The sequence below is a fragment of the Microbacterium sp. RU1D genome, from assembly GCF_900156435.1.
GTDB lineage: Bacteria > Actinomycetota > Actinomycetes > Actinomycetales > Microbacteriaceae > Microbacterium.
The window spans coordinates 228,962-285,436 of sequence record NZ_FTPQ01000002.1 but is presented as its reverse complement, the minus strand read 5'-3'; the positions used below and the strand labels follow the sequence as shown (position 1 = coordinate 285,436).

At 70.6% G+C, this 56,475-nt stretch carries 51 protein-coding genes, 2 tRNA genes and 1 other RNA gene (2 of these 54 only partly in view); 30 read left to right on the top strand and 24 right to left on the bottom strand.

Translation table 11 applies throughout. The annotated features are described in order from the left end of the window. Both B0B15_RS10060 and B0B15_RS10055 read left to right on the top strand, forming a co-directional pair. Positions 1 to 366, top strand: partial view of a tRNA-dihydrouridine synthase gene (locus B0B15_RS10060; RefSeq protein WP_076675683.1) — the 3' portion only. 9 nt of this gene lie to the left of the window's left edge; only the last 366 of its 375 coding nucleotides appear in the window; its start codon lies off the left edge, out of view; it ends in the stop codon at positions 364 to 366. Next, complete coding sequence (locus B0B15_RS10055) at positions 366 to 1,670, top strand: glutathionylspermidine synthase family protein (RefSeq protein WP_076675681.1); 1,305 nt, start codon at positions 366 to 368, stop codon at positions 1,668 to 1,670. The genes B0B15_RS10060 and B0B15_RS10055 overlap by 1 nt, the downstream gene beginning before the upstream one ends. 36 nt (positions 1,671 to 1,706) lie before the next feature. On the opposite strand, the gene def is transcribed toward B0B15_RS10055, so the two are convergent. Further along, entirely contained in the window at positions 1,707 to 2,273 is a 567-nt protein-coding gene (def, locus tag B0B15_RS10050) for a peptide deformylase (protein WP_076675679.1), read from the bottom strand. Positions 2,274 to 2,314: 41 nt separating this feature from the next. On the opposite strand from def, the gene B0B15_RS10045 reads away from it, so the two are divergent. The 4 genes from B0B15_RS10045 to B0B15_RS10030 all read left to right on the top strand — a co-directional run bounded on the left by B0B15_RS10045 (position 2,315) and on the right by B0B15_RS10030 (position 5,420). Beyond that, entirely contained in the window at positions 2,315 to 3,277 is a 963-nt protein-coding gene (locus tag B0B15_RS10045) for a DMT family transporter (protein WP_176776615.1), read from the top strand. 11 nt (positions 3,278 to 3,288) lie between these two features. After that, positions 3,289 to 4,254: a methyltransferase family protein gene (locus B0B15_RS10040; protein WP_076675677.1), complete on the top strand. Its 966-nt coding sequence runs from the start codon at positions 3,289 to 3,291 to the stop codon at positions 4,252 to 4,254. A gap of 84 nt (positions 4,255 to 4,338) precedes the next feature. After that, a tRNA-Ile gene (locus B0B15_RS10035) sits at positions 4,339 to 4,412 on the top strand. A gap of 141 nt (positions 4,413 to 4,553) precedes the next feature. Beyond that, positions 4,554 to 5,420: a zinc-ribbon domain-containing protein gene (locus B0B15_RS10030; RefSeq protein ID WP_076676449.1), complete on the top strand. Its 867-nt coding sequence runs from the start codon at positions 4,554 to 4,556 to the stop codon at positions 5,418 to 5,420. A gap of 229 nt (positions 5,421 to 5,649) precedes the next feature. On the opposite strand, the gene B0B15_RS10025 is transcribed toward B0B15_RS10030, so the two are convergent. From B0B15_RS10025 to B0B15_RS10015, 3 genes are all read right to left on the bottom strand, one after another. Then, positions 5,650 to 6,468: an SDR family oxidoreductase gene (locus B0B15_RS10025; protein ID WP_076675675.1), complete on the bottom strand. Its 819-nt coding sequence runs from the start codon at positions 6,466 to 6,468 to the stop codon at positions 5,650 to 5,652. Between the two features lie 193 nt (positions 6,469 to 6,661). Then, positions 6,662 to 7,687 carry a CNNM domain-containing protein gene (locus tag B0B15_RS10020; RefSeq protein WP_076675673.1) on the bottom strand — a complete coding sequence of 342 codons (1,026 nt, stop codon included), beginning with the start codon at positions 7,685 to 7,687 and terminating at the stop codon, positions 6,662 to 6,664. Further along, positions 7,684 to 9,081 carry a hemolysin family protein gene (locus B0B15_RS10015; protein ID WP_076675671.1) on the bottom strand — a complete coding sequence of 466 codons (1,398 nt, stop codon included), beginning with the start codon at positions 9,079 to 9,081 and terminating at the stop codon, positions 7,684 to 7,686. Before B0B15_RS10015 ends, B0B15_RS10020 begins: the two co-directional genes overlap by 4 nt. A 324-nt stretch (positions 9,082 to 9,405) precedes the next feature. Between B0B15_RS10015 and B0B15_RS10010 the strand changes: the two genes are divergently transcribed. Next, positions 9,406 to 9,744, top strand: a complete 339-nt coding sequence (locus tag B0B15_RS10010; RefSeq protein ID WP_076675670.1) for a DUF7882 family protein — start codon at positions 9,406 to 9,408, stop codon at positions 9,742 to 9,744. A 95-nt stretch (positions 9,745 to 9,839) separates the two neighbouring features. On the opposite strand, the gene B0B15_RS10005 is transcribed toward B0B15_RS10010, so the two are convergent. Then, entirely contained in the window at positions 9,840 to 11,267 is a 1,428-nt protein-coding gene (locus B0B15_RS10005) for a sensor histidine kinase (protein ID WP_076675668.1), read from the bottom strand. Then, positions 11,264 to 11,938: a response regulator transcription factor gene (locus B0B15_RS10000; RefSeq protein WP_076675666.1), complete on the bottom strand. Its 675-nt coding sequence runs from the start codon at positions 11,936 to 11,938 to the stop codon at positions 11,264 to 11,266. Before B0B15_RS10000 ends, B0B15_RS10005 begins: the two co-directional genes overlap by 4 nt. Positions 11,939 to 12,083: 145 nt before the next feature. Between B0B15_RS10000 and B0B15_RS09995 the strand changes: the two genes are divergently transcribed. The 3 genes from B0B15_RS09995 (at position 12,084) to B0B15_RS09985 (ending at position 14,275) form a co-directional block, all read left to right on the top strand. Continuing rightward, positions 12,084 to 12,674 (top strand): hypothetical protein, encoded by a 591-nt coding sequence (locus tag B0B15_RS09995; RefSeq protein WP_076675664.1) that lies wholly within the window; start codon positions 12,084 to 12,086, stop codon positions 12,672 to 12,674. Between the two features lie 76 nt (positions 12,675 to 12,750). Beyond that, positions 12,751 to 13,632 (top strand): hemagglutinin, encoded by an 882-nt coding sequence (locus B0B15_RS09990; RefSeq protein ID WP_143016352.1) that lies wholly within the window; start codon positions 12,751 to 12,753, stop codon positions 13,630 to 13,632. Positions 13,633 to 13,771: 139 nt separating this feature from the next. Continuing rightward, positions 13,772 to 14,275, top strand: a complete 504-nt coding sequence (locus B0B15_RS09985; RefSeq protein ID WP_076675660.1) for a DUF3145 domain-containing protein — start codon at positions 13,772 to 13,774, stop codon at positions 14,273 to 14,275. 145 nt (positions 14,276 to 14,420) lie between these two features. On the opposite strand, the gene B0B15_RS09980 is transcribed toward B0B15_RS09985, so the two are convergent. The 6 genes from B0B15_RS09980 to aceE form a co-directional block, all read right to left on the bottom strand. Continuing rightward, positions 14,421 to 15,659: a beta-ketoacyl-[acyl-carrier-protein] synthase family protein gene (locus B0B15_RS09980; RefSeq protein WP_076675658.1), complete on the bottom strand. Its 1,239-nt coding sequence runs from the start codon at positions 15,657 to 15,659 to the stop codon at positions 14,421 to 14,423. Positions 15,660 to 15,727: 68 nt separating this feature from the next. Then, the gene (locus tag B0B15_RS09975) at positions 15,728 to 15,976 is read right to left on the bottom strand and encodes an acyl carrier protein (RefSeq protein ID WP_022880558.1); all 249 of its coding nucleotides are present in this window, start codon (positions 15,974 to 15,976) and stop codon (positions 15,728 to 15,730) included. Positions 15,977 to 16,043: 67 nt separating this feature from the next. Further along, on the bottom strand, positions 16,044 to 17,048 hold the full coding sequence (locus B0B15_RS09970; RefSeq protein ID WP_076675656.1) for a beta-ketoacyl-ACP synthase III: 1,005 nt from the start codon (positions 17,046 to 17,048) through the stop codon (positions 16,044 to 16,046). Further along, positions 17,045 to 17,965 carry an ACP S-malonyltransferase gene (locus B0B15_RS09965; protein ID WP_076675655.1) on the bottom strand — a complete coding sequence of 307 codons (921 nt, stop codon included), beginning with the start codon at positions 17,963 to 17,965 and terminating at the stop codon, positions 17,045 to 17,047. Before B0B15_RS09965 ends, B0B15_RS09970 begins: the two co-directional genes overlap by 4 nt. A 183-nt stretch (positions 17,966 to 18,148) precedes the next feature. Continuing rightward, the gene (locus tag B0B15_RS09960) at positions 18,149 to 19,318 is read right to left on the bottom strand and encodes a PucR family transcriptional regulator (RefSeq protein WP_076676448.1); all 1,170 of its coding nucleotides are present in this window, start codon (positions 19,316 to 19,318) and stop codon (positions 18,149 to 18,151) included. Positions 19,319 to 19,446: 128 nt separating this feature from the next. Further along, positions 19,447 to 22,173: a pyruvate dehydrogenase (acetyl-transferring), homodimeric type gene (aceE, locus tag B0B15_RS09955; RefSeq protein ID WP_076675653.1), complete on the bottom strand. Its 2,727-nt coding sequence runs from the start codon at positions 22,171 to 22,173 to the stop codon at positions 19,447 to 19,449. A gap of 251 nt (positions 22,174 to 22,424) precedes the next feature. On the opposite strand from aceE, the gene B0B15_RS09950 reads away from it, so the two are divergent. Continuing rightward, positions 22,425 to 23,120: a DUF1345 domain-containing protein gene (locus B0B15_RS09950; protein WP_076675650.1), complete on the top strand. Its 696-nt coding sequence runs from the start codon at positions 22,425 to 22,427 to the stop codon at positions 23,118 to 23,120. Here the strand turns inward: B0B15_RS09950 and B0B15_RS09945 are convergent. Further along, positions 23,121 to 23,196: transfer RNA gene (locus tag B0B15_RS09945), tRNA-Val, on the bottom strand. It lies immediately after the preceding gene. A 229-nt stretch (positions 23,197 to 23,425) separates the two neighbouring features. On the opposite strand from B0B15_RS09945, the gene B0B15_RS09940 reads away from it, so the two are divergent. The 3 genes from B0B15_RS09940 to rnpB all read left to right on the top strand — a co-directional run bounded on the left by B0B15_RS09940 (position 23,426) and on the right by rnpB (position 26,277). Then, on the top strand, positions 23,426 to 24,154 hold the full coding sequence (locus B0B15_RS09940; protein ID WP_076675648.1) for a zinc ribbon domain-containing protein: 729 nt from the start codon (positions 23,426 to 23,428) through the stop codon (positions 24,152 to 24,154). 15 nt (positions 24,155 to 24,169) lie between these two features. Next, positions 24,170 to 25,867, top strand: a complete 1,698-nt coding sequence (locus B0B15_RS09935) for a bifunctional 3'-5' exonuclease/DNA polymerase (protein WP_076675646.1) — start codon at positions 24,170 to 24,172, stop codon at positions 25,865 to 25,867. A gap of 28 nt (positions 25,868 to 25,895) precedes the next feature. Then, positions 25,896 to 26,277: RNase P RNA component class A (gene rnpB, locus B0B15_RS09930), an RNA gene on the top strand. A gap of 63 nt (positions 26,278 to 26,340) precedes the next feature. Here rnpB and B0B15_RS09925 read toward each other — a convergent pair. Next, positions 26,341 to 26,574, bottom strand: coding sequence for a hypothetical protein (locus tag B0B15_RS09925; RefSeq protein ID WP_076675644.1), 234 nt, complete (start codon positions 26,572 to 26,574; stop codon positions 26,341 to 26,343). 174 nt (positions 26,575 to 26,748) lie between these two features. On the opposite strand from B0B15_RS09925, the gene B0B15_RS09920 reads away from it, so the two are divergent. Further along, a complete protein-coding gene (locus B0B15_RS09920) occupies positions 26,749 to 27,039 on the top strand; it encodes a hypothetical protein (RefSeq protein WP_143016351.1) in 291 nt (96 codons plus the stop codon). A gap of 65 nt (positions 27,040 to 27,104) precedes the next feature. Here the strand turns inward: B0B15_RS09920 and ppgK are convergent, their stop codons facing one another. Further along, positions 27,105 to 27,890: a polyphosphate--glucose phosphotransferase gene (gene ppgK, locus B0B15_RS09915; RefSeq protein WP_076675640.1), complete on the bottom strand. Its 786-nt coding sequence runs from the start codon at positions 27,888 to 27,890 to the stop codon at positions 27,105 to 27,107. Between the two features lie 97 nt (positions 27,891 to 27,987). Here ppgK and B0B15_RS09910 point away from each other — a divergent pair, with 97 nt between their 5' ends. The 3 genes from B0B15_RS09910 to B0B15_RS09900 are packed head-to-tail and all read left to right on the top strand — an operon-like array spanning position 27,988 to position 32,557. Next, a complete protein-coding gene (locus tag B0B15_RS09910) occupies positions 27,988 to 28,170 on the top strand; it encodes a hypothetical protein (protein ID WP_076675638.1) in 183 nt (60 codons plus the stop codon). A 45-nt stretch (positions 28,171 to 28,215) separates the two neighbouring features. Then, positions 28,216 to 29,556 (top strand): type I glutamate--ammonia ligase, encoded by a 1,341-nt coding sequence (gene glnA, locus B0B15_RS09905; RefSeq protein ID WP_076675636.1) that lies wholly within the window; start codon positions 28,216 to 28,218, stop codon positions 29,554 to 29,556. Between the two features lie 10 nt (positions 29,557 to 29,566). Further along, positions 29,567 to 32,557, top strand: a complete 2,991-nt coding sequence (locus tag B0B15_RS09900) for a bifunctional [glutamine synthetase] adenylyltransferase/[glutamine synthetase]-adenylyl-L-tyrosine phosphorylase (RefSeq protein WP_076675634.1) — start codon at positions 29,567 to 29,569, stop codon at positions 32,555 to 32,557. A gap of 49 nt (positions 32,558 to 32,606) precedes the next feature. Here B0B15_RS09900 and B0B15_RS09895 read toward each other — a convergent pair whose 3' ends face one another. Further along, positions 32,607 to 34,301, bottom strand: coding sequence for a long-chain-fatty-acid--CoA ligase (locus B0B15_RS09895; protein WP_076675632.1), 1,695 nt, complete (start codon positions 34,299 to 34,301; stop codon positions 32,607 to 32,609). Positions 34,302 to 34,509: 208 nt separating this feature from the next. Between B0B15_RS09895 and B0B15_RS09890 the strand changes: the two genes are divergently transcribed. The 3 genes from B0B15_RS09890 (at position 34,510) to B0B15_RS09880 (ending at position 35,532) form a co-directional block, all read left to right on the top strand. Further along, positions 34,510 to 34,833 (top strand): hypothetical protein, encoded by a 324-nt coding sequence (locus B0B15_RS09890; RefSeq protein WP_143016350.1) that lies wholly within the window; start codon positions 34,510 to 34,512, stop codon positions 34,831 to 34,833. Between the two features lie 39 nt (positions 34,834 to 34,872). After that, positions 34,873 to 35,184 (top strand): DUF2277 domain-containing protein, encoded by a 312-nt coding sequence (locus tag B0B15_RS09885; protein ID WP_076675628.1) that lies wholly within the window; start codon positions 34,873 to 34,875, stop codon positions 35,182 to 35,184. A gap of 84 nt (positions 35,185 to 35,268) precedes the next feature. Then, positions 35,269 to 35,532 carry a hypothetical protein gene (locus B0B15_RS09880; RefSeq protein ID WP_256334273.1) on the top strand — a complete coding sequence of 88 codons (264 nt, stop codon included), beginning with the start codon at positions 35,269 to 35,271 and terminating at the stop codon, positions 35,530 to 35,532. Between the two features lie 170 nt (positions 35,533 to 35,702). Here the strand turns inward: B0B15_RS09880 and glnA (B0B15_RS09875) are convergent, their stop codons facing one another. Then, the gene (gene glnA / locus B0B15_RS09875) at positions 35,703 to 37,127 is read right to left on the bottom strand and encodes a type I glutamate--ammonia ligase (RefSeq protein WP_076675627.1); all 1,425 of its coding nucleotides are present in this window, start codon (positions 37,125 to 37,127) and stop codon (positions 35,703 to 35,705) included. Positions 37,128 to 37,260: 133 nt separating this feature from the next. Between glnA (B0B15_RS09875) and B0B15_RS09870 the strand changes: the two genes are divergently transcribed. Continuing rightward, entirely contained in the window at positions 37,261 to 37,689 is a 429-nt protein-coding gene (locus B0B15_RS09870; RefSeq protein WP_076675625.1) for an RDD family protein, read from the top strand. 55 nt (positions 37,690 to 37,744) lie between these two features. Here B0B15_RS09870 and B0B15_RS09865 read toward each other — a convergent pair whose 3' ends face one another. Further along, positions 37,745 to 38,455 (bottom strand): DUF4191 domain-containing protein, encoded by a 711-nt coding sequence (locus B0B15_RS09865; RefSeq protein ID WP_076675623.1) that lies wholly within the window; start codon positions 38,453 to 38,455, stop codon positions 37,745 to 37,747. A gap of 117 nt (positions 38,456 to 38,572) precedes the next feature. Between B0B15_RS09865 and B0B15_RS09860 the strand changes: the two genes are divergently transcribed. Further along, positions 38,573 to 39,592 carry a hypothetical protein gene (locus B0B15_RS09860; RefSeq protein WP_076675621.1) on the top strand — a complete coding sequence of 340 codons (1,020 nt, stop codon included), beginning with the start codon at positions 38,573 to 38,575 and terminating at the stop codon, positions 39,590 to 39,592. A gap of 17 nt (positions 39,593 to 39,609) precedes the next feature. Here B0B15_RS09860 and sucB read toward each other — a convergent pair whose 3' ends face one another. From sucB to B0B15_RS09845, 3 genes are read right to left on the bottom strand one after another with little or no spacing between them, the layout of a single operon-like run. Further along, entirely contained in the window at positions 39,610 to 41,343 is a 1,734-nt protein-coding gene (gene sucB, locus B0B15_RS09855) for a 2-oxoglutarate dehydrogenase, E2 component, dihydrolipoamide succinyltransferase (RefSeq protein ID WP_076675619.1), read from the bottom strand. A 54-nt stretch (positions 41,344 to 41,397) separates the two neighbouring features. Next, positions 41,398 to 42,771, bottom strand: coding sequence for a dihydrolipoyl dehydrogenase (gene lpdA / locus B0B15_RS09850; RefSeq protein ID WP_076675617.1), 1,374 nt, complete (start codon positions 42,769 to 42,771; stop codon positions 41,398 to 41,400). Beyond that, entirely contained in the window at positions 42,768 to 44,234 is a 1,467-nt protein-coding gene (locus B0B15_RS09845; RefSeq protein WP_076676445.1) for a leucyl aminopeptidase, read from the bottom strand. Before B0B15_RS09845 ends, lpdA begins: the two co-directional genes overlap by 4 nt. Before the next feature lie 84 nt (positions 44,235 to 44,318). On the opposite strand from B0B15_RS09845, the gene B0B15_RS09840 reads away from it, so the two are divergent. The 3 genes from B0B15_RS09840 to B0B15_RS09830 all read left to right on the top strand — a co-directional run bounded on the left by B0B15_RS09840 (position 44,319) and on the right by B0B15_RS09830 (position 47,563). Next, on the top strand, positions 44,319 to 45,245 hold the full coding sequence (locus B0B15_RS09840) for a proteasome assembly chaperone family protein (protein ID WP_076675615.1): 927 nt from the start codon (positions 44,319 to 44,321) through the stop codon (positions 45,243 to 45,245). Between the two features lie 294 nt (positions 45,246 to 45,539). Continuing rightward, positions 45,540 to 46,868 carry an RNA polymerase sigma factor gene (locus B0B15_RS09835; protein WP_076675613.1) on the top strand — a complete coding sequence of 443 codons (1,329 nt, stop codon included), beginning with the start codon at positions 45,540 to 45,542 and terminating at the stop codon, positions 46,866 to 46,868. Further along, positions 46,865 to 47,563 (top strand): coenzyme F420-0:L-glutamate ligase, encoded by a 699-nt coding sequence (locus B0B15_RS09830; protein ID WP_076675611.1) that lies wholly within the window; start codon positions 46,865 to 46,867, stop codon positions 47,561 to 47,563. Before B0B15_RS09835 ends, B0B15_RS09830 begins: the two co-directional genes overlap by 4 nt. Before the next feature lie 431 nt (positions 47,564 to 47,994). Here the strand turns inward: B0B15_RS09830 and B0B15_RS09825 are convergent, their stop codons facing one another. Next, positions 47,995 to 49,017: a sugar-transfer associated ATP-grasp domain-containing protein gene (locus B0B15_RS09825; protein ID WP_076675609.1), complete on the bottom strand. Its 1,023-nt coding sequence runs from the start codon at positions 49,015 to 49,017 to the stop codon at positions 47,995 to 47,997. Between the two features lie 45 nt (positions 49,018 to 49,062). Between B0B15_RS09825 and B0B15_RS09820 the strand changes: the two genes are divergently transcribed. Then, a complete protein-coding gene (locus B0B15_RS09820) occupies positions 49,063 to 49,701 on the top strand; it encodes an alanine racemase C-terminal domain-containing protein (protein ID WP_076675607.1) in 639 nt (212 codons plus the stop codon). Next, positions 49,698 to 50,735, top strand: coding sequence for an alanine racemase (locus tag B0B15_RS09815; RefSeq protein WP_076675605.1), 1,038 nt, complete (start codon positions 49,698 to 49,700; stop codon positions 50,733 to 50,735). Before B0B15_RS09820 ends, B0B15_RS09815 begins: the two co-directional genes overlap by 4 nt. A 73-nt stretch (positions 50,736 to 50,808) precedes the next feature. On the opposite strand, the gene B0B15_RS09810 is transcribed toward B0B15_RS09815, so the two are convergent. Further along, complete coding sequence (locus tag B0B15_RS09810) at positions 50,809 to 51,027, bottom strand: DUF7455 domain-containing protein (protein WP_076675603.1); 219 nt, start codon at positions 51,025 to 51,027, stop codon at positions 50,809 to 50,811. A gap of 134 nt (positions 51,028 to 51,161) precedes the next feature. Between B0B15_RS09810 and B0B15_RS09805 the strand changes: the two genes are divergently transcribed. Beyond that, complete coding sequence (locus B0B15_RS09805) at positions 51,162 to 53,261, top strand: DNA gyrase/topoisomerase IV subunit B (RefSeq protein ID WP_076675601.1); 2,100 nt, start codon at positions 51,162 to 51,164, stop codon at positions 53,259 to 53,261. A 189-nt stretch (positions 53,262 to 53,450) separates the two neighbouring features. Here the strand turns inward: B0B15_RS09805 and B0B15_RS09800 are convergent, their stop codons facing one another. After that, positions 53,451 to 55,919, bottom strand: a complete 2,469-nt coding sequence (locus B0B15_RS09800) for a DNA gyrase/topoisomerase IV subunit A (protein ID WP_076675599.1) — start codon at positions 55,917 to 55,919, stop codon at positions 53,451 to 53,453. 70 nt (positions 55,920 to 55,989) lie between these two features. Between B0B15_RS09800 and B0B15_RS09795 the strand changes: the two genes are divergently transcribed. Then, on the top strand, positions 55,990 to 56,475 hold the beginning of the coding sequence (locus tag B0B15_RS09795) for an alkaline phosphatase family protein (protein ID WP_076675598.1). Its footprint extends 642 nt past the window's final position; 486 of the gene's 1,128 nt are visible here — the first part of the coding sequence; its start codon is at positions 55,990 to 55,992; the stop codon falls past the right edge of the window.

Below are 56,475 nucleotides of genomic sequence, written 5' to 3'. Positions count from 1 at the left end.
CCCGCGCGCCGCCGCGCCTCGCGCACCGTGACCGTCGGCGTGGTGGCCGCCCTCGCCGCGACTCTGACAGGGTGCGGGCAGGGCACGAACGTGTCGGAGGACTACGCGCAGATCTGCCGCGACAACGCCACCGAGAAGCGCCTGCCCGACGACGACTGCAACAACCACGGCGGGAGCGCGCACTGGTACTACCTCCCGATCGGCTCCGCCTCGCGCACGGTTCCCGCGGTGGGCCAGCCGGCCACCGGCGGCGTCGACAACCTGCCCTCGGGCAAGACGGCCGCGCGGGGCATCTCCGGCGACGGCGCGAGCGTTTCGCGGGGCGGGTTCGGCGGCTCCGGCTCCGACGGAAGCCACGGCGGCTGATGCGCCGCATCGAGCTCGACCCGCGGCCCGACTGGGAGCGCACCGTCAAGCAGTCGGGGTTGATCTACTCGCGCACACTCCGCGACGACGGCACCGCGGTGGAGTACTGGAACGACGGTGCCGCCTACGTCTTCACCCTGCCCGAGGTGGAACAGCTCGAGCGCGAGACCGAGGAACTGCACCGCATGAGCCGCGAGGCCGCGCGCTACCTCGCCACGGGCGAGATGGGGCACCTCGGCCTGGACCCCAAGGCGTTCGAGTTCGCCCAGTGGTCGCTCGAGCAGGACGAACCCGACGTCTACGCGCGCTTCGACCTCGCCTACGCGGGCGACGGCTCGCCGGCGAAGATGCTCGAGTACAACGCCGACACCCCCACCGGGCTGATCGAGGCCTCGGTGACGCAGTGGTTCTGGCTGCAGGACCGCATCCGCACCGGAGCACTGCCCGCCGACACCGACCAGTGGAACGGACTGCACGAAGCCCTGGTCGCGCGCTGGCGCACCCTGCTGCACCGGTCGCTGAACGAGGGGGAGGGCGGCCGGCTGTTCGTCGCCCACTCGGATGCCGACACCTACGGCGAGGACTGGGACACCGTCGCCTACATGCGCGACCTCGCGGGCGAAGCCGGGTGGGAGCACACCGGGATCGAGATGAAGGACATCGGCTGGCACCACGGCGCCCGGCAGTTCGTCGGTGCGCCCGAGCCGTGGGGTTCGTCCCGCAGCGTCGCCGCCCTCCCCGGCGACGAACCCGGAACGCAGTACCCCGTCATCCGGAACCTCTTCAAGCTCTACCCGTGGGAGGATCTCGTCTCGGGCGAGGACAGGGTCGTCGGAGACCAGGAGTTCGGCGCCCTGCTCATCGCGGGCCGGGGCCTGTTCGGGCGCTGGTACGAACCGGCCTGGAAGATGTTCCTCTCCAACAAGCTCCTCCTCGTCGCCCTCTGGCGCCTCTTCCCCGGCCACCCCAACCTGCTGCCGGCCTATGCCGACGGGCCGAACGGCATGACCGACTTCGTCGTCAAACCCGTCTTCGGGCGCGAGGGCGACGGCATCCGGGTGCATCGCGCCGACGGGAGCGTCACCTCGAACGGCCAGGAGTACCGCCGCGAGGGCGCGGGACGCGAGCGCGTCTGGCAGCAGTATCACGAACTGCCCGATTTCCCCGGCGCGCGGGGGAGCAACCACCCCGTGCTGGGCTCGTGGGTCGTCGACGACGAGGCCTACGGGGTCGGCATCCGCGAATCCGACGGTCCCATCACCGACTACTACTGCCGGTTCGCCCCGAACATCATCGAGTCCTGATCATCCGGATGCCGGCGGGCACCGTCACGGAGAGGGTCAGGCGTCGATGTCGTCGACGCCCGGCATCCACGAGGCGCCCGGCTTGCCCCACTTCCGCTTCTTCGCGATCTTGGCGACAACGCGCGCATCCTCGTCGTCCAGGCGATCGACGTACAGGATGCCGTCGAGGTGATCGAACTCGTGCTGCAGGATGCGTGCACGCCACCCGGTGACCTCGATGCGCACCGCGTGCCCGTCGAGATCGGTGCCCGTGAGCAGCGCCGCCTCGGAACGCCGCAGCGGGAAGCGCTCGCCGGGGAACGACAGGCACCCCTCGCTCTCGTCGTCGGGGTCGGGGTAGCCGGGCTCGAGCGGGTGAATCCACAACTCGGGGTTGATGACGACGCCGCGCCACGGCTGGCCCTCGTCGTCCTCGTACGTGTAGGTGAAGATGCGCAGCCCCACGCCCACCTGAGGGGCGGCGAGACCGACGCCGGGAGCGGCATCCATCGTCTCGAACATGTCGGCGACGAGCTGACGCACCTCATCGGTGATCTCGTCGACGCGGGCGGCGGGAGCGTGCAGCACGGGATCGCCCATGATGCGGATCGGGAGTACGGCCACGTCACCAGCCTATCCAGCGGGCGGGCGGCTATCGTCGAGGGGTGATCCCGCTCGATGCCACCCTCAGCGACGGAATCGACCAGCTCGTCGGCGTCTTCCGCGACCCGCGCATCCTGCTCGGCATCCCGCTCGCCCTGCTGGGAGCGGTGTTCATGTCGTTCGGGGCGCAGTACCAGCACCGCGGCGTGCAGAAGGTGGAGCGCCTGTCGGGCAAGACCACCGGTGGCCTCTCGCGAAAGCAGCTCACCTCGCTGCTCACGCGTCCGTCGTGGGTGGCCGGGACGCTCATGCTGGGCCTCGCGATCGTGTGCCAGCTCTCCGCCCTCTCGGTCGCGCCGCTCATCCTCGTGCAGCCCCTGGGTGCGATCGCCCTCGTGATCACGACGGTGCTGAACGCGCGCGTGTCGCGCCACAAGCCGACGAAGCAGTCCCTCTTCGCGATCGCGCTGTGCGTCGGCGGCATCTTCATCTTCGTGACCATCGCCGCGTTCTTCGCCACCGAGCACGTGATCACCGAGCGCGAACTGCTGATCATCCTCGGCATCCTCGCCGTGGTCGTCATCGTCTTCGGCGTGTTCTGGGTGCTCGTGCGCCGCCGGGCGCAGGCGCTGTTCTACATCATGGCCGCGGGCGTGATCTACGGCTTCGTCGCGACGCTGGCGAAGGTCGTCATCAGCCGCGCCCAGGCCGGCAACTTCGAGTGGTTGACGCTGCTGTGCCTGGTGGCCCTGCTCGCCGCCGTGGCCGTCGGCGCGTACTTCGTGCAGACCGCCTACTCGGTCGGCCCGCCCGACCTCGTCATCGCGGGCCTCACGGTCATCGACCCGATCGTCGCGGTGCTCATCGGTCTGCTCGTGCTGGGTGAGGCCTCGACGGCCCCCGCGTGGGCGCTGATCGGGTTCGTCATCGCCGGAGCGATCGCCACCTGGGGCGTCATCCAGCTCACCAAGCACCACCCGCAGATCGCCGGCGACACCAAGCCCGCGAAGCCGCGCGTGCACTGACGAGCGCGCGGATGAGCGTCGAGGGTCACTCCGGCGTGTCGCGTCGGATGGCGGCGGAGACCATCGGTCGCGTGTACTTCGCTCTGCAGGCGGTCACCGGTGCGGGGTGGTGGGTGTCGGTGTTCACGGTCCCGGTCGTGCGCGAGACGACGCTCGGCGCGCTCGACCCGGTCGTCGCGGCCGTGTTCGACATCCCGCTGTTCGTCGTGGCATCCGCTCTCGCGGCTGTGCTCCCGGGCCGCGGATCACGATGGGCGGCGGCAGCGGCGACCGCGTGGACGCTGCTGGTGACCGCCCTGCTCGGGCTGTACGCGACCGTGACAACCCTCGCCGGCGTCGGCGTGATCCTCATGATCGCGGCGAGCGTCGCGTCGGCGGGGGCGTGGCTCCTGCTCGCGTTCGGGCACATCCCGACCGCGGTGCTGCTGGTCGGCCCGTTCAGGTTCCGCCGCGCCCGCCCGCGCGCGACGCCCGTAGCCCACATGATCGCGACCGCCGCGCAGATCGTGGTGTTCTGGGGCCTGTTCCTGGTCGTGTTCCCCCTCATCATCCGCGCCTTGGAGGAGCGATGGCGGCTCATGCTGCCGGTGCCCGACGGCGTCGTCGTCGCGGGGGTCGCCGTCGTCGTCGCCGCCAGCGCCCTGGGCCTCTGGTCGGCCGCGGCGATGACGGTCGAGGGCGACGGCACCCCGCTGCCCTCGGCCATGCCGAACCGTCTGGTGATCGCGGGACCGTACCGCTTCGTCCGCAACCCGATGGCCCTCGCGGGGATCGCGCAGGGCGCGGGCGTCGGGCTGCTGATGTCGTCGTGGATGGTGGTCGTCTACGCCCTCGCCGGCTCGCTCGTCTGGAACTATGCGATCCGCCCCCACGAGGAGGCCGACCTCGCCCGGGTCTTCGGCGACGACTACCGCGCGTATGCGCGCGCCGCGCGGTGCTGGGTCCCGCGACTGCGGCCGGTGGGTTCCGGCGGCTAGGGCCGCGTTACCGGTGCCATCGGTCGCCCCGGGACGACGGCTTTCGGGATCGGCATCCGGATGCCGGTAGGCTCGTCATCGCTGGGGGCGGTGGCCAAGCTGGTCAAGGCAGCGGGCTCATAACCCGACGATCGTGGGTTCAAGTCCCACCCGCCCTACTCTTCCCGTCCGGACGCGCGGAGGTCCCGCCCCTCGCCGGAGTGTGCCGACGCACGAGTTCGACGCCGAGGCGCACGCCGCCGGCGATCACCACTCCGGCCCTTCCGTCGATGTCGGAGGTCAGCGCTACCGTCGGGCGCGTGCCGGAGAGAGTGCAAGCCTGGTGGGCCCGCAGGCAGTGGTCGAAGGGCCTCGACGTGCCCTACCCCGTGGGCGCGTATCGCGAGGCGTGGGCCGCCTTCCCGGCTCTCGTGCGGCAGTACCATCCCGACCTCAACGACGGCATCGCGCTGAGTCAGATCCCTCCCGCCGCTGACGTGCTGCTGCTCTGGCAGTGCGATACGGGGCATCGTTTCGCCGCGACACCGGGTGAGCAGCGCCTGCGCCCGGGTCGCGAGCGGCGACGCAGCGCGTGGTGCCCCGAGTGCAGCGAGAAGGCCCTCCCGACGCGCACGGTGGCGCTGCCCATGCGGGATGCCGTGATGCAGCCCGCGGTCACCGCGAACGCCGTCTTGCGGGCACGGCGTGCCCCGCGTCCGCAGCGCCTCTGCGGCAAGACGCCCGCGGTGGCTGTAGGGGAGGCGTTCGTCTCCGTCTGCGCGCCGAAGCCGGCCTCCGCCGTCGAGGGCCGCGTGCGCGCCGACCTGCGCGAGCGGCTGGCCCTGAGCGAGGGATGGAACGCGGTCCGTGTGGCGCGACCGTTCTTCGACCACCTGGAGGTATGGCCTGACCTTGCCTTCCCCGAGTTGCGTATCGCCGTCGAGTACGACTCGATCGGCCGCCACGGCCTCGAGCACGTCGGAAAGCGCGAGATCGCCGACCGACGCAAGGACCGGGCCCTCCGCTCGGCGGGGTGGGAGATCGTTCGGCTGCGCACGGGCGCGCTCGAGCCGCTCGGACCGCACGACCTGCGCCTCGCCTCGTGGAACCGCGCGGCGGTCGACCGCCTGATCGACGTCTTCCGCGGCATCCGGGGTCCGCTCCTCGTCGATGCCTACCTCCGCTGAAGGAGGGCGGCGGGATGCCGGGAGTTTGGCGTCTCGGCGGCGACCGGGACCGCGCGTTGTGGACGAAGACGGCTTCCAGCCGCGATGTCAACGCAGGGGGAGGCCGGCCCGCGCGGCACAGCGCCGCCACCGAGTCGGTCAGCGCAGTCGCGCATCGAGCGGCCTGGCCGTGGCCGCAGACCGCCGGTCGGGGCACACCGCGTGGCGCACCCCGACCGGGGCGATGTGCTCAAGAGCCGTGCGCCTCCTCTGACACCGGCTGCCACTCCCGCCAGGTCTGCAGTCGCGACTCGTAGTCGCGCTCGGCGATGCCGAGGGGCGCCTTGCCGAAGAAGATGCGCAGCGGCGGGTTCTCGGCATCCACCACCTTCAGGATGGCGGAGCGGGTGGCCTCGGGCTTGCCGGGGTCGGCCGCGGACGGGCGCTTCGCCGCCTGCTCGCGCACCTGGGCGTATGCGTCGATCTCCTCGCTGCGCTTCGCCGACGGACCCGACCAATCCGTGGAGTACCCGCCCGGCTCGACGAGGGTCACGTGGATGCCGAATCCGGCGACCTCCTGCGCGAGGGACTGCGAGAGGCCTTCCAGCGCCCACTTCGACGCGTGGTAGACGCCTACGGTCGGGAACGCGCTGATGCCGCCGATGCTCGAGACCTGGATGATGTGGCCCGAGCCCTGCTCCCGCATGATCGGAAGGGCCGCCTGGGTGACCCACAGCGCGCCGAAGAAGTTGGTCTCGAGCTGCGCGCGCACTTCGTCCTCGGTGAGTTCCTCCACCATGCCGAAGTGCCCGAAGCCGGCGTTGTTGATGACGACGTCGAGACGCCCGAACTTCTCGCGCGCCTTCCGGACGGCGGCCGTGTCCGCGGCGTGGTCGGTCACGTCCAGCTGCAGGGGCAGGAAGGTATCGGGGTAGGCGTCGACGAGCTCTTGGACGTCGTCGAGGTCGCGCGCGGTTCCGGCGACGCTGTCGCCGCGCTCGAGGGCGGCTTCGGCCCACTCGCGGCCGAAGCCCTTGGATGCGCCGGTGATGAGCCAGATCTTGCTCATGAGTGTCCTAGCGGAGAGAGGAGGGGTGAACGCGAGCGACGGTACGCCGCGTTCTTCAGCCCGTCGGACGGCTTGACAGCCCGGCGCGGGCGGTCGCGCTCCGGCGTCCGCCTCCCCGACCGGTTCGGGGCGAGATCCTCGCCTCGGGGCGCGGAATATACGCCCCGAACGGAGGATTCCGCCCCGAGCCCGGTCAGCGCGCGGCCACCTCCACGACCTCGCCCGGGCCGGGCAGGATCTCGCGCAGCAGGTCGTCGAGTGTGACGACGCCGACGAGCGTCTCGCCCTCGACCACCGTGGCCAGCTGCACCCGTCCGCGTCGCATGCGGGCCAGTGCGTCGTAGGCGGAGGCGCCGAGGTCGAGCACCAGCGGGTCGCGCGCGATCGCGAGCGCCGGCGTCTCGGGGGCGACGGCGAGCGTGTCGCGCACGTGCGCGACCCGCGACGACGAGCCCGAGCCGACCAGGATGCGCAGGTGGGTCGACGACGCGGCCACCCGCTGGATGTCGGCGACCGTGGCATCGGCCGGGACGGCCGTCGGAGAGCGGTCGGTGCGCACGATGTCGCCGACCGTGAGCGTGCCGAGCGCGATCGCCTGGGCGATGGGCTCGGAGTACTGCTGCTCGAGGGTGCCGGCCTGACGCGAGTGCGCGACGAGTTCGCGGATCGTGTCGGCATCCTGACCACCGGCGGCCGCCTTGTCGACGGGCTCGACGCCCGACGCCCTCACCAGCCGGTTGGCGAGGTGGTTGATCCACAGCAGGAACGGGCGCAAGGGCCAGGTGAGCGCGCGGGCCAGGATGCCGGTGGCCTTCGCCGCGGTCTCGGGATGCGCGATCGCCCACGACTTCGGCGCCATCTCGCCGATGACCAGGTGCAGGAAGGTCACCACGATGAGCGCGAGCATGAAGGCGATGACGTCGGCGAGCACGTACGGCAGACCCCACGCTTCGAAGACCGGCGCCAGGGCGTAGTCGATCGCCGGCTTGGTGATCGCACCGAGCAGGAACGTGCAGGCCGTGATGCCGAGCTGCGCGAACGCGAGCATGACGGTGAGCTCGTTGACACCGCGCAGGGCCGCGCGGGCGGAGGCGCTCGTGGCGGCCTCCTCCTCCAGGCGGTGACGGCGGGCGGCGAGTAGCGCGAACTCGACGATGACGAAGAACGCGCTCGCGATGATGAGCGCCGTGGTGATCAGCGCGACGGTCCAGCCGTTCATCGGGCCACCTCCTCATCGCGGGTCGGGTCGTCCGCGGCGGCATCGCGATCCACTTCGTGCAGCTGCACCCGCAGCTGCGAGGGCACGTGACGGTCGACCTCGACGACCTCGACCGCGAGCCAGCGCTCGTAGTCGAGCCCCTGCACGGTCTCGGAGGTGCGCTCCGGCAGGTCGACCCGCACCACGCCACCGACGGGCGGGAGGTCGCCGTGCGTCTCGATGACGAGGCCGGCGACGGTCTCGACGTCGCTGTCCGCGAGGTCGTACCCGATGAGTCGTTCGAGCTCGTCGAGGTGCAGGTCGCCGGGCACGCTCCACGCGTCGTCGCCGACCGCGGCCACTTCAGCCACCTCGGCGTCGTGCTCGTCGGAGAGCTCGCCGATGACCTCCTCGGTCAGGTCCTCGATGGTCAGGATGCCGTCGAAGTTGCCGTACTCGTCCACGACGCATGCGAGCTCGTTGCGGGTGCGCCGCATGCGGTCCAACGCCACCGGCAGCAGCATCGAGGTGGGGATCACGACGGCGGTCCGCATGACGGATGCCACCGGAGCGGCATCCGCGGGATTCTCGCGCAGGATGTCGATGAGCTCGACGACGCCGACGGGGGAGTCCTCGTCGCCGATCACGGGGTAGCGCGTGTGACCGGTGGCCATGAGCGCGCGCACCGCGCCGACGGTGGTGTCGGGAGTCACCGACCCGACCTGCGAACGCGGCACCATCGCGTGCTCGACGTCGCGCTGGGGGAAGTCGAGAATGCGGTCGATGATGATCGACAGGTCGTCGGGGAGGTCGCCGCTCTGCCGCGATTCCTCGATGATCGCCTCGAGGTCGCGCGCGGTGGCGCTCTCGTCGACGTCCTCGAGGGGCTCGATGCGCAGGAGACGCAGGAGCGTGTTGGCGGCGACGTCGAAGACCGTGATGAGCCAGCCGAACAGCAGCAGGTAGATGCGCGTCGGCACGGCGAGGGCGCGGGCGAGGGGCTCCGGGTTCGCGATCGCCAGGTTCTTCGGATACAGCTCGCCGAAGATCATCGTGACCACGGTCGCGAGCAGCAGGGCTCCGACCGTCCCGATCAGCACCGACACGGTCGGGTCGACGCCGACGCCGCCCAGCAGCGTCCCGATCGATTGGCCGATCAGCGGCTCCGCGACATAGCCGATCAGCAGGCCGGTCACGGTGATGCCGAGCTGCGCGCCCGACAGCATGAACGAGGTCCGCTTGGTGATCGCCAGCACGCGCTTCGCCTGCGCGTCGCCCTTCTCGGCCCGTGCGGTCAGCTTCGCGCGGTCGACGGACATGTACGCGAACTCCTGCGCGACGAAGAATCCGCAGGCGACGATGATCGCCAGGGTCACGATGATCCCCAACAGAAGCGTCAGGGCCGCAGCCAGCATCAGATCTCACCCCCTCCGCGGAAGAGGGGGCTCGAAGATCGGCCCTCCTGGTCGGTGGAGGTGCGGTGATGGCTCACGGGTTTTCTCTCTCGTGGGTCGGGTGATCGCAGATCGCTTTCGAATGTACCGACCCTGTCGGCGAGGAATCTGGGCATTCGCCTCGGGCGGGAAGATGCGACACACCCGACGAGCGATATATCGCTCGCACAGTGTCCGTGCGGCGCGACAAATGGGATACTGGAGATCCCCGCATTGCCTCGCTTCCCGGCGTGGTCCCGCCCGTGCTCTACCGGTACGCTTCAGCGCGCCAGAAAAGGACCCGTCGTGGGAAGACTCATCTACCGTGACCGCGCATCGTTCGACATCGACGACCGCATCCTCGCTCACCTCCGCATCGTCGTCATGAACAAGCTGCGACGCAACGAGGGGTTCATGCTCCAGTTGCCCGTCAACGAGGGCGTGCGCCAGGCGAGCCTGTGGATCCACGCCTCGAACGCGCTCGTCATGCAGTTCTACGGCGGACGCGAGCCGGCGATCGACCGCGAGCTCATCGATCAGATGATGCACGACGCGAGCGGCGCCGACGGCCTGACGCTCACGGCCGCGGGCATCGCTCCGCAGGCCGCCCCCGTCCGACGTCCCGTGGGGCGCACGGCATCCTGAGCGCGGCCGCCGCCGTGCGGTGATGACACGGACGGATGCCGCGTGCGCCCGGCCCGGAAGTGGGAGCCGTGCGCGCGGTCGCAGCGCCGCGCGTGTCAGCCCGCGGTGAGCGGCAGCTCCACCTCGAACCGCGCCCCGGGCGTCGACGCGACGCACCGCACGTCTCCACCGTGGGCGCGCGCGATCCCGCGGGCGATCGGCAGTCCCAGGCCGACGCCTGCGGCCGACGCCCGCGCGGAGTCCAGACGCACGAGGCGGTCGAAGATGCGCTCGCGGTCCGCGGCGGGGACCCCCCGGCCGTCGTCGGTCACCGAGATCGACGCACCAGATCCGTCGACGTGCAGGTCGAGGTCGATCTCGCCGGTCCCGTTCGTGGCTCGCGCGGCGTTCTCGATCAGGTTGGCGAGCACCTGGGCGACGCGATCGACGTCCACGCGCACCGGCACCGGCCGGTCGGGAACGCTCGTCCGCAACCGCACCGAGGGGTGCACGAGCGGCACGCGGCGCGCCTCGGCATCCACCAGCGCACGCAGATCGACGTCGACGCGCTGCAGGTCGAGCCCGCGATCGACCCGCGCCATCGTCAGGAGATCATCGACGAGGCGCGAGGCGCGCGTGGCCTCGCGCGCCACGTGCGCGGCGAGCATCTCGCGTTCGGGCCCGTCCAGATCGGCGCGGACGAGGGTGTCGGCTGCTGCCCGGATGCCGGCGACAGGTGTCCGCAGCTCGTGCGCGGCATCCGACAGGAAGGCCCGGAGCCGCTGCTCGGCCTCGCGGGCCGCGCTTTCCGCCCCGACGACGTCGTCGAGCATGTCGTCGAGCGCCGCCGCCACCCGGCCGATCTCGGTGTCGGTGCGGGTCGGGTGCAGCCGTCGCTCGCGTTCTCCCGACCCGATCGCCCGCGCCACCTCCGACACCTGATCGAGCGGACGCAGGCTCCGGCGCACCACGAGCGTGACCGCGCCCGCGGCGAGCACGAGCACCCCGACCGACGCCACCGCCATGATCCACCGCACCTGGCCGAGGGTCTCGCCGACCCCGACCGCCGAGGCCGTGAGGGTCAGGGTCGACCCGTCGCTCAGGGTCGAGCGGAGTGTCACCAGCTGGTCGTCGCCCGACACCTCGGATGCCACGACATCGACGCCACTCGAGGGCGAGGGCTGCGGTGCCGAACGCTCGCCCGGCGCCCCGGCTCCCGCGCCGCCCGGTCCGCCCGGAGCCTCGCGCAGCTGCTCGGGGCTCGGGCCGGCCACGACGGACCCGCCGCCGGCGGAGTCGATGCGCACGGCGAGACCCTGGTCCGACAGGCGCTCGGCCAGGTCGGCGTCGTCGACGATGCCGACCAACGACGCGGTGGCGGCGGCGCGATCGCGCAGGCGTTCCTCGATCTGCCCGCGCAGGCGCGCGCCGAGCGCGAGGTCGACCACGACGGCCTGCACGACGAGCAGCAGAGCGACGAGCGCCACGACGGCGACGATCGTGCGGCGGCGGAGCGATCCCGATCGCAGGACGGGCGCGCTCATGCAGCGGCGCTCAAGCGGTAGCCGAGCCCGCGCACGGTGTGGATCAGCCGCGGGCCGTGCTGCTCCATCTTCCGCCGCAGGGCGCTGAGGTGCACCTCGACGAGGTTGGGGTCGTAGTCCTCGTATCCCCACACCTGCGTGAGGATCTGCGCCTTCGACAGCGTGCGTCCGCGACTCTCCGCGAACAGCTGCAGCAGCCGGAACTCCGTGGCCGTCAGCTCGAGCGACGCTCCCGCGCGGTGGGCGGTCGCGGCATCCGGATCGACGAGCAGGTCTCCGATCGCGATCATCTGGGGCAGGCGTCCGCGCCGGCGCAGCACGACCCCGGCGCGGGCGACGAGCTCGGCCATCGTGAACGGCTTCACGACGTAATCGTCCGCTCCCTCGGCGAAGCCGCGCAGGCGGTCGTCGACCTCGTCGCGCGCCGTCAGCATGATGACCGGGATGTCACCGGTCGCGCGCACCAGCGGCAGGAGCCGGATGCCACTGGGCCCCGGCATCATCCAGTCGAGGATCACCAGATCGGGGCGGAACCGCTCGAGACGCGACGAGAGATCGGACCCGTCCGCAGCGGCCTCCGTCACGAATCCCTCCGCACGCAGCGCCGTCTGCACGGACACGCGGATGGTCTCGTCGTCGTCGACGACGAGCACGCGGGCGGAGGCGGACATCCGACCGACGATAGGGCCGCCCGCTGAACGAGGGATATGGCTTGCGTATGCGCTCACCCCGCGGGCACCGGCTTCAGGTTCGCTTCAGTCCCGGCTCCGAGTCTGGTCTCAGAGTCGGTGACCGCCGCCGGCCCAGGAGGACATCATGAACAACGACGACAATCCCACCCAGCCGCTGCCGCGCCTGGACGACGCCGCCGAGCCGCGCCGACGCTCCTGGCGGCGGCCCGCCCTCATCGCGGGAGCCGTGATCGTGGCCGCGGGCCTCACCGGCGGAAGCGCCGCCCTGGCGGCCCAGACCGGTGGCGGTGCGACGCTCACCGCCGCGACGTCGGCCCCGAGCGCCGACGGGGGCCCGACCGGCCCCGGCTCCGCGCCCACGGCCGGCTCCACCCCGAGCGAAGCCCCCGCCGGCGGCACCGCACCCACTCCCGCGCCGGTGCCGACCGACGGCGCCGCTCCGGCCGACCCCGCCGAGCCCGAGGGCGCGGGACCCGCCGAGTGCGGCCCCGGCGGCGGACCCGCGGGTCCCGGCCACGCAGGCCCCGGCACCGACGGTCCGTCGGCCGAGGGTGAGAAGCCTGCTCCGCCGGCCGACGGCAGCGCGCCCACCCCGCCCGCGCCTCCCGCGGACGGCACGGCGCCCACCCCGCCCGCGCCGCCGACGGACGGCGCGGCTCCCACCCCGCCCGCTGACGGGATCGCGCCCACCCCGCCGGCGTCGTCCGGCAGCTGAGTCGCGACCGCGCTGACCGCCGCGCCACGCCTCTCGCGTGCAGCGTGCGGTCAGCGCGGTGCGGCACGATCGAGGGGTGGCGAAGACACGCAGGCGACGGCCTTCCGCGGCCCGCGCGCGCGTGCTGCGTCGACGCCGACTCACGGTCGGGGTCACGGCCGTGGTGCTCGTGGCCCTCATCATCGCCGCCCTCGTGCCGCTGGTGTCGCTCACGCGCGCCTGGAACGCGGCGTGGAATGCCGAGACCCGTCGCCAGGCGGTCGATCTCACGACGTTCGACCCCGGCACCCTGATCGAGGACGCGGCGTTCTACGACGGCGACGCTCTCACCGCCGAGGAAATTCAGGCGTTCCTCGACGACCAGGTCGGAGCCTGCACGGCGGAAACCTGCCTCGCGAACCTGCGCGTGGAGCTGCCCGCCCGGGGGCCGGTCGTCTCGGATGCCACGGGCGAGACCGTCTGCGAGGGGTGGGACGGCGCAGAGCTGTCCGCCGCCGAGGTCATCGCCCGCGTGCAGCGGGCGTGCGGCATCTCGGCGAAGGTCATCCTGGTGATCCTGCAGAAGGAGCAGAGCCTCGTCGCCGGTCGTACGGCCCGTGCCCCGTCAGCCGAACAGCTCGCGGCCGCGATGGGCGCGCGCTGCCCCGACGGCGCCGCGTGCGACACGGGCGCCGCCGGTTTCGCCGGACAGGTCGCCCAGGGAGCCACCGACCTGAAGTCCTACAGCGCGTCGGAATTCATGCGCCAACCCGGCACGCATTACATCGCCTATTCCCCCGACCCGGCGTGCGGAGGCTCCGACGTGACGATCACCAACGAAGCGACCGCGGCGCTCTACAACTACACGCCGTACCAGCCGAACCCGGCCGCCCTCGCCGCCCGCTGGGGCACGGGCGACGCCTGCTCGGCCTACGGCAACCGCAACTTCGCGCTGTACTGGGCGCTCTGGTTCGCTTGAGAGGCGACGCGCGCGACGACGCGCAGAATCACAGTGTTGTGGTTTCGTTATGCACGGGCGATAATTGCCGGGATAAACGAACAGCCGCTGTGCTCCATCACAGGTCGTAGGGGAAGACGTACCTGACGAAGGAGAGACCATGGCGATCACGTCTTCGCGCGGAGTGATCCTGATCCACTCCGCGCCCCGCGCGTTGTGCCCCCACCTCGAGTGGGCGGTAGGACGCGCCCTCGGCCGTGCCGTCAACTTCGACTGGGCCGATCAGCCCGTGCTGATGGGCAGCCGTCGTGCCGAGTTCTACTGGGAGGGCCCGGTCGGCTCCGGCGCCGCGCTCGCGAGCGCCATCCGCGGCTGGGAGCACCTGCGCTTCGAGGTGAGCGAGGACCCCACACCGCGCAGCGACGGCGGTCGCTGGATGCACACGCCGGGGCTCGGCATCCACTACGCCCAGACCGACGCGTCGGGCAACGTCGTCATCGGTGAGGACCGCGTCCGCTACGCCATGGAGGTCGCCGCGGGCGATCCCTTCGAGCTGCAGCGCGAACTCGACGTCGCCCTCGGCTCCGCCTGGGACGAGGAACTCGAGCCGTTCCGCCACGCGGGGGACGACCAGCAGATCGTCTGGCTGCACAAGGTCGGCTGAGACAACCGGGAGGGGAGGCGCCACTACCGGAGGCCGGTGTCCACACCCGGCACCGGGACCGCGTATCCCCGCCCGGAGCGAGAAGAACGCCCCCTGGCATCCCCGACCGCAGTCGGGGGGATGCCAGGGGGCGTTCTGCGTGTCGTCAGACCGACGCGATCGCGACGACGGCGTTGTGTCCGCCGAAGCCGAAAGAATTGCTGATCGCGAGCTGGTCGCCCGATCCGAGCTCGACGGGCGAGCCGGAGAGGGCGAACGGGACCTCGGGGTCCTGCTCGGTGAGGTTGATGGTCGGCGGAGCGACGCGGTTCTGCAGCGCCAGCACGGTGAAGATCGCCTCGAGGGCGCCGGTACCGCCGAGCAGGTGGCCGGTGGAGGCCTTGGTCGCCGACACCGGGATCTCGTCGACGCGGTCGCCGAAGACGGAGCGCAGCGCCTTGTACTCGTTCGGGTCGCCCACGGGCGTGGAGGTGGCGTGCGCGTTGATGTGCGTGACGTCGTCGACCGACGCCCCCGCCATCTCGAGCGCCATGTGCACCGCACGCGCGGCGCCGTGACCCTCGGGGTCGTTGGCGGTGATATGGTACGAGTCGGCGGTGACGCCGCCGCCCACGATCGAGGCGTAGATCTTCGCGCCGCGGGCCTTCGCGTGCTCCTCGGTCTCGAGAATGAGCACGCCGGCGCCTTCGCCCATGACGAAGCCGTCACGGTCGACGCTGGCCGGCCGCGAGGCGGTCTCGGGGGTGTCGTTGCGCTTGGACAGCGCCTGCATCGACGCGAACGAGGCGATGGTGATGGGGTGGATCGCCGATTCGGTGCCGCCGGCGATCACGACGTCGGCCAGGCCGTCGCGGATGTGCTGCACGGCGTTGACGATCGATTCGGTGCTCGACGCGCAGGCCGAGGCGACCGTGCGCGCGAAGGCGCGCGCGTTGAAGTGCAGCGACAGGTTGCCCGCCGCGGCGTTGGGCATGAGCATGGGCACCGTCATCGGCATCACGCGACGCGGGCCCTTCTCGCGCAGGGTGTCCCAGGCGTCGAGCAGCGTCCAGACGCCGCCGATGCCTGTGGCGAAGTCGACGCCGAGGCGGTCGGGGTCGATGTCGGGGCTGCCGGCGTCTTCCCATGCTTCCTTGGCCGCGACCATGGCGAGTTGCGACGACGGGTCGAGTCGCTTGGCGACGGGACGCTCGAGCACGGTCTCGGGACGCACGAGAGCCTCCGCGGCGAAGGTGACGGGCAGGTTGTACTGCTCGACCCATTCGTGCTCGAGGGATCGGGCGCCGGAGGTTCCGGCGAGCAGGGCGGACCAGCTCTCGGGTGCCGTTCCGCCGATGGGCGAGGTGGCTCCGATGCCGGTGACGACGATGCGGGGTGTGCTCATGAGCGAAGGATCCTTGGTGCGGCCGACAGGTCGTGACCGGTGGGGGCCGGAGCCCCCACCGGGAGATGTCAGGACTGGTTCGACGTGATGAACGTCACGGCGTCGCCGACGGTCTTGAGGTTCTTGACCTCGTCGTCGGGGATGGTGACGCCGAACTTCTCCTCGGCGTTGACGACGATCGTCATCATCGAGATGGAGTCGATGTCGAGGTCGTCGGTGAACGACTTCTCGAGGGCGACCTCGTCGGCCGAGATCCCGGTCTCGTCGGTGATGAGCTCGGCAAGGCCGGCGAGAACCTCGTCGTTGGTGAATGCCATGATGTCTCCTGTTTCTTGGGGGCGGGCCTGACAGGCCCCGATCAGTCTAGGGTTCGACGCTCCCGCGTCAGGGAAGCACGACGACCTGCGCGCCGAACACGAGCCCGGCGCCGAAGCCGATCTGCAGCGCGAGACCGCCGCTGAGCTCGGGGTGCTCCTCGAGCAGACGGTGCGTGGCCAGCGGGATGGATGCCGCCGACGTGTTGCCCGTGGTCTCGATGTCGCGGCCGATGACCACCGTGTCGGGCAGGCCCAGCTGCTTGGCGAACTCGTCGATGATGCGCATGTTGGCCTGGTGCGGCACGAACGCGGCGAGGTCGGCGGGCTCGATGCCGGCGGCCTCGATCGCCTGCCGGGCGACCTTCACCATCTCCCACACGGCCCAACGGAAGACGGTGGGGCCCTCCTGGCGGAGGGTCGGCCACGGTGCCGTGCCGTCGCGGAACTCGTTCAGCGTGGCGTTCATGCCCACGGCATCCGCCTTGGATCCGTCGGAGCCCCAGACGGTGGGTCCGATGCCGGGGGTGTCGCTGGGTCCGACGACCACGGCACCGGCGCCGTCGCCGAGGAGGAACGAGATGCTGCGGTCGGTGGGGTCGACGATGTCGCTCAGCTTCTCGGCGCCCACGACGACGACGTGCGTCGCGAGGCCGGCGCGCACGAGCGCGTCCGCCTGACCGACGCCGTAGGCGAAGCCCGCGCACGCGGCGTTGACATCGTAGGCGGCGGCGGGGTTCGCGCCGATCCGGTCGGCGACGATCGCGGAGGCCGAGGGCGTCTGCTTGGGATTGCTGATCGTCGCGACGATCACGGCGTCGATGTCGGCGGGGGAGACGCCGGACTTCTCGACGGCCTCGCGCGCGGCGTCGGCGGCCAGGTCGATGGCATCCGTTTCTTTGTTGGCGCGCACGCGCGTCACGATGCCGGTGCGCTGGCGGATCCATTCGTCGCTGGAGTCGATGGGGCCGACGAGGTCGTCGTTGGGGACGACCTTCTCACCGCGGGCGGCGCCGTAGGCGTAGATGCGGGTGTGGGCCGCTCCCTGGGTCTGGCGGAGGGTGGGGGTGCTCATGCCTGGTCTTCCTTCAGCAGTGAGACGGCCGCGTCGAGGTCGTCGGGGGTCTTGACCGCCACGGTCGGGGTGCCGCGCAGGGCGCGCTTGGCGAGCCCGGTGAGCGCCCCCGCGGGCGAGAGTTCGATGATGCCGGTGACGCCGTGCGCGGCGAACGAGGCCATACAGCGGTCCCAGCGCACGGGCGAGGCCACCTGCGCGACGACGAGGTCGAGCGCGCGACGACCGTCGGAGACGACGGAGCCGTCGGAGTTGGTCCACAGCGTCAGATTCGGGTCGGCGACCTCGACGTCGGCCGCGGCGGCGCGCAGCGTGTCGACGGCGGGCTCCATGAAGCGGGTGTGGAAGGCGCCAGCGACCTGCAGCGGGATGACGCGCGTGCCGCGCGGGGCCTCGCCCGCGAGCTCCGCCAATGCCGGGAGCTCGCCCGCAGCGACGATCTGACCGCCGCCGTTGTAGTTGGCGGGGGTGAGGTCCAGTGCCTCGAGGCGTTCGAGCACGGCCTGCTCGTCACCGCCGACGACGGCGCTCATGCCGGTCTCGACCGCCGAGGCCGCTTCGGCCATCGCGCGACCGCGCAGGCCGACCAGGCGCAGCGCGTCCGCGTCGCTCAGGACTCCGGATGCCGCCAGCGCGGCGATCTCGCCCACGGAGTGTCCCGCGACACCCGCGACGGGCGTGCCGGCGCGCTCGTTCAGCGCCGTCCACGACAGCAGCGACGCCGCGACGATGAGCGGCTGGGCGACCGCGGTGTCGCGGATGCGGTCGGCATCCCATTCGGTGCCGGCGGCGACGAGGTCGACTCCGGCCTGGTCGGAGAAGGCGGCGAGACGCTCGCGCGCCCCGTCGAGCTCGAGCCACGGCGAGAGGAAACCGGGGGTCTGCGACCCCTGTCCGGGGAAGACGGCGATGATCACCGTCCCATCCTGCCAAGGATCCGGCGTGCTCTTATGGAGATATCGGCACAGATATGCGGCGTGTCTTTGTGCGCGCCGTGCATCAGGGCCGCCTCAGGGGCGTCGAGTGTCCCGGACACGCCGCCGAGCCGCAGCCCTCGCGGCGTGTTCTGGACGCTCACGCGAGGGACGACGGGAGGCGCCTCAGCGCGGCACGCTCGGGCGCCGCCCGGCGACGCCGCGACGGCGCGTCGCGTCGGTGCCGATCGAGCCCAGGATGAGCGCCGTCTGCAGGATCAGCGCCTCGCGGGGGCCCGTGGCATCCCATCCGATGACCTCGGACACCCGCTTCAGGCGATAGCGCACCGTGTTGGGGTGCACGTAGAGCTCGCGGGCCGTGGCCTCGAGCGAACGGCCGTTGTCGAGGTAGCTCCAGAGCGTTGCGACGAGGTCGGCGCTGTGCGCCTGGAGTGGGCGGTATACGCGGTCGACGAGCGTCTGCTTCGCCACCGCGTCACCCGCCAGGGCGCGTTCCGGCAGCAGGTCGTCGGCCTCGACCGGACGCGGGGCGTGGCGCCACGCGCGCGCGACGGCGAATCCCGCCAGCGCCGCCCGGGCGCTCTGCCCGGCGTCGACGAGGGCGGGGACGGCGGGTCCGAGCACGAGGTGCCCCGACCCGAAGCCCGGCTCGAGACGCTTTGCGATCTCGGGGAAGGGCAGCTCGGTGACCTCGTCGCCGCCGCGCGCGGGAAGGTCGGCGCGGCCCACGACGAGCACCAGGCGCGACCCCTGCACGCCGATCAGCACGTCGACGCCGAGCTTGCGCGCCGTGCGGCGCACCTGATCCACGTCGAGCTGCGGGGGAGTGGTGCCCACGAGCACCGCGACCTCGCCGTGCCCGTGCCAGCCGAGGGCGGCGATGCGGCTGGGGAGTTCGTCGTCGGCCTCGCCGGTGAGGATCGAGTCCACCACGAGCGCCTCGAGACGCGCGTCCCACAGGCCACGCGCCTCGGCCGCACGCGCGTAGACGTCGGCCGCGGCGAAGGCCACCTCGCGCGAATACGACAGCATCGCCTCGCGGACCTTCTCGCTGCGTCCCGCGACCCGCTCCTCCATGACCTCGACGGTCACGCGCACGAGCTGCAGCGTCTGGGTCAGGCTCACGCTGCGGAGCAGCTCGCGGGGGGCGGCGGCGAAGATGTCGGCGGCGATCGCCGGAGTGGATGCCGGCTCCTCGAACCACTGCAGGAACGACGTGATGCCCGCCTGGGCGACCAGCCCCACGGCGGATCGCCGCGCGGGCGGCATCTCGGCGTACCAGGGCAGCGTCTCTTCGAGGCGTTGGATGGTGGCCGTGGCGAGGTCGCCCGAGATGCGCCGGAGCCATGTGAGCGTCTCGGCCTTCTCCTGCGCCGCCGCCGCACCGGATGCGGAAAGGCGGTCGGGCCCGGCCCCGCCCGTGGAGGCGGAACCGGACCCGTCCGTGGAGGGCGTCACCTGACTCAGGCCTCGCCGCCCGCGTTGCCGCTGGTGCCGGCGTTGACGTCGTGCAGGCGGTACTTCTCGATGGCCTGTCCGACGACCGCGCGGTCGACCTTGCCCTCTTCGGCCAGCGCCTGCAGGGCGCGCACCGCGAGGGAGGGGCCGTCGATCTTGAAGAAGCGACGGGCGGCGGCACGGGTGTCCGAGAAGCCGAAGCCGTCGGCGCCCAGGGTCCAGTAGTTCTGCGGAACCCACTGGCGGATCTGGTCCTGCACCGCGTGCATCCAGTCGCTGACGGCCACGACGGGACCCTCGGCCTCCTTCAGCTTGTCGGTGAGGTAGGCCACGCGGGGCTCCTCGTCGGGGTGCAGGAAGTTGTGCTCGTCGGCGGCGAGACCGTCGCGACGCAGCTCCGACCACGAGGTCACCGACCACACGTCGGCCTTCACGCCCCAGTCGTCCTTCAACAGACGCTGCGCCTCGAGGGCCCACGGCACACCGACACCCGACGCGAGCAGCTGGGTCCGGGGACCGTCACCCTCACCGGTGGAGATGTGGTGGATGCCGCGGACGATGCCGTCCACGTCCACGCCCTCGGGCTCGGCCGGCTGCACGTACGGCTCGTTGTAGACGGTCATGTAGTACATGACGTTCGGGTCGGAGTGCTCGCCGCCGTACATGCGCTCGATACCGCTGCGCACGATGTGGGCGATCTCGTACCCGTAGGCCGGGTCGTACGACACGGTCGCCGGGTTGGTCGACGCCAGCAGCTGCGAGTGGCCGTCGGCGTGCTGCAGGCCCTCACCGGTCAGCGTGGTGCGACCGGCGGTGGCGCCGATGATGAAGCCGCGCGCCATCTGGTCGCCGGCGGCCCACTGGGCATCGCCCGTGCGCTGGAAGCCGAACATCGAGTAGAAGACGTAGACCGGGATCAGCGGCTCGCCGTGGGTCGCGTACGCCGTGCCGGCCGCGGTGAACGCCGCGAGGGCGCCCGCCTCGTTGATGCCGACGTGGATGATCTGGCCCTCGGGGCTCTCCTTGTACGCCAGCAGCAGTTCGCGGTCGACGGAGGTGTAGTGCTGACCCTTGGGGTTGTAGATCTTCGCCGTCGGGAAGTACGCGTCCATACCGAACGTCCGCGCCTCGTCGGGGATGATCGGCACGATGCGGTGCCCGAAGCCCTTGACCCGCAGCAGGTCCTTCAGCAGACGGACGAACGCCATGGTCGTCGCCACGTCCTGCGTGCCGGACCCCTTCTTGGGCAGCGCGTAGGCGGCATCCCCGGGCAGTTCCAGACCCACGTGCGTGGTACGCCGCTCGGGCAGGAAGCCGCCGAGCGAGCGACGACGCTCCAGCATGTACTGGATCGTCTCGTCCTTCTCGCCGGGGTTGTAGTACGGCGGCTGATAGGGGTTCTCTTCGAGCTGCGCATCGGTGACGGGGATGTCCATCGCGTCGCGGAACGACTTGAGGTCGTCCAGCGTCAGCTTCTTCATCTGGTGCGTGGCGTTGCGGCCCTCGAAGTGGGGACCGAGGCCGTAGCCCTTGATGGTCTTGGCGAGGATGACGGTCGGCTGGCCCTTGTGCTCGGCGGCCGCCTTGAACGCCGCGTAGACCTTGCGGTAGTCGTGGCCACCGCGCTTGAGGCCCCAGATCTGCTCGTCGGTGTAGTCCTCGACGAGCTCGAGGGCGCGGGGGTCGCGACCGAAGAAGTTCTCGCGGACGTAGGCGCCGTTCTCGGCCTTGTACGTCTGGTAGTCGCCGTCGGGCGTGGTGTTCATCAGGTTGAGCAGGGCACCCTCGGTGTCGCGGGCGAGCAGGTCGTCCCACTCCCGGCCCCAGACGACCTTGATGACGTTCCAGCCGGCGCCGCGGAAGAAGCTCTCGAGCTCCTGGATGATCTTGCCGTTACCGCGGACGGGGCCGTCGAGGCGCTGCAGGTTGCAGTTGATGATGAAGTTGAGGTTGTCGAGGCCCTCGTTCGCGGCGACCTGAAGCTGACCGCGGCTTTCGACCTCGTCCATCTCGCCGTCGCCCAGGTAGGCCCAGACCTGCGAGTCCCCGACATCCTTGATGCCGCGGTTGGCGAGGTACTTGTTCGACATCGCCTGGTAGATGGCGTTGATCGGACCGAGACCCATCGACACCGTCGGGAACTGCCAGAACTCCGGCATGAGACGGGGGTGGGGGTACGAGGGGATGCCGTTCGGGGCAGCCGACTTCTCCTGGCGGAAGCCGTCGAGCTGCGCCTCGGTGAGACGACCCTCGAGGAAGGCGCGGGCGTAGGCGCCGGGGGAGGCGTGCCCCTGGATGAAGATCTGGTCGCCACCGGACGGGTCGTCGAGGCCGCGGAAGAAGTGGTTGAAGCCCACCTCGTACAGCGCCGCCGACGACGCGTAGGTCGAGATGTGGCCGCCGACGCCGATGCCGGGGCGCTGCGCGCGGTGCACGGTGACCGCCGCGTTCCAGCGGATCCACTTGCGGTAGCGACGCTCGAGCTCCTCGTCACCGGGGAATTCGGGCTCGTTCTTCTGCGCGATCGTGTTGATGTAGTCGGTGGTGGGAACCATCGGCACGTTGAGGTGCAGTTCCTTCGAGCCCTTGAGCAGGCTCAGCATGATCTCGCGAGCGCGAGCCGGACCCTTCGCCTGGACCAGCTGTCGCAGGGATTCCTGCCACTCCCCGGTCTCTTCCGGGTCGCTGTCCTGCGGCCCCTGCGAATACGGATCCTGGTCGTGAACAGTCACGGAAGACCTTTCGTCGTCTGGCAGGTCATGCCAGAGAATCGCCATACGAGTGCGGCAACCCTTGTTCGCTCCGCACAATCAACCAGCGTCCAGCCTAGCGAGTCGGGGCGCCATCGGATGCGCGTGGGGTCCGCGACCGTCGTCTCGTCTTCGCGACGCTTCGACGTCGAGGAGTCGCGCGCCGCCTGTGGACTGTCGATGAAGGATGCCGAACCCCGGGCGCACGGTCGGGACGGGTCTACCCTGAGCGCGTGAGCAGGCAGGACCCCTCCGCGTTCCGCACGCGGCCCGAGCACCGCTGGCCGGTGCTCATCGCCCTCGCCGTGGGGGCGGGGCTGTACGCGTTCCTGCCCACCGAGGCCGGCGGCATCCTGAGGTACGTCGTCGTGGCCGCGGGAGTGCTGTGCGCCATCCCGATGGTGGTGACGAATCCCTCCCGCCTCACGCGCGACTCGCGCCTGGGGCGCGGGTTCGCGCTCGCCTTTACCGCGGTGCTGCTGCTCGCGAACCAGGTCGCGCTCGTGCTGCTCGTGCACCAGCTGCTGCAGGGGCAGGGCGACGGCGCCGGAACACTGCTGGGCGCCGCGCAGGTGTGGGCGATCAACGTCATCGGATACGCCGTCGTGTACTGGGAGATGGATCGGGGCGGCCCCATCGCCCGCCGCCGCGACGCCCGCGAGGAGCTGCCGCCGGCCGATTTCCAGTTCCCCCAGGACAGCGACCGCGATGCCGTCAGCGAGGTACGTCGGCGCTCGTCCGACGTCGAGGACTGGGCGCCCGGCTACGTCGACTACCTGTACTTCTCGGCATCCAACGCCATGGCCTTCAGCCCGACCGACGTCATGCCGCTGTCGAGCCGCGCGAAGCTGTTCATGATGGTGCAGGCGGTATCGGGGTTCATCCTGCTGGCGCTGGTGATCGCGCGGAGCGTGAACATCCTGAATTGATGGTGGGCCCTGCCGGGATCGAACCGACGACATCCACGGTGTAAACGTGGCGCTCTACCAGCTGAGCTAAAGGCCCGGGATGCCACGAGTCTAGCGCCGGCCCGCCGAGCGGCCGCGCCCGCGGCGCCGTCACCGGTGGATTGGCGCCGAGATCGCGCGTCTGCGCCGAGATGACCCCGCTCTGCCGTGAATCGCGGGTCATCTCGGCCGTACCGGGTGATCTCGCGCCGGGCGGGGCCGGTCAGCACGTCGCGCGGACCACGCGTGTGCCGCCGATGTCGGAGCCCCGGGGTAGCGTTGCATCCGTGAATGCCGATCCCGCCGACCAGCGCAAACTGCTCGATCTCGCCGACCTCGACGCCCGCATCCGTCGTGACGAGCGCGTGGCAGCGAACCCGCCGCAGGCCGAGCGCGTGCGCGAGCTCATCGCCCAGCGGGCGACGCTGTCGCAAGAGCTCGGCACCCGCGCCAACGCGCGCGACGACATCACCGCCGAGCTGAAGCGCCTCGAATCCGATGTCGCCGTGGTCGACGCCCGCATTGCGCGCGACACCGAGCGCCTCGCGGCTTCGTCGAACCCCAAGCAGGCGCAGGGCTTCGAGAACGAACTGGTCTCGCTGAAGCGCCGCAAGGGCGACCTCGAAGACATGGAGATCGCGCTCATGGAGCGCCTCGAGGCCGCCGACGCGGCGGTCGCCGAGCAGGAGGCCCTGATCGCCGACACCAACGCGCAGGGCGCCCAGCTCAGCGCCGAAGCCAAGACCACCGTGTCCGACGCGACGACGCGGCTCGACGGCGCGCGCCGCGACCGCGAGGCCGTGGCGGCCTCCGTCCCGACCGACCTGCTCGGGCTCTACGAGCGTCTCGCTTCGCGCGGCAACGGCGCGGGTCTACTGCGCGCCGGCGCGTGCGAAGCCTGCCGCATGGTGCTCCCGCCCAGCGATCTGGCCGCGGTCCGCCGCGCGCAGACCGACGAGGTCGTGTTCTGCCCCGAGTGCGGCGCGATCCTCGTCCGCACCGAAGAATCGCGATAATCCCTCCCGGCGCCCGTGCCGTCTGACACGGTCGTCGTCGGGCGCACCGCCCGCGGGCGCTTCGCCCTCCAGCCTCTCGACGGCGACGCGGCATCCGTCGATGTCGCCGCCGACGGTCTCGTCGCCGCCGCCGCGGAGCGCGAGGCGCGCGGTGACGTCCGGTGGGTGTGGGCTGACACGGCGACCGTGTACCCCAACCTGCTGAGGGCCGGGGTCCGCGTCGCGCGCGCATGGGACCTGCGCCTGGTGCACGGCATCCTGCGCGACGCCGCGGCAGTGACCGACGATCACGGGCTCCGCTCCCATCCCGAGTGGGATGCCGGCAGCGCCGCCCCCGCGACGGGCGACACGCTCTTCGACCTCGGCGACACCTCCAGCGCCCTGCCCGACACCCTCGACGACGCCGTCGCGGAGTATCGGCGGCAGCTCGCGGCCATCGCCGCGTCGACGGCCCCGGGTGCCCTGCGCCTGCTCTGCGCGGCGGAATCGGCGGGGGCGCTCATCGCGGCGGAGCTGCACGCGGCGGGAGTCCCCTGGAGCAGACGCGCGCACGAGGAGATGCTCGAACGCGAGCTCGGAGAGCGCCGCGGCGGCGGCCTCCCCGCAAGGATCGAACGAACGGCAGCGGTCGTCCGCGCAGCCCTGGACGACCCGAGCGCGTCGCTCGACTCGCAGCCGCGGCTGCTGCGGTCGCTGCACCGGGCAGGGCTCCAGGTGACCTCCACGAGTCGGTGGGAACTCGCCGAGCACGACCACCCCGTCGTCGCCCCGCTCATCGCCTACAAGAAGCTCATGCGCCTCTACACGGCGAACGGGTGGGCCTGGATGCAGGAGTGGGTGCACGACGACCGCTTCCGCCCCGTCTACGTGCCCGCCGGGGTCGTCACCGGCCGGTGGGCGTCGTCGGGCGGCGGGGCGCTGCAGATACCGCGCTCGCTCCGCACCGCGGTCCGCGCCGACCCGGGCTGGACCCTCGTGACCGCCGACGTCGCTCAGTTGGAACCACGCGTGCTCGCGGGGATGGCACGCGACACGGCGCTGGCCGAGGCGGCATCCGGTCGGGATCTCTACGCGGGCATCGTCGAACGCGGCGCCGTCGGCAGCCGCGCCGAGGCGAAACTCGCGATGCTCGGCGCCATGTACGGCGCCACCACGGGCGAGAGCGGCCGCCTGCTGCCACGCCTGCGCCGCACCTTTCCGCGGGCGATGCAGCTCGTCGACGACGCGGCCCGCACGGGTGAGAACGGGGGAGTGGTCCGCACCTGGCTCGGGCGCACCTCGCCCGCCGCCGGAGACGCCTGGCAGCACCTGCAGTCCCTCGCGAGCGACGCGGCGGCATCCGGGGCCGACGAGACCCGCGCGCGCCGCTCCGCCCGCGACCGCGGCCGCTTCACCCGCAACTTCGTCGTGCAGGGCACCGCCGCCGAGTGGGCCCTCGCGTGGCTCGCCGACCTGCGCGCGCGGCTGGCCCGCCTCTGCCCGGTGGATGCCGCCCGCGCGGCGCCGGCCTCGGGTCCGGTGTTCGCGCGGGTTCCGCACCTGGCCTTCTTCCTCCACGACGAGATCGTCGTGCACACGCCCCTCGAACACGCCGATGCGGTCGCGGATGCCGTGCGGGAGTCCGCGGCATCCGCGGGTCGGCTGCTGTTCGGGTCGTTTCCCATCGATTTCCCTCTCGACCTGCGGATCGGCGAGACGGCGGAGAAAGGCTGAGCGGCCCGCGTAGACTCGACGGTGCGAATGGGTCGGCTGGACGGTCGCGTCACGGGTTCGCCCGTGCCGAGGAACGTCCGGGCTCCACAGGGCAGGACGGTGGGTAACGCCCACCCGGAGTGATCCGCGAGATAGTGCCACAGAGAGCAGACCGCCTCGGTCCGTCAGGTCCGGGGTAAGGGTGAAAGGGTGGTGTAAGAGACCACCGGGGTCGTGGTGACACGACCCGCGAGGTAAACCTCGTCCGGAGCAAGGCCAGACAGGGGATGACGACGCGGCTCGCCGAGTCCCCGGGTAGGCCGCTGGAGCGGCACGGCAACGTGTCGCCGAGAGAGATGACCGTCCACGGGGCCCCCGAGCTCGTCGAAGGGACCCCCGGACAGAACCCGGCGTACAGGCCGGCCCATTCGCGCCTCGACACCGGGACGACCCCGCCCGCTCCGCGAACGCGACGGGGCCGCCTTGGTGTCGTGTCAGGCGCCGGGACTGTAGCCGGGGCCGGCGGGCGGAGGTGCCATCCCCCCGCCGGCGATGCCGCGACGAGCCCTTTCCTCGTCGGCGCGCAGGATGCCGTTCTTCACGGCCGTGCGCATGATCAGGTACCCGACCCAGATCGCGAGCGCCAGGATCGCGATGTAGACGAGGAATCCGACGATCAGTACGCCGATTCCGAGCCCCGCGGCGGCGCCGCTGTAGTCATTGCTCACGATGTTCCCCCTCTGTGTCGTGTGCATCGATGCGTCCGACGCTAGGGGCCGGTCTCCCGCGCCGCACCCGTTTGACGCCGGTCGCTCTGCTCGGTAAAGACGCTCGACGCTCGCCCGGGCGAGTGTCGGACATATGTTCTACACTCGAGCACGGCCGGGGAAGGGGTCCGGTGCATGGGGTCGACGAGAGTCAGCGACGAGATGGTCGCGCGCGTACTGGCATCCATCGCCCCCTGCACATTGCAGCCCGAGACTTGGGGAGCGCGGCCCATCGAGTGGTTCGCGCAGAAGCGCCCGGTATGGGCGTGGGTGACGTGGCCCAACCGTGCCGCGACGCGTGAAGCATCCTGGGCGACCGGCGGCAACGACCGCGTCGTCATGCTCGAGGTGCCGTGCGAGGGCGGCCATTGGGCGCCCGTGGTGTGGCGCAACGCCGTCAGCCTCCGTCGGGTCGACGCCGCGTGATCAGTCGCGGCAGCCGACGACGAGCTCTCGCCCGACGAGCGACAGGATGCCACCCGCCCCGCTCCTCACTTGACGGCGGGCAGCGCCTCGGGCACCGGGACGGCGAGGGATGCGGCTCCGATGATGCCGGCGTTGTTGCGGTGCTTCGCCGGGAGGATCGGGGCCCGCAGCTTCAGAAGCGGCAGGAACTTCTCGGAGTGCTTGGAGACGCCACCGCCGACGACGATGAGGTCGGGGCTGAAGAGGAACTCGACGTAGTCGTAGTACCACTGCAGGCGCTCGGCCCACTTCTCCCACGACAACTCCTCGCGCTCCATCGCGGAGTACGCGGCGAAGTGCTCGGCGTCCTTCTTGTGTCCGGCGCGCTGCAGGTGACCCAGCTCGCTGTTGGGGACGAGGACGCCGTCGTAGATCATGGCCGACCCGATACCGGTGCCGAGCGTAGTGAGGATGACGAGACCGTCGACGCCCTTCGCCGCGCCGTACCGCACCTCGGCGATGCCCGCGACGTCGGCGTCGTTGGCGAAGTGGATGTCGCGCGACAGGCCCTGCTCGAAGAACTTCTCGGCCTCGAACCCGATCCACGACTTCGACACGTTCGCGGCCGACAGCGTGCGTCCGCCCTTCACGATCGCGGGGAACGCCACGCCGAGCGGCAGGTCGGCCGGGGCCTCGAGGGTCTCGAGCACCTGCGTCACGGCGGCCAGCACGTCGGCGGGCTCCGCTCCGGCGGGAGTGGCGACCTTCACCCGGTCGCTGACGAGCTCCCCGGCATCCAGGTCGACGATCCCCGCCTTGATGCCGGTTCCGCCGATGTCCACTCCGACCGCACGAGACGCATTCGTTGCCATGCCCTCCAGCCTATCCAGCCGCGGGGTCGGCATCAGTAGGATCGGGAGAGCACCGGCGGTTCCGCGCCGATCCGCCAGACCCACGTGAGGAGCCATCGTGAGCGACGACAACGAGAAGTACTGGTACAACCTCGAGACCGGGACGGTCGAGAAGGGGTACGAGTCGCCCGCGATCGACCGCGCAGGCCCGTTCGACACCGCCGAAGAGGCGGCCAACGCGCCGCAGCTGCTCAAGCAGCGCGCCAAGCAGTGGGCCGACGAAGAGGCCGAGGACGACTGAGCTCCGGCTCCGACGCACCGACCGCCCCCGAAACGAAGGATGACGATGGACAAGCAGCGCGATTTCGTCCTGCGCACGATCGAGGAGCGCGGCGTCAAGTTCGTGCGCCTGTGGTTCACCGACGTGGTCGGCACGCTCAAGTCGGTGGCGATCGCGCCCGCCGAGGTCGAGGGCGCCTTCACCGAGGGCCTCGGCTTCGACGGGTCGGCGATCGAAGGCCTGACCCGCTCGTACGAGTCCGACCTGCTCGCGCACCCCGACCCCACGACGTTCCAGATCCTGCCGTGGCGCGGCGAGATCGACCCGACGGCGCGCATGTTCTGCGACATCACCACGCCCGACGGACAGCCCGCGGTCGCCGACCCCCGTCATGTGCTCAAGCGCACGCTCGCGAAGGCCGCCGACGCGGGGTTCACGTTCTACACGCACCCCGAGATCGAGTTCTACCTCCTCAAGTCCTCGCAGCTCGGCGCCGATGGACGCCCCCAGCCCGTCGACTCCGCCGGATACTTCGACAACGTCCCGGGCGGCACCGCCCATGACTTCCGCCGGCGTTCGGTGCGCATGCTCGAAGACCTCGGCATCTCGGTCGAGTTCAGCCACCACGAGGGCGGCCCGGGCCAGAACGAGATCGACCTGCGCTACGCCGACGCGCTCACCACCGCCGACAACATCATGACCTTCCGCACGGTGGTGAAGGAAGTCGCGATCGAGCAGGGCGTGTACGCCACCTTCATGCCCAAGCCCATCAGCGGCCAGCCCGGCAGCGGCATGCACACGCACCTGTCGCTGTTCGAGGGCGACATGAACGCGTTCTACGAGGAGGGCGCGCAGTATCAGCTGTCGAAGGTCGGCCGTCACTTCATCGCGGGCCTTCTGCGCCACGCGAACGAGATCTCCGCGGTCACCAACCAGTTCGTCAACTCGTACAAGCGCCTCTGGGGCGGCGACGAGGCACCGAGCTTCATCTGCTGGGGTCACAACAACCGCTCGGCGCTCGTGCGCGTGCCGCTGTACAAGCCGAACAAGGGCCAGTCGACGCGCGTCGAGTACCGCGCCCTCGACTCCGCGGCGAACCCCTACCTGTCGTACGCGCTCATGCTCGCGGCAGGCCTGAAGGGCATCGAGGAGGAGTACGAGCTCCCCGCCGAAGCCGAAGACAACGTGTGGTCGCTCAGCGACACGGAGCGCCGTGCCCTCGGCTACGCCCCTCTTCCGTCGAGCCTCGACCACGCCCTCGAGTACCTCGAGGAGTCCGAGCTCGTCGCCGAGACCCTCGGCGAGACCGTCTTCAAGTACGTGCTGCTCAACAAGCGCCGCGAGTGGAACCAGTACCGCGCGCAGGTGACGCCGTTCGAGCTGGCGAGCAACCTCGAAGCGCTCTGACGGGCCGCCGATGACCTCGGGTGATCGCACCACCGCGCTCACCGCCCTCGCCCGCACCGGCTTCTCGCAGCTCACCGAGGCAGACACCCTGCTCGGCGAGCTCGAGGAGTCGGTCGGTGTGGGCCGGGCGGAAGCCATGCGGCTCGCGCAGCGCGTGGCCGATCCCGACCGTGCGCTCCGGGCCATCCTGCAGGTGGCGCGGCGCGACATCGGCGCGGTCCGCGCGGCGGCCGCCGACGCGGGAGCCTGGCGCGCGCTGTGGGACATCGTCGGCGCATCCGACGGCTTCGCCGAGTTCTACCTCCGGCATCCCGACGAGCTCGTGCACCTTTCGGGCGCCGGCCTGACCCTGCCGGATGAGCCCACGATGCGCGCCGAGCTGCTGGCATCCGTCGGTGAGGTCGACGGCTTCGCGTCGGATGCGACGGATGCCGCCTGGGTCGCCCTGCGGGTGAGGTACCGGCGTCTGCTCGCGCGCATCGCCGCCTACGACCTCGGCCAGGACGACCCCGCGGCCGCGATCGACGTCGTCTCGTCGTCGCTCGCCGACCTCGCCGGGGCCGCCCTCGAAGCGTCGCTCAGCGTCGCTCGCTCGCGGGTTGCGGGCGTCGGGCCCGGCGCCTTCCCTCGCGCCCAGGTGGAGGCGACCCGCTTCGCCGTCATCGCGATGGGCAAGACCGGGGCGCGCGAGCTCAACTACGTCAGCGATGTCGACGTCATCTTCGTGGGCGGGTCGGCCGATGAAGAGGCCGTGAGCGAGGCGCTCGCGATCGACATCGGCACGCGCCTGGCAGTGCAGACGATGCGCGGCATCGCCGGACCCGAGATCGAGCCGCCGCTGTGGGAGGTCGACCCGAACCTGCGCCCCGAGGGCAAGCAGGGCGCGCTGGTACGCAGCCTCGCCTCGCACCAGCAGTACTACGCGCGGTGGGCGAAGAGCTGGGAGTTCCAGGCGCTGCTGAAGGCGCGCGCGATCGCGGGCGATGCCTCGCTCGGCGCTGAGTACGTCGCCGCGGTGCAGCCGCTCGTGTGGCACAGTGCGGCGCGCGAGAACTTCGTCGAGGGCGTGCAACGCATGCGCGAGCGCGTGACCGACCACATCCCCGCCGCGGAGGTCAACCGACAGCTCAAGCTCGGGCCCGGTGGCATCCGTGATGTCGAGTTCACCGTGCAGCTGCTGCAGCTCGTGCACGGACTCACCGATGAGCGCATCCGCCAGCGCGGCACGCTGGAGGCGCTCGACGCCCTCGTCGCCGAAGGCTACATCGGCCGCAGCGAGGCCGAGGCCTTCGGGCGCGACTACCGGCTGCTCCGTCTGCTCGAGCACCGCCTGCAGTTGCGGGGGCTCCGTCGCACGGCGCTCGTGCCCGAGAAGGACGACGATCTGCGGGTGCTCGCTCGCGCGTCCCGGCTGGCCGATTCGGCATCCGGTGTTCAAGCGGTGTGGGAGGGTATCAAGCGCGAGGTGCGCGACATCCACGTGCGCCTGTTCTACCGCCCGCTGCTGTCGGCCGTGGCGGCCCTGCCCGAGGGCGAGCGGACCCTGTCGACCGAGCAGGCGCGCGACCGCCTCGCGGCCATCGGGTTCCGCGATCCGGCCGGCGCCCTGCGCCACATCGCCGCGCTGACGAGCGGTCTGAGCCGCAAGGCGACGATCCAGCGGCACCTCATGCCGATCATGATCCGCTGGTTCGCCGACGGCGTCGATCCCGACTACGGCCTGCTGGTGTTCCGCCGGATCAGCGAGCGGCTGGGAAACACCCCGTGGTTCCTGCGGATGCTGCGCGACTCTGCCGGCGCGGCCGAGAGCCTCACCCGCGTGCTCTCGGGCTCGCGCTACATCGGCGAGTTGATGGAGTGGATCCCCGAGTCGGTGGCGTGGCTCGACGACGACGCCCTGCTGCGCCCGCGCTCGGGCAAGGCCCTCGAAGACGAGGCGCGCGCCATCCAGACGCGTTGGCAGAACATCGACGACGCGATGCGGTCCGTGCGGGCGCTGCGCCGCCGCGAGATGCTGCGCGTGGCGATGGCGGCCGTGCTCGGCACCGTCTCTCTCGAGGAGCTCTCCGACGCGCTCACCACGATCACCGAGGTGACGATCCAGGCGACCCTGCGCGCGGTCCGCCGGGTCGTGGTGCCTCTCGAAGACGACGACCTCGACTTCGCGGTCATCGCGATGGGACGCTTCGGCGGCCGCGAGCTCGGCTTCGGGTCGGATGCCGACGTGATGTACGTCTACCGCGCGAACGGCGTCGATCCGCAGCGGGCGAGTCAGCTGGCTCTGAAGATCGTCGCGGGGCTGCGCGAGCAGTCCGAGGACCACCGTCTCCCGCTCGATCTCGATGCCGAGCTGCGCCCGGAGGGACGCAGCGGACCGCTGGCCCGCTCCATCGAGGCCTACGCGGAGTACTACCGCCGGTGGTCGCTGTCGTGGGAGGCGCAGGCGCTGCTGCGCGCCCGCGGCGTCGCGGGCAGCGTCAAGCTCATCCGCTCGTTCCTGGAGCTCGCCGACGAGGTGCGCTATCCCGTGTCGGCCGATCAGAACGGTCTGCGCGAGATCCGTCGGATCAAGGCGCGCGTCGAGAACGAGCGGCTGCCCCAGGGCGCCGACCCCGCTCGGCACCTCAAGCTCGGTCCCGGCTCGCTCAGCGACGTCGAGTGGCTCGTGCAATTGCTGCAGCTGCAGCACGCGCGGGCGGTTCCCGACATGCGCACCACCTCGACGCTCGGCGCCCTCGAGGCCGCGACCGTCGCGGGCGTCGTCGAGCGTGATGCGAGTGACAAGCTCGCGGCCGCGTGGCACCTGGCATCCCGCCTGCGGTCCGCGAACACACTGCTGTCGGGGCAGACCAGCGACATCCTGCCGGTCGACCGGGGGCGCCTCGACGGCATCGGTCGCATCCTCGAGTACCCGCCCCGCTCCGCCACGCAGGTCGAAGAGGACTACCTCGGCGCGACCCGGCGTGCCCGCCGCGTGTTCGACAAGCTCTTCTACGGCTGAGCGCCCGCCGTCACGGCCGGGCCGTCGGCATCCATCACAGCCGGCGCGCTCACGCCATCAGGCGCTCGCGCACCTCTCGGCGCTGCACCTTGCCGATGAGAGAGCGGGGAAGGTCGTCGACCACGACCACGCGGCGCGGCACCTTGTAGGCGGCAAGGCGCGCCTTGCAGAAGTCGCGGATGGCGTCGGGCTCGACCTCGACGCCCTCGCGCAGCACGATCGCCGCGGCGACGTCCTCGCCTCCGCTCGACTTCGGCAGGGCGACGACGGCCGCGCCGGCGATGTCGGGGTGCGAGGTGAGGACGTCCTCGACCTCGCTCGGCGAGACGTTGAAGCCGCCCGTGATGATGATCTCCTTCAGCCGGTCGACGATGGTGACGAATCCGTCGGGAGAGACCGAGGCGATGTCACCGGTGCGCAGCCACCCGCCGTCGAGCAGGGCGGCCGCCGTGTCGGAGGGGCGGTTCCAGTACCCCTGGAACACCTGCGGACCGCGAAGCAGTAGTTCGCCGGGCTCGCCCAGCGGGCGGTCGACGGTGGGATCGTCGGGATCGACGACCCGGATCTCGGTGCTGGGGAACGGCACGCCCACCGTGCCGGGGCGGCGCGAGGGTCCGATCGGATTGCCCAGGGCCACCGGCGACGACTCGGTCATGCCGTACCCCTCGACGAGCAGACCGCCGGTCGCCGCCTCCCACCGGTCGACGGTGGCCACGGGCAGGCTCATCGCCCCCGAGATGGCGAAGCGAACGCTTTTCAGGTCGATCGTGCCGCGCGCGGCCGCCCGCGCGAGCTGGTCGTAGATGGGCGGCACGGCGGGGAGGAAGGTCGGGGGGCTCTTCTTCGAGGCGGCGACGACCAGGTCGAGGTCGTACTTCGGGAAGAGCACGAGCTTCGCGCCGATGCTCATCGCGAACGTCAGGCACAGCGTGAGGCCGTACGCATGGAAGAGGGGGAGCACCCCGTAGAACGTCTCCTCGCCGTCGTGCAGACCGGGCACCCAGGCGCGCCCCTGCATCGCGTTGGCACGGAGGTTCGCGTGCGTGAGCACCGCGCCCTTCGGGCTCCCGGTGGTGCCGCTGGTGTACTGCAGCAGCGCGATGTCGTCGAGCGTGGGCCCGACGTGCTTGCGCGAGAGAGAGCCGTGGGTCAGCAGCTTCTTCCACGCGATCGGACGCTTCGACCTGGGCGTTGCGGTGAGCTGGGTGCGGGCCGCCCGTGCCTTCGCCACCGGAAGACGCAGCGCGAGCCGCTTGCCGAGGGGGAGCGCCTCGGTGATGTCGACGCTCACCACGTGCTCGAGCGCCAGATCGGAGGGAAATTCGGCGACGGTGTCGGCCAGCTTGTCCCACACGATCGCGAACCGCGCGCCGTGGTCCTCGAATTGGTGCCGCAGCTCGCGCGGCGTGTAGAGGGGATTGTGCTCGATGACGATGGCCCCGAGCCGCAGCGCGGCATAGAACGCGACCACGTGCTGCGGTGAGTTCGGCAGCACGAGCGCCACTCGGTCACCGGCCCGGACGCCGAGCCGGCGCAGCCCCTCTGCGGCGCGGGCGACCTCGTCGCCCAGGTCGCGGTACGTGGTGGTCGCACCGAAGAACTCGAGGGCGACCTTCTTGCCGTAGGCGCTGACGCTGGCGGCGAGCATCTCGGGGAGCGTCTGCGACGGCGCGTCGATCTCGAGCGGCACGCCCTCGGCGTACGACGTCGACCACGGACGCGAGACGTAGGGAGAATCCGGCATTCCTCCATCCTGGCGTGCCCCACCGACATCGCGGCGGAGAGGCACCTGTGCGGATGCCGGGAAGCCGCGGCGGGGGAACGGACCGAGGCGAAGACGGGCCGTCGGCATGCTTCGATGGGGGAGTGCCGCAGCTTTCCGATCCGCGCCTCCCCGACCGGTGCTCGCCCGTTCCGCGCCGACGGCTCCGGCGGGCGCGGGCGAACCCGTCGTGACTTCTCTCCGGAAGCGTTGGATCGAGAACCTCGACGCGAGCCTCCTGCGTCTCGGGCGCGGGCGTGCGCTGCTGATGGTCGCCGTCGCCCTGGTGATGGGGGCGGTCATCGCGGCATTCGCCCTCTCCGCCCTCGCCCGGATCGCGGCGGGCGATCTGCTGTGGACCGACACGCTCGGATCCGGCCGCCGCCGCATGCCCGCCGTGATCGTCGTCGGCATCGGCGGTCCGGTGGCCGTGCTCTTCGTCGTCTACGGCGCGAGCCTGGCCGGTCGTCTCGTGCGCCGCTGGCCCGAGGTGCCGCGGCGTCGACGGCGATGACCCTCGCGTCCGGCGCGCGAGGCGCCTAGCCTTTCGGGCATGTGCCGCAACATCGTCCCCCTGCACAACTTCATGCCGCCGGCGACGGATGCCGAGTGCCACGACGCCGCTCTGCAGTTCGTCCGTAAGATCGTGGGCACGACGACGCCGTCGCGCGCCAACCAGGACGTCTTCGATCGCGCCGTCGCCGAGATCTCGGCATCCGTGCGTCATCTGCTCGACGACCTCGTCACGAAGGCGCCGCCGAAGGTGCGGGAGGTCGAGGCCGCGAAGAGACAGGCGCGCTCTGCCGACCGGTACGAGGCGATCCGCGTGTTCCAGGAGCAGAAGCGCGCGGCACGCACCGGGTGACACACATTCGAAGATGTGTTCTATGATGGGATGCCTCGGCCGGAGGAAGGAACCGGCGCACGCGTGGAGACATGGCATCCCATCATGGCCGCTGTCGAGGGCCCCACGGGCACGTGGCGGATGGTCGATCCGCAGGACCGGGAGTACGGCCTCATCGAGATCCGCCGCGTCATGAACGGGCAGCAGGTCGCGTACCGGGTCGCCGTGCGCGGCGACGTCATCGGATGGGCCCACACCTTGCGGCTCGCCTGCCACAAAGCACACGTGGCTCACCTGGCATCCATGGGCAACCCCGGACCACCGGCCGCGGATTGGGGGAGGAGCGGCAGCGGGTCGAAAAGGCGCTGAACGCTCCCGGGTGGCGCCGCCGAGTGGTCGACGTCTGCGTCCCTCCGCGGCCCTCGGGTTCGCCGGGAACACGAAGAGCCCCCCAGGTCGGACCTGGAGGGCTCTTCGTCGGATTCTGCGGGAGAACGCGGGCTTCCTGCCCGGGTCACACCGAGGATCGGTGCGGGCGATCAGACCCCGAAGTACAGCTCGTACTCGAACGGGTGCGGGCGCTGGGCGATCGGCTGGATCTCGTTCTCGATCTTGTACTCGATCCAGGTGTCGATGAGCTCCTGCGTGAACACGCCGCCCGCGAGGAGGAACTCGTGGTCGGCGCGCAGGGCCTCGAGCGAGTCGAGCAGCGAGTTCGGAACCTGCGGGATGTTGCGCGCCTCTTCGGCGGGGAGCTCGTAGAGGTCCTTGTCGACGGGCTCGTGCGGCTCGATGCGGTTCTTGATGCCGTCGATGCCGGCCATCAGCTGGGCCGCGAACGCGAGGTACGGGTTGCCCGAGGCGTCGGGCGCACGGAACTCGATGCGCTTCGCCTTCGGGTTGGTGCCCGTGATCGGGATGCGGATGGCAGCCGAGCGGTTACCCGCCGAGTACACCAGGTTGACCGGAGCCTCGAAGCCCTTCACCAGGCGGTGGTAGCTGTTGAGGGTCGGGTTGGTGAAGGCGAGCACGGCGGGCGCGTGCGCCAGCAGACCACCGATGTACCAGCGGGCGATGTCGGAGAGTCCGCCGTAGCCGGTCTCGTCGTAGAACAGCGGCTTGCCGTCGTTCCACAGCGACTGGTGGGTGTGCATGCCGGAGCCGTTGTCACCGAAGAGCGGCTTGGGCATGAAGGTCGCGACCTTGCCCCACTGCTCGCAGGTGTTCTTGACGATGTACTTGAACTTCAGGATGTCGTCGGCCGCGTGCAGCATCGTGTCGAAGCGGTAGTTGATCTCCTGCTGACCACCGGTGCCGACCTCGTGGTGCGAACGCTCGAGCGCGAAGCCCGCCTCGATCAGCTTGAGGGTGATGTCGTCGCGGAGGTCCGCCGTCTTGTCGACGGGGGAGACGGGGAAGTAACCGCCCTTGTAGGGGGTCTTGTTGGCGAGGTTCCCGCCCTCTTCCTCGCGGCCGGTGTTCCAGGCGCCTTCCTCGGAGTCGACCGAGTAGAAGCTCGAGTTCTGCTTCACTTCGTAACGCACGTCGTCGAAGATGTAGAACTCGGCCTCGGGGGCGAAGAACGCGGTGTCGGCGATGCCGGTGGAGGCGAGGTACTTCTCGGCCTTCTTGGCGACCTGACGCGGGTCCTTGCCGTAGATCTCACCGTTGCGCGGGTTGTAGATGTCGAAGACCATGACCAGGGTCTTCGCCTCGCGGAACTGGTCGACGTACGCGGTCGTCACGTCGGGGATCAGCTGCATGTCCGACTCGTGGATGTTCGCGAACCCGCGGATCGACGAGCCATCGAACAGCTGTCCGACGGTGAAGAACTCCTCGTCGACGGTCGAGGCGGGGATGTTGAAGTGCTGCTGCACACCAGGAAGATCCGTGAAACGGATGTCGAGGAACTTGACGTCCTCGTCCTGGATGAACTTCAGCACCTCGGACGAATCTTTGAACATGAAGACTCCAGAGGTAGAACATTCGGGATCATGCCGGCCTCGGCCAGCCTCCTCGACCCTACCCAGAACCGGTGTCCCGGTCATATCTCGCATGTTTCCGGGATGTTACGGCGGCCCGATTACGCTGGATGCCGTGAGCGTCCCCGCCGAGAACGACTACCCGGGCCAGCGGCTCGGCCTTCCCCGCGAGGGTCGCGGTTCCATCGCCCGTCCGGGGCGCCGCATCGCGGCCCTGCTGATCGACGTCGCGAGCGCCGGGCTCATCGGCTTCGCGTTCTTCTCGACCCCCGATCCGGTGACGGGGGTTCCGTTCGCCAACCCCATCGCGACAAACCTCATCTTCTTCGCGGTGCAGATCCTCTTCATCCCGCTCATCGGCGGCAGCCCCGGGCATCGACTGATGGGGATGCGCCTCGAACTGGCGTCCGGGGGCTGGGTGGGACTGTGGCGTCCCATCGTGCGGACGCTCCTGCTCGCCGTCATCATCCCCGCGGTCGTGTGGGACGCCGACCAGCGGGGTCTGCACGACAAAGCGGTCGGCACGGTTCTCGTCCGCAGCTAGCCGAACCCGCGCGCACGAGAAAGGCCCCCGCTGTGCGGGGGCCTTTCTCGTGGGATCAACGCGGGCGCGGAGCGCGCATCTTCGTCGGGTCGACGCCCTTCGGGATGGGCAGCGACGACAGGCCCTGCGAAACCGAGGAGACGCGCTTGATGACGGCGGCCATCGTGGCGCGGTCGACCTTCTTGGGCAGCGCCTTGATGGTCGAGGCCAGCTTGGCGATCGGCACCTCGTCATCGCCGTGACCGACGTAGAGAACCGTGACGGGAACGCCCGCGGCCACACGGAGCACGCGTGAGCGCTCCTCGCCGACCAGGCGCGTCAAACGGCTGCGGTTGCCCTCGCCGATCAGCACCACGCCGCCGCGACCAATCGCTCGATACAGCGCCTCCTGCGTCCGGGGGTTCACACCGACGGGGGTCTCCGAGGCCTGCCAGTTGCGCCCGAGCGACGACGACAGCACGTGGCCGGTGGCACCGGGCATGCCGTCGATCTTCTTGTACATCGCCGTGGTCGACAGACGCGTCATGGTGATCATCCCGGCCAGGATGCCGGCCAGCAGGCCCGTGACGGCCCACAGAATGATGCTCCACACGGCGAGCGGCGGAATGAGGAAGCCGACGAGCACACCGAGGGCGATGCCCACCAGGACGATGCCCGCGAGCAGGAAGGGCAGCCAGCGGTACTCCTTCTGCGTGAAGGTGTAGAGCGTTTTCAGCTGCGAGAAGAAGCCCGGACGCTTCTCGGGCGTGGTGGTGCGAGCGGCCATGACGACGATTCTATCTTCGCCGCGAACGGTTCCTCCCCAGCGGCCCTTCCCCGGCATCCATCCCCACTCGAGCCCGGGTCCGCTTCGCGCGCCTCCGCCGTCGTGCACCCTCGGGGGATGAGCACGACCGCCTCCGCTTCCCCCGCCGAACCGTTCGTCGCGTACCTGCGTCGCCGCGGTGCGAGTGCCACGGCCCTGACGCCGGGCGAGGTCGTCACAGCCACGGTAGGTCTCCTCCGCGGATGCCGACGCGCGACCGACCGATCCGGCGGAAGCGCCTGGTGGCTGACGGCGGAGGGACGCCCGGTCGTCGTGGGGGAAGATTCGGCCCCCGACGTCGTCACGGCCACCGCCGACAGCCTCGGACGTCTGGCCGCGCTCACCCCTGATCCGACGACGCGCGACCTCGTCGACCGCGCGAGGGCGGCGGTGTCGACCCGCCCGCCACGCGAATGGGATGCCGTCGAGAGGCGCCTTTTCTCCCACGCCGACCCGAAGCCCTTGGTGCTCGGCCCCCTGACACCAGTGGTCGTCGATCAGCCGCCGACCGTTCCCTCCGTGCCCGCGAGGGGTCCGTTCGCCCTCCTCGACGACGACATCGGCGCCGCGATACGGCGGAGTCTCACAAGCCTCCGAGAACGGTGGGGATCATCGTCCCGGTTCCGTGGGAGCGCCGTCGGGGCGGGCGTCGCTGCAGCGGTGCTGGTCGGCGCTGCCGTCTTCCTCCCCGGCACGGCCGAACCGGCTCCGGCCGCCTCGGCGACGCCGGGCGTGTCCAGGACGGCCCCGCCGTCGGCGACGGTCGTCCCGCAGCCCTCGGCGACCTCACCCTGGCCCGTCGACGACCGCGTCCCCCTGTCCGATGACATGGTCGTGGTCGCGCGGCGGCTTTTCGCGGAGATCGCGCTCTGCGCGGATGACCCGTGCCGCAGCGCCTTCGACGAGCCGTCGACGTTCGGGCGCGAGCCGTTGCTCGCTGACGCGGAGCACGCCGAGATCACTCTGCTCGAGGATTTCGGCGGCGTGACGGTGGTCCATGTCGCGTATGGGGCGACCACGCAATACGTGACCCTGGTCCGCCAGAACGACCGATGGCTGGTCCGCGCCGTCGAAACGGTCGCGGACCAGCCATCATGAGCCGGTGCTCGACGGTGTCAGATGCCGAGGTCTCCCTCGAACTGCGCCGCCTCGAGCCGCGCCTTGACGGCGCCGAGGAAGCGGGCCGCGTCGGCACCGTCGATGATGCGGTGATCGTACGACAGGGCCAGGTAGACGTAGGAGCGCACCGAGATGGCATCCTTCCCGTCGACCGAGACGACGCCCGGCTTCTTCACGACGGCGCCGAGGCCGAGAATCGCGGACTGCGGCAGGAACACGATCGGCGTGTCGAACAGCGCGCCACGCGAACCCGTGTTGGTCAGCGTGAACGTGCCACCGGCGAGCTCGTCGGGCTTCAGCTTGTTGTCACGCGTGCGGGCGGCGAGATCGGCGATCTCGCGGGCCAGCTGGGCGATGTTCTTCTCGCCGGCGTCCTTGACGACCGGGGTGAGAAGGCCGCGCTCGGTGTCGACGGCGATCGCGACGTTCTCCTGGGCGGGGTAGACGATCTCGTCACCCTCGACCGTGGAGTTGATGATCGGGTAGGTCTTGAGCGCCTCGATGGCCGCGATCGCGAAGAACGGGAGGAACGACAGCTTGTCGCCCGTCTTCTGCTGGAACTCGCCCTTGAACCGGTCGCGCAGAGCGGCGACCTTCGTGACGTCGACCTCGACCACCGTGGTGAGCTGAGCGGTCGCCTGCATCGACGCCACCGCGCGCTCGGCGATCACCTTGCGCAGACGCGACATCTTCTGGGTCGTACCGCGCAGCGGCGAGACCTCGACGGGTGCGGGAGCGGCGGCGGCCGGAGCAGCGGCCGTAGCGGGAGCGGCGGAGGCCGACTTCGCAGCCTCGGCCGCCTTGAGCACGTCCTCCTTGCGGATGCGACCGCCGACGCCGCTACCCGTGACCGACTTCAGGTCGACGCCCTGCTGCTGAGCCAGACGACGCACGAGGGGGGTGACGTACGTGACGTCGTCGTTCGACGAAGCGGCGGGAGCGGGGGCGGCAGGCTTCTCAGCGGCGGCGGGCTGCGCGGCGGCGGGCTTCTCCTCCGCGACGGGCTTCTCCTCGGCGGCCGGCTTCTCCTCCGCGACGGGAGCGGGCTGTTCAGCCGGCTTCTCCTCGGCCGCGGGGGCGGCGGGAGCCTCCTCCTGCGCAGGAGCGGGGGCTCCGCTGCCGATGCGCGCGAGAGCGGCGCCGACGTTCACGGTCTCGTCTTCCTGAACGAGGATCTCCTGCAGCGTGCCGGCCACGGGCGAGGGAATCTCGGTGTCGACCTTGTCGGTGGAGATCTCGAGAAGCGGCTCGTCGACCGCGACGTCGTCGCCGACGGCCTTGAGCCAGCGGGTGACGGTGCCCTCGGTCACGCTCTCGCCCAGCTCGGGGAGGACGACCTCGGTGGCGTCATCGGAGGACGCGGGAGCCGACGAGGCGGCGGGAGCAGGCTGCTCGGCCGGCGCGGACTCGGCCGGCGCGGACTCCTCGGCGGGAGCCGCTTCCTGCTCGGCGGGCGCGGCCTCGGGGGCGTCATCGCTGGACGGCGCACCCGATCCGTCGCCGATCTTGGCGAGGACAGCCCCGACCTCGACGGTCTCGTCCTCTTGGACGAGGATCTCTTCGATCACGCCCGAGACGGGGGAGGGGATCTCGGTGTCGACCTTGTCGGTCGAGATCTCCAACAGCCCCTCGTCCTCCTGGACGGTGTCACCGACCTGCTTGAGCCAGCGGGTGACCGTTCCCTCGGTGACGCTCTCGCCGAGAGCGGGGAGGACGACGGATGTGCTCATGGATATGTCTCCTTCGTACCGTATGCGGTGTCTAGCTTAGTGACCGGTTGTCGGTCAGAGTGCGTGCAGCGGCTTGCCCGCGAGTGCCAGGAAGGCCTCGCCGAGCGCCTCGCTCTGAGTGGGGTGCGCGTGGATGAACGGCGCGATGTCTTCGGGGTGCGCTTCCCAGCCGACGGCGAGTTGCGCCTCGGAGATCAGCTCGCCCACGCGGTCGCCCACCAGATGGGCGCCCACGACGGGGCCGTCGACGCGCCGGACGATCTTCACGATGCCCGAGGTGCCGATGATCTCGCTGCGGCCGTTTCCGGCCAGGTTGTACTCGTACGCGCGGACGGCCTCGGATCCGTAACGATCCTGCGCCTGAGCTTCGGTCAGTCCGACCGAGGCCACCTCGGGGTGCGAATAAGCGACGCGCGGCACATCGGTGTCGGAGACGAGGACGGGGGAGAGCCCCGCGATCTCCTCCGCGACGAAGATGCCCTGCTGGAAGCCGCGGTGGGCCAGCTGCAGGCCGGGCACGATGTCACCGACGGCCCACACGTGGGGAGAGGCCGTCCGCAGTCGGGCATCGGTCTGCACGAAACCGCGCTCCATCACGACGCCGGCTTCCTCGTACCCGAGCCCTGCGGTCGCGGGGCCTCGCCCGACGGCGACCAGCACGTAGTCGGCCGCGAGAACGCTGCCGTCGTCCAGGGTCACCGCGACACCGTCGTCGTCCGACGCCAGCGACGTGAACCGCCGGCCCAGCTGGAAGGCGATGCCGCGCTTGCGGAACGCGCGTTCGAGGGCCTTACTCGAGGACACGTCCTCGGCAGGAAGAAGGTGGGGCAGGGCTTCGACGATCGTGACGTCGACCCCGAACGAGCGCCACACGCTCGCGAACTCCACGCCGATGACGCCACCGCCGAGAACCACGACGCGCTGCGGGACGACGTCGAGGTCGAGGGCCTGCTCGCTCGTCAGCACGCGACCGCCGATCTCGAGACCCGGGAGGCTGCGGCTGTACGAACCGGTCGCGAGGATCACGTCGGTTCCGCGGTACAGGTCGTCACCGACACGCACCGCGGGTCCCGCTTCCAGAACACCCGAGCCCGGGACGACACGGATGCCGCGCGCCGAGATGAGCCCCTCCAGCCCCTTGAACTTCTTGGCGACGATGCCCTCGCGGTACTCCCGCACGCGGACCGGGTCGATGCCGCTGAAGGTGACGTCGACGCCGATGTCGGCCGCCCCGCGCGCGGCATCCGCGACCTCGCCCGCGTGGAGCAGGGCCTTCGTCGGAATGCAGCCACGGTGCAGGCACGTGCCGCCGAGCTTGTCCTTCTCCACCAGCACGACGTCCTTGCCGAGCTCGGCGAGGCGCAGCGCCGCGGCGTATCCGCCGCTGCCGCCACCGAGGACGACGACGTCCGCGGTGTAGTCGGTCACCGTGCGCCGTCCGAGGCGAGCAGCTCCACCAGCGAGCGGACGGTCGCTCCGGTCACGCCCTTGTCGGTGTACCCGAACGGGGCCGATTTGTTCATGCCCACACCGGCGATGTCGAGGTGCACCCACGGAATGCGGGGCGCGTCGGCATCCTCCGAGACCCGACCGACGAAGTGGCGCAGGAACAGCCCGGCGAAAAGCGACCCGCCGGCGGGGTCGCCGATCTTCGCGTTCTGCAGGTCGGCGATGGGCGAATCGAGGTCGTCGACCATGTGGTCGGGCAGCGGCAGCTGCCAGGCGAGTTCCGCGACCCGCCCCGCGGCCTCGAGGTACGACGCGACGGCCGCGTCGTCCCCCATGACGCCGGTGTGCCGGTTGCCGAGGGCGACGGTGATGGCGCCGGTCAGGGTGGCGACGTCGACGATCAGGTCGGGGTTCTCCCGACTGGCCGCGGCGAGACCGTCGGCGAGCACCAGGCGTCCCTCGGCGTCGGTGTTGAGAACCTCGACGGTGGTTCCGTCGAGAGTGCGCAGCACGTCTCCCGGACGCGTCGCACGACCCGACGGCATGTTGTCGGCGATGCAGAGCCATGCGCTCACCTTGACGGGGAGGGCCATCTCGGCGGCGGCCTTCAGCACGGCGAGCACCGTGGCGGCCCCGCACATGTCGTACTTCATCCCGACCATGGATGCCGGCGGCTTGAGCGACAGACCACCGGTGTCGAAGGTGATGCCCTTCCCGACGAGGGCCACGTGGCGCTCGGCGCCGGCGGGCGCGTATTCGAGACGGACCATGCGGGGCGGGCGGTCCGACCCCTGGCCCACGCCGAGGATGCCGCCGTAGCCGCCGTCTCGCAATGCGGCCTCGTCGAGGACCTCGACCTCGACGGGCAGGTCCTTCACGGCCGCGACGGCCGCATCGGCGAAGTCGGCCGGACCCAGCCACTCCGCGGGAGTGGTGACGAGGTCCTTGACCAGCGCCACGGCGCCGGAGATGGCAGCGACGGCGGCGATGTCGGCTTCCGAGGGCGTTTCCGCCGTGGACACGCTCACGCGCTCGGCGCGCGCCTTCGCGGACTTTTTCTTGTAGTCGGCGAAGCGGTATCCGCCGAGGGCCGCACCCTCGGCGATCGGACGCCACGGCGCCGCGACCAGGGACTCGATCGCGACGTGGTGGAACCCGGTCAGCTGGCGCAGCCCGGTGCCGGCGGCATCCCGCACGGCCGCCTCGGTCGTTTCAGACCCGGCACCGACCACGGCGACGGGCTTCTCGATGCCGGGCACGTGCACGCGCTGGTACGACCCGGCGGCACCGGCGAACCCGACCGCGGCCAGTGCCGCACCGAGCCCCTCCCAGCCGATGGGATCGGTCGCTCCCTCCGCAGTGGTGGGGACGATCAGCAGGATCGCATCGGCATCGGATTCGAGGACGGGGGCGTGGGTGTACGCCACTGAGGGGAACGGCATGGCATCCATCCTAGGTTCGTGCGTGTTCGCTAGCAGCGGGACGCACCGCGACCGGGCATCCGGATGCGCTCGTAGAGTGGGGGGATGCCCTCCTCCGCCCCGATGTACGATCGCGCCCCCGCCGCGCCGCCCGTGCCGTCGGGCCTGCCGCTCGTGATCGCCCTCACGGGCTTCACGGATGCCGGCGGGGCCGTCACCCGATTGGTCGAGTACTTCCGCGACGACCTCGACCCCAACCCCGTCTTCGTCTTCGACAACGACGTGCTGCTCGACTACCGTGCGCGTCGCCCCGTCATCACCTTCGTGGAGGACCACCTCACCGACTACCGGCCCGCCCGGTTGGAGCTGTCGCTGGCCCACGACTCCCTCGGCCATCCGTTCCTCCTCCTCGCGGGCTACGAGCCCGACTTCCTCTGGGAGGCCTTCGCGGAGACCGTGCTCGAGCTGTCGGCCGGGCTCCAGGTGTCGTCCGTGACGTGGGTTCACGCCATCCCCATGCCCGTGCCGCACACCCGGCCCATCGGCACCACGGTGAGCGGCACGCGTCCCGATCTCGCCGAAGCGCACTCCGTGTGGCGCCCGCACACGAAGGTCCCCTCGACCGCGGGGCACCTGCTCGAGTACCGCTTCGCCGAGGCGGGTGCGAAGGTCGCCGGTTTCGCTCTGCTCGTTCCCCACTACCTCGGCGACACCGAATACCCGGCGGCCGCACTGGCCGCCCTCGACAGCCTCACCGTCGCGACGGGCCTGGTGTTCTCCGGCGAAGTGCTCCGCGAGGAGAACCGCGAGTTCATCGGCAAGGTGACCGAACAGGTCGAGGGCAGCGAAGAACTCACGCGCATGCTCGAAGGGCTCGAAGAGCGCTACGACTCCTACATGGCCGGCTCCACGCACGCCACGCCGATCATCCACACCGGCGACCTGCCCAGTGCCGACGAGCTCGCCGCGGAACTCGAGCGGTTCCTCGCCACCCGCCCCAGCGACGACGACCGGCGCGGCAAGCTCGGCTGACCCCGCTGCGGCGGTACCGGCCCTCCGCATGATCGCCCCATGGGAGCAGAGTTCCCCGGATGCCGACCGTCCCGGCATCCGGTGGGAATGCGGCGGCCGAGCGAGGCGTTGACTACGCATAGATCCCCGGTCCGCGTCAAGTCCCGGTCCGAGGATGTGAGATGATGAAGAACCTGACCCGTTGTCATCCGGTCTAGGAGCCATGCTCCTCGGCTCGGTACTTGACAAGGGTCTTACTAGTGTCCGAGAACGACCGGCGGCCGTGCAACGTACGTTCCCGGTGAAAGGCGAAACGTGGCAGGCACGACAACCAAGACCCGCTCCCGGGGTGCGAAGGACACCGAGCTCGAGAACTCCGAGGAGACCGTGACGGCGTCGACGACGACGACCGCGAAGAAGGCTCCCGCCAAGAAGGCCCCCGCCAAGGCCAAGGCGGCGCCCGCCAAGGCAAAGACCAAGGCGAAGAAGGACGACGACCTCGAAGACGAAGAGGACGTCGACGACGAGGCCGATGTCGAGATCGACGTCGACGACAGCGACGACGCGGGCGACTCCGACGACGCGGCCAAGCCCGACGCGAAGAAGTCCGACGACGACGATGACGAGGAGACCCCGGCGGCGCCCGCCGAGGCCCTGCCCACCGGCGCGATCGTCATCTCCTCGAGCGACGAGGACGACGTCCCCGTCTACTCGGCGCAGATCACCGGCGCGACGGCCGATCCGGTCAAGGATTACCTGAAGCAGATCGGTAAGGTCCCGCTGCTGAACGCGGCCGAAGAGGTCGAACTCGCCATGCGCATCGAGGCGGGCCTGTTCGCCGAAGAGAAGCTGTCGAACATGTCGGCGGCCGAGAAGACCAGCCAGCTGGCCCTCGACCTGCAGTGGGTCGCCCGCGACGGCCAGCGCGCGAAGAGCCACCTGCTCGGCGCCAACCTGCGTCTCGTCGTGTCGCTCGCCAAGCGCTACACCGGTCGCGGCATGCAGTTCCTCGACCTCATCCAGGAGGGCAACCTGGGCCTGATCCGTGCGGTCGAGAAATTCGACTACACCAAGGGCTTCAAGTTCTCGACCTACGCCACCTGGTGGATCCGCCAGGCGATCACCCGCGCCATGGCCGATCAGGCCCGCACCATCCGCATCCCGGTGCACATGGTCGAGGTCATCAACAAGCTCGCCCGCGTGCAGCGCCAGATGCTGCAGGACCTCGGTCGCGAACCCACTCCGGAAGAGCTCAGCCGCGAGCTCGACATGACCCCCGAGAAGGTCATCGAGGTGCAGAAGTACGGCCGGGAGCCCATCTCGCTGCACACGCCCCTCGGTGAAGACGGCGACAGCGAGTTCGGCGACCTGATCGAGGACACCGAGGCGGTCGTACCCGCTGATGCGGTCGGCTTCACCATGCTGCAGCGTCAGCTGGAGTCGCTTCTCGACTCGCTCAGCGAGCGCGAAGCGGGCGTCATCCGCATGCGCTTCGGCCTCGGCGACGGTCAGCCCAAGACCCTCGACCAGATCGGCGACACGTTCGGCGTCACGCGCGAGCGCATCCGCCAGATCGAGTCGAAGACCATGGCGAAGCTGCGTCACCCCAGCCGCTCGCAGTCGCTCCGGGACTACCTCGAATGAGCGGCGAGGCCAACGCCGGCAAGGCGCTCACCCGTACCGTCGACGGCACGTCGTACGCCCGCATCCCGATCCGTACGCGGGTGGTCATGCCGGGAGACGACCTCGACGCCTTCATCCTCGAATACGCGAAGGATGCCGTGCAGCCGGGCGACCTGCTGTTCGTCACCGAGAAGATCGTCGCGATCACCCAGGGTCGCTCGTTCAAGCTCGACAGCATCAAGCCCCGCAAGCTGGCTCTGTTCCTGTCGAAGTACGTCACGCGCACGCCCTACGGCATCGGCCTGGGCATGCCCGAAACGATGGAGATGGCGCTGCGCGAGTGCGGCACGCCCCGCATCCTCTTCGCCGCGGCCGTCTCGGCCGTGACCAAGGCGATGGGCCGTAAGGGCGACTTTTACCGCATTGCCGGTGACAAGGCGCGCGCGATCGACGGCCCCACCAAGGGCACCATCCCGCCGTACAACCAGGCGGTCGTCCTCGGGCCGGAGCGTCCGCGCGAGGTCGCCGCGCGCCTGAAGTCGCTGCTCGGCATCGACCTCGACGTCGCCGTCGTCGACATCAACGACCTCGGCGGCAACGTCCTGGGGTCGACGATGGACAAAGCCGGCGAGAAGCGCCTCGTGGCCATCCTGAAGGACAACCCGCTCGGCCAGGGTCACGAGTCGACGCCGCTCGGCATCGTCCGCCACGGCTGACGTCTCGTGATGAAAAGGCCCGTCCCGTTCTCGGGGCGGGCCTTTTCGGCATCCGGATGCCAGGACACGGTGTCCCGGGCCGCGCAGCGACGCAGACGCTTGAGCCCGTCGAACCCCCGCCGCCTGGACTCAGGCAGCCGAGCCCGTCGAAGCCACCGGAACCCGCCGTGCGCCCGGACCCTTCGACGAGCTCGGGTCCTCCCCGTCCAGGCATCTGAGCCCGTCGAACCCACCGCCGCCGGCGCCGCAGGCGGCTGAGCCCGTCGAAGCCTCCGGAACCCGCGGAGCACCCGGACCCTTTGACACGCTCAGAGTCTTCCCCGCCCAGGCGGCGGAGCCCGCCGAAGCGGCGGACGCTCTGACGAGCGCAGAGCCGCCTGCGACGCGAGAGGCCCGCCCCTCACAGGAGCGGGCCTCTCGGCATCCGGGGATCAGAACCCGATCGCGGCCTGGTAGCGGGGCTTGTGCCCGGTGCGGATGCCGGTGACGCTGGGCTTGTTCTCGTAGACGCCGGCGCCCCAGTTGCCCTCGACGAGCACGGGGCCGTCGGGGCCGACGACGATGTCCCAGCCGACGTACTGCACTTGCGGGACGACCCGCGCGACCTGGTCGACGAACGCCTTGACCTCGTCGATCATCGGTAGTTGGAAGTCCGCGATGCGCACTCCGGAGTCCGGGTGCAGCTCGTGCACGTGCCCGTGGGAGTCGTAGCCGGCGCCGAGGGCGCGACCGTTCTCGTCGAGCATCGTGTAGAAGCCGCCGAAGGTCATCTGGTCGCTCACCGCACCGCGGCCGAACTTCTGCGCCATCGCGAGGACGTGGGTCTTCTCCCCATCGAAGAACGCCGTCACCCGGGTGGTGTTGACCGTGCCGGGGCAGACGGCCGCGAGGTCGTCGTGCTGGCGGATGACCTCTTCGACGAGGATCTCGCCGCGCTCGAGGAGTCCACGGTGGAACTGCGTCCAGTCCTCGACCTCGGCCGCGTGGTAGCGGTGCACGCCGGTTCCGGCCTGGCCGACCGGCTCCTTCGTGACGATGGTGCCCAGGCGCTCGGTGAATGCGCGCAGCTCGTCGGCGTTGTCGGCGTCCACCACCATCCATTCGCGGCGGAGGAAGTCGCTGAATGTACGGTCGAACTCGACCTTGTCCTGGAAGAGACCGCGGTAGTCGGGGTGGTCGTACTTCTGCGAGATCTGGTTCGACACCGGGTGCGTCATGTACGTCGCGCGCTCGGCGGGGGTGAGGATCGCGAAGTCGTAGTCGATGTAGTCCTGGAAGCCCACGTTCTTCACGCCGGCCTGGAACAGCATGTCGGCGACGACCAGCGGCAGCGACTTGCCGTGCTGCGCGGAGGCCTCCTTGGCGCGCTCGACGACGGATCCGACGTCGATGCGGCGGGCGCGTCCGGCGAGGTAGCGCAGACGGGTGACGGGGGAGAAGCCCTGGCTAGGCATGCACGCTCCGGGGTCGGGGACGAAGGACCCCGTTAGTCTAAAGGGGTGACCTCCACGCGCCCTGCCCCCGCGCCCGGGGCCGGGGGAGTCGCTCCCGTCGCGGTCCTCTCCGCTGACGCGTTGCGCGCCAACGCCGCCCGATCGCTCTCCACGAGCGGTGGCGACGTCCTCGCCGTCGACGCTTGGGGCCACGGTGCGACGTGGGTCGCGTCGGTGCTCGCCGACCTCGGACTGGATGCCGACGCGCTCGACCCGACGGCCCTCTACGGCCTCCCCGGGGCGCGCACGCGCCCGGTGATGTCGCTGCGGGGCCGGGCTCTGGGCGCCAAGCCGCTCCTGCGCGGCGAGGGCGTGTCGTACGGGTACACGCACCGCGCCCCGCACGACACCACCGTTGCCCTCGTAACCGGGGGCTACGCGCAGGGCGTCGTCCGCTCCCTCGGCAACCACGCGTCGGTGTGGATCGACGGACGCCGCCACCGCATCGTCGGGCGCGTGGCGATGGACGTCAGCGTCGTCGACGTGGGCGACGCCCCGATCGCCCGCGGGGCCGAGGTCGTGTTCTTCGGCGACCCCGCGCTGGGTCATCCGTCGCTCGAGGAGTGGACGGATGCCACCGGCCTCACCGCCGCCGAGACCGTCGCCGCCGTCGGGGCACGCGCCGTACGGAGCGTGGTCGCGTGAGCGCGTCGTACCGCGTCGACCTCGCGGCGTTCTCGCGCAATCTGCAGCGCGTTCGTGAGGCGGTCGCCCCCGCTGCCCACATGCTCGTCGTCAAGGACGATGCCTATGCGCACGGGCTCATACCGCTCGTCGTTCACGCCTACGCGCAGGGCGTGCGCTGGTTCGGGGCCTTCGACGTCGCCACCGGAGAGGCGGTGCGATCGGCGGTCGGTCCCGAAGCGCGCATCTTCGTCTGGCTCGTCGGCGGCGCCGACGATCTCGCCGCCGGCGTCGCGGCCGACCTCGATCTCGGGATCGGCGACGAGGCCCTGCTCGACGACCTCGCCCGCCTGACCCTCGACGGCGTCGCGCGCATCCACCTCAAGATCGACACGGGTCTGCACCGCAACGGCATCCGCCCGGAGCGGTGGGCGGCGGCGCTGGAGCGCACCGCGGGGCTCGTAGCCGCGGGCCGTGGGGTGCTGGAGGGCATCTGGTCGCACATCTCCGAAGCGTCGGACGCCGACGACGACGCGGCCCGAGCGGTGTTCCTCGCCGCGCGCGAGGCGGCCCGCGCCGCGGGTCTCGACCCGCGCTTCTCGCACCTCGCGGCCAGCGCCGCCGGTTTCGCCCGCGGGGAGTTCCGCGAGGATCTCGTGCGCGTGGGGGCGTTCTCCTACGGCATCCGTCCGGCCGGGGGGCCCGGCGAGAGCGATCTGGGGATCGAGCCGATCGCCGCCCTCGTGGCGACGGTGACCGCCGTGGACGTCGCGGGGGTCCATCTCGACGTCGGCAGTCTGCACGGACTGCCCAGCACGCTCGCGGGCCGGTTCGACGTCGGCACCCCCGCAGGACCGCGTCGTGTTGAAGACGTCGGTCTCACCACGCTCGCCGTCGCCCCCTGGCCGGCGGCCTCGCCGGGTGACGAGATCGTCGTGTTCGGCCGGGGGGCGCTCCACAGCGCCACCGACCTGGCGGAACTCGTCGACACCATCGGCGAGGAGATCGCGCTGCGCGTCTCGCCGACGCTGCCGCGCCTCTACGTCGGCGGGTGACCGCGCCCGAACGCGGAACGGGCCCCGAACCGGCTCCCGGGGGAGACGGCACGAGGCCCGTTCGGACGGTGCGTCAGTCGGCGGCGTTCAGTCGCGCCGTCTCATCGTGCCACGAGGTGGCGACGCTGCGGAGCTTCTCTTCGTACTTGCGGCCGTGGTGAGCGCAGAACAGCAGTTCGCTACCGTTCACTTCGGCGGCGATGTAGGCCTGGGCGCCGCAGGAGTCGCAGCGATCCGCCGCCGTCAGGCGGTGGTCGAGAACAGACGCGTCGGGTGCGGTCGTGGTGGTCATCTCGGGTGCCCTCCTCAGGTGATCGTGGGCGAGTCCACACATATAACCACGCGGATGTTTCCCCTATGCCGCGCCTTGATCACATTTCGCTGTGCGCGTACGGTGACCCGACCCCACTGTGTGTCTGGCAGGCGATGTCGGTGGCCCCGATTACGCTGAAAACCGTGACGTCCGAGTACTCCGCCCACCACCTGCAGGTCCTCGAGGGCCTCGAAGCCGTGCGCAAGCGCCCGGGTATGTACATCGGCTCGACCGATTCCCGCGGTCTCATGCACTGCCTGTGGGAGATCATCGACAATTCCGTCGACGAAGCCCTCGCCGGTCACGGCACGCGCATCGACATCGTGTTGCACGCAGACGGCAGCGTCGAGGTGCGCGACCGCGCGCGTGGCATCCCGGTCGACGTCGAGCCGCGCACGGGTCTGACCGGTGTCGAGGTCGTCTTCACCAAGCTCCACGCGGGCGGCAAGTTCGGCGGCGGTTCGTATGCGGCGTCCGGTGGCCTGCACGGCGTGGGCGCCTCGGTCGTCAACGCCCTCTCCGAGCGCCTCGACGTCGAGGTCGACCGCTCCGGCAAGACCTACGCGATGTCGTTCCACCGTGGCGAGCCCGGTTTGTTCGCGGGCGACGGTCCCGACGCGCCGTTCACCCCCTTCGAGCGCAGCAGCGAACTCCGCGTCGTGGGCAAGGCAGCCCGGGGGGTCACCGGCACCCGCATCCGGTACTGGGCCGACCGTCAGATCTTCACGAAGGATGCCGCATTCGGCCACGACGAGCTCGTGCAGCGCGTGCGCCAGACCGCGTTCCTCGTGCCCGGACTCGAGATCGTCGTGCTCGACGACCGCGGCGAGAAGCGCATCGAGACGAGCTACCGCTTCGACGGCGGCATCTCGGAGTTCGCCGACTTCCTCGCCCCCGATGCGGGTGTGACCGACACCTGGCGCCTGAGCGGGACGGGAACGTTCACCGAGACCGTTCCCGTGCTGCAGGCGGGCGGGTCGATGATCCCCACCGAGCTGCAGCGCGAGTGCGAGGTCGACATCGCGGTGCGATGGGGGACGGGGTACGACACGACGACCCGCTCTTTCGTGAACATCATCGCCACGCCCAAGGGCGGCACGCACCAGCAGGGCTTCGAGCAGGGCCTCATGAAGGTGCTGCGCACGCAGGTCGAGCAGAACGCGCGCAAGCTCAAGGTCGGCAACGACAAGATCGAGAAGGACGACATCCTCGCCGGCCTCACCGCGGTGCTGACCGTGCGTCTGCCCGAGCCGCAGTTCGAGGGCCAGACCAAAGAGGTGCTCGGCACGCCCGCGGTGCGCCAGATCGTGGCATCCGTCGTGCAGAAAGAGCTCGCCGCACGATTCGCCTCGCCGAAGCGCGACGACAAGGCGCAGACCGCCCAGCTGCTCGAGAAGGTCGTCTCCGAGATGAAGGCGCGCATCTCCGCGCGCACGCACAAAGAAACGCAGCGCCGCAAGAACGCTCTCGAGTCGTCCTCCCTGCCGGCGAAGCTCGTGGACTGCCGCTCGAACGACGTCAACGACTCCGAGCTGTTCATCGTCGAGGGCGACTCCGCGCTCGGTACCGCCAAGCTCGCGCGTAACAGCGAGTACCAGGCGCTGCTGCCGATCCGCGGCAAGATCCTCAACACGCAGAAGGCGTCGATCAGCGACATGCTGTCCAACGCCGAGTGCGCTTCGATCATCCAGGTGATCGGCGCCGGATCCGGGCGCTCGTTCGACCTCGACGCCGCCCGCTACGGCAAGATCATCCTCATGAGCGACGCCGACGTCGACGGTGCCCACATCCGCACGCTGCTCTTGACGCTGTTCTTCCGCTACATGCGTCCGCTCGTCGAGGAGGGACGCGTGTTCGCGGCGGTCCCGCCGCTGCACCGCGTGGTCGTGATGAACCCCGGAACCAAGCCCAACGAGACCATCTACACCTACAGCGAGCAGGAGCTGCACACGCTGCTGACGAAGCTCAAGCGCTCCAACAAGCGCTGGCAGGAGCCCGTGCAGCGGTACAAGGGCCTCGGCGAGATGGATGCCGATCAGCTCGCCACGACCACGATGGACCGCGGCGGGCGCACGCTGCGCCGCGTGCGCGTGCAGGACATGGAGGCAGCGGCATCCGTGTTCGATCTGCTCATGGGCAGCGACGTCGCGCCGCGCCGCGAGTTCATCATCGACTCGAGCGACCGGCTGGCGCGGGAGCGCATCGACGTCTGACCCCGTCGCCCGCCCTTCCGCCCGGCGACGACACGCATCAGAGCCCGGCGCACGCCGCGTGAACGCCCGCGGATGCCGAGCGCGACAGCCTGCCGGCCATGCCGCTGCGCCCGGCGGGTCATCGACGTCGCGCCGCCGTCGTGCAGGGCGGGACCCCGTGGCGAAGGGCACCCCACCCGGGGACTCCCGTCAGCGAACCACGGTGCCGATCGCGCCGACGACGGCCTCGAGCGGCTGACCCGAGGCGTCGCGCTTCGCACCCGACTCCGGCAGCGCACGGACGGAGCCGTCCGCGCCCACGGCCCGGGGGTCCGTCCCGACCCAGGCGAGGGTGAGGGCGTCTTCCCCGCGGAGCAGGCGCTGCGCGCGCACCCCACCGGTGGCACGGCCCTTGGCGGGGAACTCCGTGAACGCCGACACCTTCGCCGTCCCGGCATCCGTTCCGGGAAGGGCCGCGGACGACCCGGCGACAGTGACCACGACCGCATCGAACGCCGAAGCGCCGACCACCGCGAACGCGATCACGCGCGCGCCGTCGGAGAGCCGGATGCCGCCCATCCCCCCGGCGGACCGCCCCTGCGGCCGCACGGACGAGGCCTCGAAGCGCAGCAGCTGCGCGTCACTGGCGACGAACACCAACTCGGCGTTGTCACCGGCGGGAGCTGCGCCCACGACCCGATCGCCGTCGCGCAGCGAGATGATCTCGATCTCGTCCTTCGTGCCGAGCTCGGTCGCGGCTACGCGCTTGACCACGCCCTGCGCGGTACCGAGGGCGATCGTCGGTGCATCGACGAGGGGCACGAGGGCGACGACGCTCTCGCCCTTGGCGAGGGCGAGGTACTGCTCGACCTTCGTGCCCGCGCTGAGGTGCACCGAGTTGGCCGGGACGGAGGGCAGGTCGACGGGGGAGAACCGCACGAGGCGGCCGGCCGAGGTGACGGCGCCGATGTCGCCGCGCGTGGTGGTGTCGACGGCCGAGCGGACGGCGTCGTGCTTCGACCGTCGGGTCGGAGCGACCACCCCTCCGCCCGGGGCGTCGGCCAGTAGCTCGGCGCGCACCATGCGCCCGGTGGCCGACAGGTACACCCGGCACGGGGCGTCGGCGATCTGCAGGTCGGCGGCGGCCGCGGCGCGCGCGGATCGGGGCTGAACCGGTCCACCGTTGAGCAGCAGAGTGCGGCGAGGGGTTCCGTACGCCTCGGCTGCGGCATCCAGCTCCTTCGCCACCTGCTGGCGGAGCAGGGTCTCGCTCCCGAGCAGCTCGACGAGCTGAGCGATCTCGGCGTTCAACTGGTCGCGCTCGGCCTCGAGCTCGATGCGCGAGAACTTCGTCAGGCGCCGCAGGCGCAGTTCGAGGATGTACTCGGCCTGCGGATGCGAGAGGTCGAAGACCTCCTGCAGCTTGGTGCGGGCCTGCTCTCCGTCGTCGGAGGAGCGGATGACCTGGATGACCTCGTCGATGTCGAGGATCGCGATCAGCAGCCCCTCGACGAGGTGCAGGCGTTCGCGCTTGCGCGCGAGGCGGTACTCGCTGCGACGCGTGACGACGCGGATGCGGTGGTCGATGTAGACGCGCAGCATGTCGCGCAGTCCGAGCGTCTGCGGCTGGCCGTCGACGAGAGCGACGTTGTTGATGCCGAACGAGTCCTCGAGCGGCGTCAACCGGTACAGGTGCTCGAGCACGGCTTTCGGATCGAATCCCGTCTTGATGCCGATGACCAGGCGGAGGCCATTGTTGCGGTCGGTGAGGTCGGTGACATCGGCGATGCCGGCGAGCTTCTTCGCCTGCACCGCGTCCTTGATCTTCTCGATCACCCGCTCCGGACCGACGAGGTAGGGCAGTTCGGTGATGACGATGCCGGTGCGGCGCGGCCCCAGCGACTCGATCGACGCCTTCGCTCGCGTGCGGAACGTGCCACGGCCGTTCGTGTACGCGTCCTTGATGCCGTCGAGGCCGACGATGATGCCGCCCGAGGGGAGGTCGGGACCCGGCACGAACTCCATGAGCTCCTCGACCGTGGCATCCGGGTTCTGCAGCAGGTGCGTGGCCGCGGCGACGACCTCGACGAGGTTGTGCGGCGCCATGTTGGTCGCCATCCCGACGGCGATACCCGTCGCCCCGTTCACGAGGAGGTTGGGGAAGGCCGCCGGCAGCACCTCGGGCTGCTGGAACTGCCCGTCGTAGTTCGGGATGAAGTCGACGACGTCCTCGTCGAGGTTCTCGGTGAGGGCGAGGGCCGGGGGCGCGAGGCGTGCCTCCGTGTAACGCGGCGCCGCCGGACCGTCGTCGAGAGAACCGAAGTTGCCGTGGCCGTCGACCAGGGGGACCCGCAGCGAGAAGTACTGCGCGAGACGCACGAGGGCGTCGTAGATGGGCGCGTCGCCGTGCGGGTGCAGCTTTCCCATCACCTCGCCGACCACGCGCGCGCTCTTGACGTGTCCGCGGTCGGGGCGCAGGCCCATCTCGGCCATCTGGTAGAGGATGCGCCGCTGCACGGGCTTCAGCCCGTCGCGGGCGTCGGGCAGCGCACGGGAGTAGATGACCGAGTAGGCGTACTCGAGGAACGACCCCTGCATCTCGGTCGAGACATCGACGTCTTCGATGCGCTCGGTCACGGGCGAGCCGGTCGCGGCGGAGGAGGAACGGGAAACGGGCATATCAACGGCCTCGGGTCGGGCGGGCGTCCGGTCGGGACGGGGTCGGGAGCCGTGTGGAAGACTTGCTCCGATGTCTCTCAGCCTACCGGCGGACCCGCCGCGCTCCCGGAGCCTCACCGGTGTGGTGGAGCAGTCGATCGCCGCCCTGACGGGTTCTTCGGACTGGTTCGCACCCGCGCAGAGCGCGATCGTCTTCCTCGTCGACGGGCTCGGGGCCCACAACCTGGCCGCCCGTCGCGGTCATGCGCGCTTCCTCGGCGCCGTGGGCGGCCGTCGCGATGTCGCCCGCACCGTGTTCCCGTCGACGACGGCGGCGGCCCTCACGAGCCTGCTCACGGGCACCGCCCCCGGCGCCCACGGCATCGTCGGCTACCGCGCGCGCATCCCCGGGACCGATCTCGCGCCCGATCAGCTGCACGGGTGGGAGACCGACGGGCTCGACCCGCACAGGTGGCAGCGCCGCACGCCGCTCTTCGAGACGCACGCCGCATCCGGCCGTGACGCCTTCGTCGTCTCGCGGGCGAGCTACACCGGCACCGGATTCACCGAAGCGACG

Bases quoted from the DNA above. Each gene is read 5' to 3' on its own strand.
- B0B15_RS10055 (WP_076675681.1), top strand. From the start codon at position 366: ATGCGCCGCATCGAGCTCGACCCGCGGCCCGACTGGGAGCGCACCGTC.
- B0B15_RS10040 (WP_076675677.1), top strand. From the start codon at position 3,289: ATGAGCGTCGAGGGTCACTCCGGCGTGTCGCGTCGGATGGCGGCGGAG.
- B0B15_RS10025 (WP_076675675.1), bottom strand. From the start codon at position 6,468: ATGAGCAAGATCTGGCTCATCACCGGCGCATCCAAGGGCTTCGGCCGC.
- B0B15_RS10020 (WP_076675673.1), bottom strand. From the start codon at position 7,687: ATGAACGGCTGGACCGTCGCGCTGATCACCACGGCGCTCATCATCGCG.
- B0B15_RS10015 (WP_076675671.1), bottom strand. From the start codon at position 9,081: ATGCTGGCTGCGGCCCTGACGCTTCTGTTGGGGATCATCGTGACCCTG.
- B0B15_RS10005 (WP_076675668.1), bottom strand. From the start codon at position 11,267: ATGAGCGCGCCCGTCCTGCGATCGGGATCGCTCCGCCGCCGCACGATC.
- B0B15_RS10000 (WP_076675666.1), bottom strand. From the start codon at position 11,938: ATGTCCGCCTCCGCCCGCGTGCTCGTCGTCGACGACGACGAGACCATC.
- B0B15_RS09995 (WP_076675664.1), top strand. From the start codon at position 12,084: ATGAACAACGACGACAATCCCACCCAGCCGCTGCCGCGCCTGGACGAC.
- B0B15_RS09985 (WP_076675660.1), top strand. From the start codon at position 13,772: ATGGCGATCACGTCTTCGCGCGGAGTGATCCTGATCCACTCCGCGCCC.
- B0B15_RS09980 (WP_076675658.1), bottom strand. From the start codon at position 15,659: ATGAGCACACCCCGCATCGTCGTCACCGGCATCGGAGCCACCTCGCCC.
- B0B15_RS09975 (WP_022880558.1), bottom strand. From the start codon at position 15,976: ATGGCATTCACCAACGACGAGGTTCTCGCCGGCCTTGCCGAGCTCATC.
- B0B15_RS09970 (WP_076675656.1), bottom strand. From the start codon at position 17,048: ATGAGCACCCCCACCCTCCGCCAGACCCAGGGAGCGGCCCACACCCGC.
- B0B15_RS09920 (WP_143016351.1), top strand. From the start codon at position 26,749: ATGGGGTCGACGAGAGTCAGCGACGAGATGGTCGCGCGCGTACTGGCA.
- ppgK (WP_076675640.1), bottom strand. From the start codon at position 27,890: ATGGCAACGAATGCGTCTCGTGCGGTCGGAGTGGACATCGGCGGAACC.
- glnA (WP_076675636.1), top strand. From the start codon at position 28,216: ATGGACAAGCAGCGCGATTTCGTCCTGCGCACGATCGAGGAGCGCGGC.
- B0B15_RS09900 (WP_076675634.1), top strand. From the start codon at position 29,567: ATGACCTCGGGTGATCGCACCACCGCGCTCACCGCCCTCGCCCGCACC.
- B0B15_RS09895 (WP_076675632.1), bottom strand. From the start codon at position 34,301: ATGCCGGATTCTCCCTACGTCTCGCGTCCGTGGTCGACGTCGTACGCC.
- B0B15_RS09885 (WP_076675628.1), top strand. From the start codon at position 34,873: ATGTGCCGCAACATCGTCCCCCTGCACAACTTCATGCCGCCGGCGACG.
- B0B15_RS09880 (WP_256334273.1), top strand. From the start codon at position 35,269: ATGGCCGCTGTCGAGGGCCCCACGGGCACGTGGCGGATGGTCGATCCG.
- glnA (WP_076675627.1), bottom strand. From the start codon at position 37,127: ATGTTCAAAGATTCGTCCGAGGTGCTGAAGTTCATCCAGGACGAGGAC.
- B0B15_RS09865 (WP_076675623.1), bottom strand. From the start codon at position 38,455: ATGGCCGCTCGCACCACCACGCCCGAGAAGCGTCCGGGCTTCTTCTCG.
- B0B15_RS09860 (WP_076675621.1), top strand. From the start codon at position 38,573: ATGAGCACGACCGCCTCCGCTTCCCCCGCCGAACCGTTCGTCGCGTAC.
- sucB (WP_076675619.1), bottom strand. From the start codon at position 41,343: ATGAGCACATCCGTCGTCCTCCCCGCTCTCGGCGAGAGCGTCACCGAG.
- B0B15_RS09845 (WP_076676445.1), bottom strand. From the start codon at position 44,234: ATGCCGTTCCCCTCAGTGGCGTACACCCACGCCCCCGTCCTCGAATCC.
- B0B15_RS09840 (WP_076675615.1), top strand. From the start codon at position 44,319: ATGCCCTCCTCCGCCCCGATGTACGATCGCGCCCCCGCCGCGCCGCCC.
- B0B15_RS09830 (WP_076675611.1), top strand. From the start codon at position 46,865: ATGAGCGGCGAGGCCAACGCCGGCAAGGCGCTCACCCGTACCGTCGAC.
- B0B15_RS09825 (WP_076675609.1), bottom strand. From the start codon at position 49,017: ATGCCTAGCCAGGGCTTCTCCCCCGTCACCCGTCTGCGCTACCTCGCC.
- B0B15_RS09810 (WP_076675603.1), bottom strand. From the start codon at position 51,027: ATGACCACCACGACCGCACCCGACGCGTCTGTTCTCGACCACCGCCTG.
- B0B15_RS09805 (WP_076675601.1), top strand. From the start codon at position 51,162: ATGTCGGTGGCCCCGATTACGCTGAAAACCGTGACGTCCGAGTACTCC.
- B0B15_RS09800 (WP_076675599.1), bottom strand. From the start codon at position 55,919: ATGCCCGTTTCCCGTTCCTCCTCCGCCGCGACCGGCTCGCCCGTGACC.